Consider the following 49,705-nt stretch of genomic DNA (forward strand, 5'->3'; position numbering starts at 1 on the left):
AATTTATATATTAAAAGAGAATTTTTTATCTACGAATAACTGTTTTAAGAAAAATAAATGAAATTATTCCCTTATTATTTAAAATTTACGACCCTATAAAAAGAGTTTTAAAAAAAATATAAATAATATTCATTTCATCTTAATACTGAATAATTTTAACGTATCTTATCCTATTAGTGTCCTTAATCACTCTCTTGTGCTCTTTGAATTGAAAAGAGCTTTCTTAAAAAATGATTCAGTAACAAACGGATATTCATTAATTTTCCGGAAAATAAACCATCAAGCCCTTCTTGCCAATTTTTGGATACTCTCAAAAGCTTTGACCACCCCTTAAAATAGAATTATTTTATTAAAATACCTTTTATATATTCTTTCTTTGCTCTCAATAAAAGCTTTTATTATTTTTCGAAATTCTCTTTATAGGCATAAAAATATGCCCTCTCAATAACAAAAAAATCGCAAATGTGAGGGATTTGAAAGCCATAATACCTATTGAACAATAATGCAATTAATAATGTATAATACTTAAAAACAACCCAAAGTACAGCGTCAACAAAAACACCATATGCCTTATCGATACAACCAAATTAAGCAATATAAAACTTCATAATAGCCGTATTTAATATCAGTCTATTTATCGAATATAAAGAGTTACATCACTCATGAAATATACCATAACATTTATTGTTTTATTTTCTCTATTAGATACTTTTGTTTGCTCTATTAACATCACTTGGAGATACGAAAGGGAACGATATGAATCGATACAATAAACTTTATCAGTCATATCTCAATAGCAACTGTAAAGGCCCAGAATATTGCGAAAAAGAGGAAAGAGCAAAAGGGCATATAAAAATGTTTAAAAGTAAAATAGAACCTGTCACATTGACAGAATAGAATAAGGTATCGTTTTAAAAATATTGAATAAAACTAATTTTTGAATTTTCATGAATGAGGTATTTAAAAATATTACTCAAAAAACACGTGTTTTTTGCGGATTCTTCACTCTTTTTAGGTAAAAAACCTAATATGAAGGTCTGTTACATCGTCAAAGAGGATACTATTTGATTTATGGAGAAAAAACGTTTTTCTCGCAAAACTTTAAGCAGACTTTAGTGATCCGATATTTGAATACATAGAAAAATTTTTTAATTCTCCAACGACCATTAGCCGAAAAGAACAAATCATCCCTATAGAAAAAATAATACCCTGTAATTTCCTTACCTATTTAAAATACAGCTATTGCCTTCATGATGACTGTATCACTATATCCTTTAATAGCATAAAAAATGTATAAGACCTCCCATGCAATCTTGCTCTTAAAAAACAAGAAGAAACAAATCGTTAAGAAGCGTATTCTATGTTTTTAAATAATAAAAGAAGCGTTTGTGACTTACCAGCACAACAAAATAAAGTTTTGTATTTTTATTCCACAGAATAAAGCACTTCATATTTTTATAAGCATCGTATTGAAACCATTGAGCACAAATACTATTTTTATCTCTTATTTAAAAGTAGAAAAATTATTTTCTGCCCTATTCATAAAAGCAATGAGCCAAGTGGATAAAAAACTCAATAGATCAAATCATCTTTAGCACAAAGATATAATATGGAGATCACGGAAATATCGTGATCGTCGTAATCTGCAATGTTCAATAAATCTTTGTATTGTATCCTTTATGAAAAAGGTTGAAGGCAAGGGTGAATATTCTCTCTAAGACAAATGAGTAAATGCACTACTACGATAATATGCATTAAAAAAAGCACGAAGTGTCTTTGCCTAAAATTTAATAGGCACATTCTAAAAATACAGGTTCGATAGACTCATCCCAAATAGAAGAGTAATGGGATAAAAGTTTTTCAGCATCTGTTTGCCCCGTCGCCACAACCTCTTCTAAAGGATGAAGAAAATTTGTCTCATCAAAACCATTTGCATCATACTGTTTGCGATTTTTTAAGCCCTTGCGAGCAATAGCAATAGTTTGACGGGCTAATTCTAAAAGAATGGTTTGACGAAAAGGGGTTTTTAGCCCTTCTTTGGGAACGCGTTGGCGCATATCTAAAACTTCTTCAAAACACCAATCTTTGGTCAAAGCCTCTGCCTCATTAAGCGCTTCTCTATCATAAAGAAGCCCAACCCAAAAAGCCGACAATGCACAGATGCGCTTCCAAGAACCGCCATCAGCTCCTCTCATTTCTAAAAATCTTTTTAAGCGGACTTCAGGAAATAACGTTGATAAGTGATTAATCCAATCTCCCATGTTTGGAATTGAATTTGCAACTTGTCCTCTTAGTGCTCCATTCATAAACTGACGAAACGTTATATGGGTACAATCATAATAACGGCCATCCCGTACAACAAAATACATGGGAACATCAAGGGCCCATTCAACGTAATCAGCAAAACCAAAACGCTCAGAAAATACAAAGGGAAGAACGCCTGTCCTCTGATTATCTGTGTCACGCCAAATTTCAGAACGCCATGACAAAAAGCCATTTGGGCGTCCTTCTGTAAAAGGTGAACTTGCAAATAATGCGGTCGCAACAGACTGTAACTTCATGGATACTTGCATTTTTCGCCGCATATCACTTTCCGATGAAAAATCAAGATTAACCTGGACTGTTGATGTGCGATACATCATATTAAGACCATTATGCCCGACTTTCGGCATATAATCAGTCATAATCTGATAACGTGATTTAGGCATTTTGGGTGTTTCAACTAACGTCCACTTTGGGCTGGCTCCTATCCCCAAAAAACCAATACCCAATGGTTCTGCAATTTTTTTGAGAAGAGCTAAATGTTCCATCAACTCATGATACGTATCACCTACTGTTTTTAATGGTGCCCCAGATAATTCAAATTGTCCTCCAGGTTCCAAAGAAATAGCTCCCTGATCAACTGTCCCTACGAGCCCAATAAGATTTCCTTCATCTAAAATAGGATTCCATCCTAAAGCGCTTTGCATTCCTTCTAATAGCGTTCGGATTCCCCTCTCACCATCATAAGGAACAGGACGAAACCCCTCTCTATAAAATGGAAATTTTTCATGTTCTGTACCAATACGCCAATCATTTTCTGCTTTATACCCTCCTTGGAAATAGCTAACCAAGGAATCTAAGTTATAAACTTCACTTTCATCCATTATATCAAGCGCCATAACTTATCGTATCCTATCATTGGTATTATCATCTTAAATGAATTGTTTAGAATGATTTTACAGACATCTCAACCCATTGACCAATCCCCCACGGTAGCATTAAGAAGAGCCAAAGCCGCAACAGCGGCAGTGTCAGCACGTAAAATACGTGGACCTAATGACATGGGAACCACAAAAGGATGCTTTTTTAAAAAGCTTCGCTCTTCTTCACTAAACCCACCTTCTGGTCCAATGAGAACACCAGGCGTTGTCATGTCATGCTTTTTAAAAGAAGGTAATGGATTAGGCGATTTATGCTCTTCATCACAAAAGAATAAAGGCTGTGTCTCATCCCAACGGGCTAAAAGCTCTGCTAATGATAGAGCCGATACGCATTCAGGGAGAGATAAAATGCCACATTGTTCAGAAGCTTCAATGACATTGGCTTCCATACGTGCCATATTAATACGCGTAACCTGCGTATGATGCGTTATAACAGGCTGCAAAATCGATACCCCCATTTCAACAGCTTTCTGCACCATATAATCCAACCGCGCGTTTTTGAGTGGAGCAAAACAATAAATAAGATTGGAATGCGTCGTTTGTAATCTTTCTTGATGAATAAGCTGAACCACAACATATTTTTTCTTAACAATGATAAGTTTAGCAAGCCATTCACCATCCTGTCCATTAAAAAGTAGAATTTCTGCTCCTTCTTTCATCCGTAAAACATGCACAAGATAAAAAGCTTGTGCTCCCTCTAGCTTTATTTCTTCATTCAAAACCAATGTCTGTCGGATAAATAATCTTTTAAGTTTATAATTTATGCGCATAAAGTCTTGCCAATGCTCACTATCGTCTTCAAGAAATGGAAAAAATATATAACAAAAAGAAAAAATTATATCTATAAAACTATTCTATATTAAAGAATTATAGAGTTTTTTAGCTTTATGAGATATTGGTTGGAACCAATAGATCTTTAAGTGATTCTGCTTTCATAAAAGTTTAAGTAATGCACCATTCATCTTTGCATTCAGTTATTAATGCATCAGTGGAGGAAAGACATGTCTGCGAAAAAAGCTACAATTATTACGATTACAGCCCTCTTAGCCTTTATTTTAATTACGATAGGGATTGGTTCTGTTGGAGCAGATGGAAAGTATAACGTTACCAAAGATGGCTATGGTATTTCTTCTCAGATTCAATAAGTACTTCAGATTCAATAAGTACTGGCCGATATACCCTTAAAGTTTTAAATGCAACAAAATGTTTTTTAGCAATTTTCTAAGATTTGCACTCATACTATGAATTTCTTGTATTTGAAAGATTCCATAGAGAGGCATTTTTATTTCTCTCTTCAACCGTTTATCTACATACCAACTGCACTTGTGAGTGAGAGGAAGGTTTTTGGTTTCATCACGAACAAATTTAAAATAAGAGAATCTCACAATATTGTAACCTCTTATTTAAATTTAAAGGCAGCTTTAAATTTTAAATAGATAAATTATCATTATAAAAATGTTGTACAAATGAAAAACGGTATTTAATCTACATCACTGTCTTTTATAATCAAAAAATTACCATGATCTTGTCCCTTAGAGCTTAAAGAAAATGCAAAAGGCCATGCAAGGCTATTAGCAAGACATTGAACATCTTTACATAGAGTTTCTGATCTATGGTTTTTGCGTAATTGTGCCTGTAATATCAATGCATTCTGCTTCTCTTGGGCAATAGCCGTTGCAATGGTTCCCTGTATGGATAAACTCAAATCTGCAGTACGCATCAATGACTCTGTCACCTTCATCATACCCTCTGAAAAGCTTGCCTGAATATCCCATTGATCAAAACTTGTAGAGAGAGAAGCATTATTTGTTAAAATAAATTGTTCATTTTTTGCAAGCCTTGTTTGTAATTCATTCAAATCATACCCTAAGAGCCGACCAGCAGACATCTTCAGTGTTAATCCACCCTGCATTTTTGTAAAAACTTCTATCCAAGAATCCGTAAATGTTTGTACCGTTGCGGTAAAATTTGTTTTGCTCTGTACAAATGGAATAAACCCTAAGGTTTCTAATGCCTTCTGTGTATCAATAGAAGACCCTGAAATATTTCCTCCAATACGTATTTTCTCTCCAGTCGACGTAATTTCAATATTACTTTGAACGGATCCATCCCAAATATTCGCATGTCCAAGATCAAAAATCCCATGCCCATCTCTTATTTGTATCGCAGTCGCTAAATTTGTGAGCGAAATATTTCCTACTTTAGCTTGTGGTGCTGAAAGCCGGATATCCAGTCCAATACGATCAAAAAGCACCATATCAAAGAATGATTTTTTTCTTTTAACCGAAAAAAATATGGAGCCCAAGAGGTTAAAGTCTAGGTTATCAAAAGCTAAAGAGCCCATGATATTTGGGACATTATCTTGAAAATCAAGTTCCAAAGCCCCACGTGCATTGGCTTTCCCCATCGTAAATGTAATATTGTTCATTTGGATATGCATTGGTCGCGCTAAAAATTGAGATTCCCATACAATGGGTATTTGAAATCTATGTCCCCTAAATTGTTTCCCTCCAACCCAAGATAAAGTCTGATTCCAGCCCGGTGAACGCATCGACACCTTTCCGTCAAAAATATAATATTCAGATAACCGAGCCTGTCCTGTGAAGGTTATTCCCCCACGTACAGAATTAAGACTTGCCTTAATCTGGCTTTTTCCTCCTGCCAAAAGTAACAATGCTTGAGAAGCATCAATTGATAATTTTGTAAATTCTCCGCGCCAACGAGCATCTGCACGAAAACGTACTTCCTCAGTCGATTCCGGCCAATCTAAAGTAGCATTTAATCCTGTTATTTTTTCTGCTACCCCTGAAAGGCTATCATGATACACAAGAGAACCACTTTCAATGACAACCCGCCCAAAAGGTTGTTTTAAAAGGTGTTCTATCTCTAAATGTTCAGGATTATGTTTTAATATTTCACGCGCCTTTTGTATGGCTAATCCTAAGGCACCTTGTGAGCAAGAAAATCGATCAAAAAAATCTGCCATTGTTTTAACGGGCTTTTCCATAACAAATTGAGGACGTACAATCCGCGTCTCTGAAAAAGAAATGCGTCCCCGAAAAAGATCAACGACAGAAAGATCAACTGTTATTGACTCAGCCTCCATTAATGGCGCAGCATTATCTCTTTTTGATGTTAAAGTAACACCGGAAAGAAACGCCTTAGGATAAGGAAAAAGATTTAATCGCGGTGGATCACGCAATTGCACATTATACCCTGTCCATGCACTCAACTCTTGCGCTAAACGAACACGAATCATATCCGTAGAAACAAGATAAGGTAAAACAAGAATCCCCACTCCAAATAAAAAGATAATTGTAATAAAAATTCCGCTCAAAAATTTTGTTATTCTGATGCGCACCATATCCCTCTACACGAATCCCCTATAGCCGCTTAAATACGAACTTAAATGATCGTTAAAAAGCTTTTTATAAATCTATAATTCACCATATACATTTTTTATTTTCATTATTTTTGTTCTTTATCCAAAATTTATTCAAACAACAATATTGTTGCTTCTTTATAAAACACTTATTTAAAACTCCTCTAAAAATATAAATCCACAATATTATCAAACCATTCTTATTGTTCTTATATAAATATTTTTATTAAACTCTATCGTATTATTAGAAAATGTTTTACAAAAAACAAACTGCCTTACCGAAAGGATGTCTTAATGAATAATATTATCGACGGAAAAAAACTTGCTGAAGAGATTATTGTAAAAGTTAAGGCTGAAACAAAAAAACTCCGCAATAACTATAATATACAACCTGGTATCGCTGTTATTATCGTTGGAGACGATCCTGCAAGCCAAGTTTATGTCGCCTCAAAAAATAAAAAAGCTGAAGAATGTGGTTTTTTTTCAATCAAACATACCCTTTCCAAAGAAACGCAAGAAAAAGAACTCCTCCAACTCATTGCAACATTAAATTCTGATCCCCAAATTCATGGTATTTTGGTACAACTTCCCTTGCCCCCCCACATGAATACAAACCGCATAACACAAGCTGTTTCTTTCCAAAAAGATGTTGATGGTTTCCATTATATCAATGTAGGAAAACTCGCAGCAAATGCACTTGAAGATGCTATTATTCCCTGCACACCAGCTGGTGCTATGATGATGATTGAACAACAATGTGGGAAAGATTTATCTGGTCTTGATGCTGTTGTCGTTGGTCGTTCTAATATTGTTGGCAAGCCTATGGCCGCCCTTTTAACAGCAGCCAATGCCACTGTAACAATAGCCCACAGTCATACCCGTGACCTTGATGATGTATGTCGTAGTGCTGATATTCTCGTGGCAGCTGTAGGCCGCCCACAAATGATTAAAAAAGACTGGATTAAAAAGGGTGCGATTGTTATTGATGTAGGCATCAATCGCATTCCAGCTCCAGAAAAAGGTGTAGGAAAAACGCGTCTCGTTGGGGATGTCGATTTTGAAAGTGTAAAAGAAAAAGCCGCTGTAATCACCCCTGTTCCAGGAGGCGTTGGCCCCATGACAATTGCCATGCTTATGTTTAATACACTTAAAGCTGCCGCTCGATTACACAATCTTCCTGTACCAAAATTCTAAGAATTGTAACAATCATTATAAATGATTTCATTGCACATGGTTTTCCTTGTTTCTTTTTACATGCCTCATGTCATAAAAACAGATGCCCCTTGATCTGCACGATTAACTGATTGACGAAAAACACGAAAAAGTTCACGTCCAACACCATATTCGTTTTTTGAAAGATCAGGAGGTGTGATTGTTCGCGCGTTAAATTTTGCTAAATCCTCTAAAAGAGTTAACTTGCCTCCATGAATATCAAGGGAAACAATGTCACCATCTTGCAAACGCGCAATGGGACCATTCTCCAAAGCTTCTGGTATCACATGGATGGCCGCAGGAACTTTTCCTGATGCTCCGGACATACGACCATCGGTTATCAATGCTATCCTTTGACCGCGATCTTGTAAAACGCCTAAAATGGTGGTTAATTTATGAAGCTCTGGCATACCATTGGCTTTTGGTCCTTGGTAGCGAATAACAGCGATAAAATCTTTATCATGCAACGCTCCAGATTGAAAAGATTTTTGGAGTTCCTCTTGATTATTAAAGACAAGAACTGGTGCTTTAATCTGCCAATATTCTGGTTTAACAGATGAAACTTTTATAATAGCCGTTCCTAAATCTCCCGATAAAACACGAAGACCTCCCTCAGATTGAAATGGTTTTTTCCACCCTGCAAGCACCTTATGATCACCACTTTCCTTAAGAGCGGCTTCACGCACCACATAGCCATCCGTAGAAAGCTTTGCTTCAATTGCATAAGCATTGAGATCTTGACCAAAAACTGTAGAAACGTCTTCATGTACTAAACCGGCCTCAATAAGCTCGCGAATAATAAATCCTATCCCCCCTGCTGCATAAAAATGATTGATATCAGCCAAACCATTCGGATAAATTCGCGCTAGAAGAGGGACATGGCATGAAATTTCTGCAATATCATGCCATGTTAATTGAATACCGCAAGCCGCAGCTATAGCCATCAAATGAATCGTATGATTGGTAGAACCTCCTGTGGCATTTAACCCTACAATGGCATTCACAAAAGAACGCTCATCAATGATCATACCAAGTGGTCTATAATGATCACCAAGATCCGTCATTTCAAGTACACGCTTTGTCGCTTCTTTTGTTAAAGCATCACGCAACGGTGTATTCGCATTGACAAAAGAAGCTCCCGGCATATGCAGCCCCATCATCTCCAGTATCACTTGATTTGAGTTAGCAGTCCCATAGAATGTACATGTTCCTGGTCCATGATAAGAACGGGATTCTGATTCCAAGAGTGTCTGGCGATCTATTTTGTTTTCCGCGTAAAGTTGACGTATTTTTGCTTTTTCATCATTCCCTTGACCTGTTGTCATAGGACCAGCGGGTATAAAAATTCCTGGTAAGTGACCAAATGTTAGTGCACCAATCAATAAACCGGGAACGATTTTATCGCACACCCCAAGATACAATGCTGCATCAAAGATATCGTGTGATAGGCTTATCGCTGTCGCCATTGCAATCACTTCACGTGAAAAAAGGGAAAGCTCCATGCCCGCATTCCCTTGCGTTACACCATCGCACATCGCAGGAACCCCCCCTGCTACCTGTGCAACCCCACCAACCATACGGGCTGCCTCTTTAATTAAATGAGGAAACTTTTCAAAAGGTTGATGGGCTGAAAGTATATCGTTATATGCTGTGATAATGCCAATATTCCCAACGATATTTCCCTTCAAACGCTCTTTGTCTATTGTACCACAAGCAGCAAAACCATGAGCCTGATTGGCGCATCCCAAAAAACTCCGCTTGGGACGATGAGTCTGCGCATTCGCAATACGATCTAAATAAATTTCTCGTGTAGGTCGAGAGCGTTCATAAATCCTTCGTGTAACAGTAGAAATTGTCCTGGAAAGTGCCATAACTCCCCCCTTTCATTGATGCTCTCCCCTCATTCATTAAAGAGAGAGTGCATTTCTATTCACCGTGTCTCTCATATTCTGATTCACCTATTTCATTTTCTGCAGGCGACCAATAAACCTGAACAAGATGAGGAGAATTACGCAAAACCGCCCGAACCGGCATTTCTATTTCAGCTCCCTCTTGGCAAGCTTCTTCAAAACAATTGCGTTTCTGAGCACCTTCAAAATGGAGAATAATGCAACGAGATTGCATAATAACTGGCAAAGTGAGTGAGAGTCTTGGCTCAACAGCGCTCTTGGCATGAAGTGGTAAAACAAGTGCTTGTGTTCGAAGATCAAGTGCTTGCTTTAGACGATCAGCATCAGGAAAAAAGGAAGCCGTATGTCCATCAATCCCCATTCCTAAAACAACAACATCAAAGGGTTTCGGCAAAGTATTAACACGGCTTGCTGCTGAAAAAGCAGCAAGTTCAACGGTACGTGCCTTATGATAAAGTCCTACAAAACGTGCTTTAGCTGCAAAATTTTGTAACAAATAACGCTGCACCATATATTCATTTGAACGCTCATCGTGTATAGGGACAAAACGTTCATCGACCAAAGTAATAATGATATTTTGCCAATCAATATCTGCTTTTGATAAATAATGAAAAAACAATTCTGGCGTTTTACCACCAGACACCGCTAAAACAGCTTTCTTGCGCTCAAGAACAGACACACTAAGCTCTGCTGCTACCCGATCTGCTAATGCGACTGCTAAAGACGTAGGCGTTTCAAAATCTAAACGATCAATATTAATTTTATACATAACTTAATTGCTCTAAACTAAATTGTTCCATATACGTCCATCACCTTCCATGAGGATCATCGAAGCAGGAGGCCCCCATGAACCAGCCTTATAACCATGAACAGGCTGTTTTATTGCTTCCCATCCCTCAATGATTGGATCAATCCAACGCCAAGCAGCCTCAACTTCATCACGACGCATAAAGAGTGTTTGATCTCCACGAATAACGTCCATCAATAAACGCTCATAAGCATCAGGGTTACGTTCAGAAAAAGCAGAGGCAAAACTCATATCTAATGGCGTATAACGAAACCGCACGCCGCCATAACTTGGATCCTTAATCATCAACCATTGTTTTACTCCTTCATCCGGTTGGAGACGAATAACAAGCCGATTAGAAAAAATCTCATCCGAATCTACATCAAAAATATTATGAGGTATGGGTTTAAAAACAACAACAATTTCAGACATACGCGTGAACATGCGCTTGCCTGTTCTTAAATAAAAAGGCGTATTGGCCCAACGCCAGTTATCAATCTTAACCTTAAGTGCAACGAATGTTTCGCTCCCACTCTCCTCTTTTCCAAGATCATCAAGATAAGAATCTACAGAAACACCATTTGATAGACCAGCAAGATACTGCCCACGCACTGTGTTCTGCTCTACATTATGCACATCAAGAGATGTTAAAGAGTTCAAAACTTTAAGTTTTTCATCACGCACAGCATTGGCACTATTGATAAAGGGTATTTCCATCGCAACCAAACAAAGCAGCTGCAGTATATGGTTTTGAACCATATCGCGTAGAGCACCAGTATTCTCATAATATTCTGTACGTCCCTCCAATCCTAAAGATTCAGCAACGGTTATCTGAACATGATCAATATAGTTGGAGTTCCATAGTGGTTCATAAAGTGTATTCACAAATCGCAATGCCATTAAATTTTGAACAATTTCCTTCCCAAGATAATGATCAATGCGGAATATCTGTTCTTCATTAAAAACACTAGCAAATGCATCATTAAGCGATACAGCTGTTTTTGCATCACAACCAATTGGTTTTTCAATGATAATTCGTGTTTGCGGTGTGACCAAATTACTTTTCCCCAATTTCATCGCAATATCAGCAAAAAGTGACGAACCAACAGCCAAATAAAAAGCACGAATATCCGCTGAATCTTCTGACAAAAAGAGAGCTAAATCTTCCCACCCTCGGTTTGAGGAAACATCAACAGAAACATAACTTAAACGTGCAAGAAAACGATGGAGTTCAGTTGAATTAAGATCTTTTGGATCGATATATTTTTCTAAACAAGCTTGGACAAAACTTTGATATTCTTCACGACTTAAGGAAATGCGCGAAACGCCAATGATACGTGTTGGCTCACTAAATTGCCCAATACACTGACAATGATAGAGAGCAGGCAAAAGTTTGCGTGAGGCCAGATCACCATTGCCGCCAAAAACAATACAATCAAAGGAAGAAACCGGAATAATTTTACGCACCATGAACTTATTTATTTTTCTATTCGATTATAAAATTCCACATTACTTATAAAAGCTTCCATTATTAAAGCAGATAGATACTAAATAAGCCATTAATTTTCTTCACTTCAATCAATGTTTCTATTAAAGGCGATCCATTAAAGAAAACCAACGCATTGCTAAAAATATAAGCGGATAACGCAAAACACTTCCTCCCGGAAAGGATGAAATCTTTAAGTCCTGAAAATGGGCAAAACGTTCATGATTCCCAGTCAACCATTCTGCGTATAATTTTCCCATAAAAGGAGCAAGCATAACGCCATGCCCTGAATATCCCCCACAATAAGTCATCCTTGAGAAAAGTTGGCGAACATAAGGCATACGTTCAACCGTAATAGCAACCGTCGCCCCCCAACGATGGGTCAAATTAACAGAGCGTAATTGAGGATAAATCTCAGAAATTTGCCGTTTTATACGTGTATCTAAATCTGCAGGATTCTTATTATTGTAACTTTCTACACCCCCAAATAAGAGACGATTATCAATACTTTTGCGAAAATAGCGAACCATAAAACGGGAATCGTCAACCGATTCACCCCCCATGAGAATTGAACTGTTCTTTGATAAAGGTTCCGTTGCGCCAATATAAGAGCGAATAGAAACAATATTTTTCTGAACAAAACGCTGAAGCCCAAGTTTGTATCCATTCGTTGCGAGTAAAACATGCTCTGCTGTTATACTCCCTTGTTCTGTTATCACTTTCCAATGAGCCCCATTTCTCTTCACGGTTGCCACTTGTGTCTTCTCATAAAGCTTAACACCAGCATCTTTAGCTCTTTTTGCCAACCCAACAATCAATTTTAAGGGATTTATATGGCCGGTATCCACATCATAAATACCACCACAATAAAAAGACGATCCAAGTCGCTCAGATGTTTCAGCCCTATCCATAAAAGTAAGCGCGTGATAGCCATAACGCTGCATTGCCTCAATATGCCGTTGATAAGAGAGAAGCACTCGTCTTTTATGGGTGACAGAAAGCTGTCCTCTTATCAAATCACATTGAAAATCTGGCATCGCGCATAAAGATAAAATATCTCTTTTAGCTTCTTCTGCTAAATCAAACAGCACTTTACTGCGCTCAAAACCATATTTTTTCTCTAATGTTTCGACCCATTGCCGTTGCCCCGTTCCCAGTTGTCCACCATTGCGTCCTGAAGCACCATCACCAAAACGTGATGCTTCACATAAAACAACATCCACTCCAGCATTCGCTAAATGATAAGCAGCTGAAAGCCCCGTCAATCCACCTCCAATAATGACCACATCGCACTTTCTATCTTTACAACAAGAAGGATAAGAGGGGCGTTCTTTTAAAGTATCTTCATACCAAGAAATTCCTGGAGAAATTGAATTAGAGCCAATCATCGTGATAAACCTCAAACGTTAAGCAAGAGATATTCGCGCTCCCACGGGCTAATCACTTCCATAAAGGTTTCAAACTCTTGTCGTTTGATTGCAGCATAAGTACTAACAAACACATCTCCTAGAATAGCACGTATTTCTGTATCTTGTTCAAATAAATTAACTGCTTCAATAAGACCACGCGGTAACTCAATATTATCAGCATTTACATTATTTGTTGTTGGCTCATCCGGTTCAATTTTTTGCTGTAAACCAATGAGACCACACGCTAAAGAAGCTGCAAGGGCTAAATAAGGATTCGCATCTGATGAAGGAAGCCTATTCTCGACACGCCGCGCTTGAGGAGCAGAACGAGGGACACGAAATGCTGTGGTACGATTGTCATATCCCCATCGCAAATTAACAGGTGCTGAAACATCTGGCATAAGACGTCGGTAAGAATTTACATAAGGTGCAAGCATGACAAGCCCTCCCGCCATATGTCTTTGTAATCCACCAATAAAATGGCGAAAACAAATACTTTCTCCACCGTCTTCCTGCGTAAAAATATTCATACCTGTCTTTTTATTAACGACTGATTGGTGAATATGCATCGCAGAGCCCGGCTGTCCTTGAATGGGCTTAGCCATAAAAGTTGCATACATACTATGTTTAAGTGCTGCTTCACGAATTGTGCGTTTAAACATAAAAACTTGATCCGCCAATTCAATCGGATCGCCATGACGTAAATTGATTTCAAACTGGCCTGCCCCTTCCTCGTGAATAAGCGTATCAATCTCTAATCCTTGCGCTTCCGAAAAATGATAAATATCATCAATGAACTCATCAAATTCATTCACACCGGCAATCGAATAGCCTTGTCCTCCACCAATTGAACGTCCAGAACGCCCAACGGGAGGAACTAAAGGATAATCAGGATCGGGATTTTTCTCTACTAAATAGAACTCAATTTCTGGTGAAACAACCGGCTTTAGATCCATCTGCGTATAAAAGTTGACTACTTTTCGCAAAACATTTCGTGGTGTATAATCGACGACCTGTCCATTTTGGTATACAAGATCACAAATCACCTGTGCTGTAGGAGCATCTTCCCATGGCACAATACTTAACGTAGATAAATCAGGCTCAAGACGCAGATCACCATCGGCTTTGGGATATTCAAAACCATGACCATCTTCAGGATAATCTCCTGAAATTGTTGCCATAAAAACTGCTGAAGGCAATGCTAGTGATGTTTCCGATGTAAATTTTTTAGAAAGCATCATCTTGCCACGCGGCACACCCGCTTGATCAGGTGTAATACACTCAATATCTTCTACATTCCGAAAAGAAAGCCATTGTAAAACTTGCTGCCAATTGCTTACACCACGTAAATTTTTAAGAAAACCAGCAACAGGCTTAGAACCCTTACTTTTTATTTGTTTACCATTTCTCACAGCCATAACACACCAACTTAAAACACAATCAAGCTCCGCTATTATGGTACCATCTCATGCATGAAAGTCACAAAAAAATTTTAATCAACTTAATTTTTATAGAATATATAACGTCTATCAAAGCAAAATCGTTCTTATCATCATTCTAAGCTGTTGATTTTATCAAACATGATGGGAAAATGCTCCTATACGCGATACATCGCGTGCTAATCTTCTTCTTATATAAGTGCAAACGATCGTGATCATAGCCCTTAACCTCTTGACAATATCGTTTGACAGCCAACAGTAAATTCGTAACCTTCAGCAACAAAAGGCGCATTTTAAGAAATTAGATGCTCCCTAAAAAATTAACCATTCGCAATAGCACTGTTGAATTTCTGATTTTCACTCAACAAGCTTGAGAAGATGGTATCGAAGTTCGCTATGAAAATGAGACAATCTGGCTTAGTAAAAAGCTTATGGTAGAGTTATTCAGCGTAGATGTACATACAATCAGTAAACATTTAAAAAATATATTTGAAACTCAAGAATTATATGAAAACTCTGTTATCCGGATTTTCCGGATAACAGCTTCTGACTGCAAAAATTGTAATACTCAATTTTATAACCTCAATGCCCTTATCGCTGTTGGATATCAGGTTAACTCCAAACGCGCAACACAATTTCGACAATGGGCGACACAAGTATTACGCGATTTTGCAATTAGAGGCTATGTCTTAGACAAAAAACGCCTTAAAAACGGACAAACTCTTAATTGCGCCAACGACACGCGATTTTTTCGCAAAGGTTTAGAATAAGTTGCATTTCGCTGTGCACGGACACACAGCAGCTGAACTAATTGCAAAGCGAGCAGACAGCAAAAAAACATATGGGCTTAGCAACGTGGGAGAATTCTCCACATGGTAAAATTGTAAAAACCGGCATTACTATTGCTAAAAACGATCTAACACAAGATAAACTTAAGCAGCTTGGCTTAATTGTGAACGCTTATCTTGATTTAACAGAGAGCCGCACTGAGCGAAAAATACCAATGATTATGGAAGATTGGGCAAAACAATTAGATAAGCTCCTCGAACGAGACGAACGGAATATTTTACAAAATGCTGGAACAATCACAACAAAAATTGCCAAAAACCATGCCGAAACTGAATTTGATAAAGAAATTAAAGCCCTTGAAAAACCTAGGCGTAAAAAAAGTGATGACTAAGCGCACGATCTGCTTGAATAAAGCTGTCTTAAGCACAGTGTATACTGACCAACGCTTCTAAGATATTAAATCGCAGCACTTTCCACAAATATTTATATTGCACGTGACAACCCTCCCAGTATAAGCCAACAATCCTGCATTCATAGACGACAACGCCTCATTCCCACCTCAATTTCATCCCTCCCCAAACATAGGATTGCGTTTTATTAAATACCCCATTTTATTAAATACCCCACACGCATATAATTAAAGAGAGAAACGATTAAGCTTGCACAAATCATGCCAAGCCAATAGCCAATAAAGCCATATTCAAAAAAATGTGCCATGAGTGCGCCCCCAAATAAGCCTACCCCCCAATAGCTTATTGTGACAACAATAGTTAACCAAAACGTATCAAGCAAGCCCACAAGTATGCCATTGAGCATAGCTCCTAAAGTACCAAAAGCAAAAGATAATAAGACGAATGGTAGCAACTCCCAAGATAAAACAACAACGCGGACCTCAGCAATATCAAAAATGGTTGTAAGGATAAATTCATAAGAGAGATACACAATCCCTGATAAAAACAAAACATAAGCTACAGCAAAAACTGTGACACTCATACGCAACTGTTTTAGAGCCATATTATTCCCATCTGCTCTATACCACGCTGCTATTATCGCGGCTGCGCTGGCAATCCCTAAAGCCACCACAGAAATAAGCATATCGAGACGCATTCCAATCGTATGGGCAGCCAAAGCTTGAACCCCTGAAGACGTAATCATGAATGCAATGACTGAAGGAAAGCCCTCTGCAATAAGAATACGGATACCAATGGGGAACCCTACAAGCAGCAATGTTATGATTCGTGAAATCTCAAACTTTGGTCTCCAATAATTACAGTGAAAGGAATGAAAAGTAGAATTGCGAGCCAAAATGATTGCCACTGCCATAATAATCAAAATACGGATCAAACTACTCGCAATTCCAGCACCAAAGACACCTAATCCACTTGCAGGACCTATACCAAAAATAAGCGGCCAAGAGATAAGAAAGTTCACGAGGATAGCTGCAAGCATAATCCAAGTTAAGGGCTTGGGATGACCAATTGCTGAAAGTAATCCACGGCTATTCACATAAAGATAAAAAAACACCACCCCTATAGCAGCGCCACTATTATATTCCTGCGCTATATGAGCAATTGCCTCATCTTGTCCGAGAAGACACAAAATATTCTTCGTATTGAGTAAAATGATTACACTCATCATTCCAATCAAAAGAGAAAGCCATATTCCTTGATCAAACCATGCCTTCAGTGCATATTTATCTTGTCTGCGAAAGCTTTCCGCAAGTTTTGGTGCAACTGCGGTAATAATACCAAGACCCAACAACATAACAAAACTAAACAGACTTAGAGCCAACATTGTACCACTCAAAGCTTGAACGCCTAAATGTGCTACAAGTGCTGCATCTGTGAAAGAAATCATCATCTGCGAGATAAACCCAATAGCCAGAGGCATACCAAGAGAGAGCAATTGCTTCATCACAACAAACATTGTGAAATATCCTTCCCTATTGAAGAGCGGCCTAGCTCCTTTAAATAAAACGCTTTGATTTTTTCCGTAAAGCCTTTCCATCGCAAATCTTGCATAAAGAATGCATAATGAGAATTCATTAAGCTAAGAGGAGATGACCAGTTCTGAGAAGTGCAATGCACCTTTATTGTTTTTTTTGACTTCATGCCATGCGTTTTTTTGTACAATATTATACCCTCAAGCAGCTACAGTGGTTGATAAAATACCTCAGCACTCCTTTGTTCCTCTTGCACATCCATTTTCAGTATTTTCAATAAAACTTTTTGGTACTGCAAGTAATATATCTGTGCTAACCTCTGCTTACATACGTAAAAAATAAAGCAGACCGAGTCATCAGAAAATACAGGCACTAGCATTTTTACAATCCATTGTGCCTATACATAAATTTAAAAAGAGCGTTTATGATACAAACAGACACCTCGATGCCCCACCGCTACGATCTAAAATTATGAAACTTTAGTTCAAAAACCAACGCACGATATTTTACAAATACAAGAGCACCCTTTAACACTCATTAAGAGAGCATTCTCTAACTATACGCACCATGTCCAAATCACAAAAACTATAAAGGCTTCATATGAACGATTACCCTCTCCCAAAATAATAATTTTTGGCCGCCTCCAAATCCAATCTGAAGCATTCATTTAACAACACATTAATATCATATCCTCTTGATATGTTCATTTGCAATATTTCTGGATAATAGCAGAACATTGATTTATAATGATAATATAGCGTTATTCAACTTGAATGAAAATCCCAAATAACGTAAGATTCCCTCATTTCAAATCTGTTTATCTTGAATCAATAAAAACCATTCCCTTGCATGTCATAAGCAGAGTTGGCGTGTGAGTAAAAACTATAGAAAAAAGGACAAAAATGGCTCTTATAAACCGTCTTAAGTGCTAAGGGCTGTCACAACATTGGGGGCTGGCAAAGTGTGTGATGGTGCTTGCTTTCTTCTTCATAAGCGTAAAGATGGGAGTGCTCAGTGGCTTTATCGTTATACCATTCACGGGTGCCGTTTTGAGATGAGCTTGGGTGCGTTGCGAGATGTTTCTTTAAACAAGCCCGTGAATGTGCAACTGGATGGTGTTCTGTTTTACGTGAGGGCCGTACCCCCATTAAAGAATGCAATAAACAAAAGCGTGAAGCAATCTCTATTATTTAACAGATATCACTTTGGATGCTTTTGAAAGCCGTAAAGCTGGATTAAAAATGATGGTAAAGATGGACGCTGGTTTGCGCCTTTACGGCGTTATATTCTCTCCCAATTAGACTGTCTGCCGGTTTCAGAAATAGCAGAACAATCATTTGGCGCATTCAAATCGATAAGCATCTCTCCTGAAAACAATGGACAGCTATTAATTTCGACTAAATCCATATAAGATGACCCACACACTATTTTTTCCTGTGTCTTTATGTAAGTCATAGGCAGGGCCCTATTCAACTGTATCTTCACCCTCAACCCCTCTCATATTTTATTAACTTTTTATCCGTATAAAGCCAGGCCAAATTAAGCGGGATAACGAAACATATACAAAGTAAAGCGAAACAAAAAGCTGCTTCTATACAAACACTCTTCGCCAACCAACCAATCAACACAAGCGCTAAAATACCAAAAATACGTGCAAGAAAACTAACAATGGATAAAACCGTATTTGCATTCTTTTGTTGAATATGTTTAAAAAATTCTGCTTCAAACTGCATCATAGGGACAGAAAAAAACTGTGAAATACAGTGAATAAAATAATGGGGCCCAACTGTTTGCAACGAGGAGCAGAGCAAGCATAATAACAGCACTCAGGACGAGTGAGCACAAAGTTATCGCCATAGGAGCGTATTTTTGCATAAGATATTTAATTACAAAGCGATTAAATAAGTATTTTACGAGAGTATAAGACACAAAGCACAGGCCAAGAATAAGAATTTTAGTCTTTCCTGTTGCATTGTCTAATATTCCTGTTTGTCCCAAAATAAAAGATTGCCAAAAATGAAATATTGGCTGCAATGCAGCAACAATAAAACCACATATCAATATATAATATAACCCGATTTTTGAGGTAACCAAATAAGTAAAAGCTTCTGTTGCATGCAACAAAGAACCCGAGTCCGTTGACTGACTACCCGAAACGGATGCAATACCGATCCCCCTCACTCGACTAAAAAAGAATACAAGCACGAGAAACCCGAAAGAACAAAAATAATATGCCGACTGATAATTATCCATACACAAAACAATAAGAACACCTAGCGCACCAGCAACCATATTCATAAATGCCGTTAGTTCCCGCTTATAGGCGTTTACTTTGTGGTAGATCAAACTACCCTTGTAACCACCACCGTCGATTAAGCCTTTAATCCATGTGCTATCAGCGCCAGAAAATAAAGCAAAGCCTAAAGCATAAATAATTTCTGCCGGAATTAAGACAGAAAGATTAGGCGCGTAAATACATAAAAAGAAACATGATAAGATAACATTTTGTTTAACGCCGATTTTATCTCCTAAAATCCCACAAGGCACTTCAAAAATACAAATAGCCACGCTAAACACAATTTGCAACAAAGCTAACTGTGCTATACTAACGCCCATAGACAATAAAAAGAAAGCATGGAAGGAACCTGTAATCAGTCGCATCCCGCTCATTACCGCACAGCCATAAAGCAACTTTTTAACTTCGTAATCTATCGTCATTAACATCCCCAAAAACTATAAAGCTGGCAGTTTTTTTGCCGCCAGCTTTGTATATTTTAAAATCTCAATTCGCCAATGGCACCTCGAGCAGCCACCTCCTGCTCACTTACTCGGGCTTTGAATGCTGCAACATCAACACGCTTAATTTTATTTTTTCAGTGGGTTATACATATTTTTAGTTTTCATAACTCGCCCCGTATTAAATGAAAACAATTAAATTTAACGTGAAGTACACATTGTCGCTACCTTTTGTCAATTTATTATTTTGATATAAAAAGTTTTGTTCTCCCTCCGCGCCAACGTTAAGTATTTCACGCACCAATCATGCACCAACAACCACTGCAGCACTTAGAAACTCATGTGCCCTTTCGAGTAAAGTACGCTTATATATATTCACGCCAATTTATCACCGGCTGTGCACCACACTTAAAACCCATCTCAAATTTTTTTAAAACGCTGCTTTCAGAAATTGCCTACGCAGGCAAGATAAAACTTCTGGCGACAAAGCAACGTCATCTTGACATTCTCTAACACTTTGTCTTAGCCAATTGCTGCTGAGGTATTTCAAAGATTCTGTAGAGAGTATCATTTATTCGAATGCCAAACGGAGCCGCGATGCGCCTGTTCTTCTAGAGTTATAGTTGGACAAGTAAACATTATATTGGTGACATTTCCCATAAATTCATGACCACTACAAAATCTATTTGCCAACTCAAAAGTGGTAATTTTCTATCTCATTGAAAAATAAATAACAAAACAAGCAGAGATCTTTTTAGATAAGCCCCACTGCTCATTGAGACAGTTTCTCCATTCTGAGTAAAAAAGGGAAATGAGAATTAAAACAGTACAAAAAGGGCTAAAACCGTCCAGCCTACGCATCGACAGATGCTTCGATTATTTAGCGACATCGTTATGCGCAGCTGCGGCTATGCGCCGTGTAATGAGCATTCCTATATCAAAATTTTCAATAACACTCCTCTAACGCTCGCTAAAACGAGTTAAGCTAATTATTTCCGCTATCACAAATATTTGCATGGTTATCATGATGATTATGTGGTTGGCTTTTGGGCGTCAGCACAATCGATTCTCGGCTCACTCATCACACAAGCCAATCCCAATCGAAGCGAATACATTACCGACATACAATTTAAAGGAAAATCCAAAGTATACTACAATTGGGTATCAGCGGAGCAACAAGCCTCCAAGGCTTTGTGTATGCGGCTACCTTATAACGGCTATGCAAAAAAAGAAAGAATTGACTGTACCGCACTCCCCTCTTTCGTATACAACAACTTACAGCAGCTCATAGGCGCAGGTCTCATTGCAAAAAGTGATAACGATCTCCTTCTCACTCAGCGTGGTTGGCAATAGTATTCCAACCTTATGTATTTTCTTCTGCATCAGAAAGACAGGAATGTCTTGGACGACTATGTCGCAAACATGCTGAATACAACCGCCGTACTTGATGGACCAGCGGAAATCTGTGTAGCATCTTAAGGAGAACAGAATGTTCACGCTTTTTGCCAACAAGAACATACGCTATTTTCGCCTAACCGTTAGTCTGCTCGCCTTACTCAGCGGTGCTTTGCGCACTGCCATCCCGCTATTAGCAAGACAATCTGGATATGGCGTAGTCGGAGTAAGTTGGGCGCAAGGTCTCTTCTCATTAGCGTGGCCAATTTTCGGCATCCTTGCAGGCACTTTACTTGATCGCTGCGACAAAATAAAACTTGCCACCTCGGCTCTCCTCATCTTCATGCTACTGCATATTGTCCTGTTCATACTACTTATGATACAGATTGCTCCAGCCGAACAAATTTTCTTCTATGCAACCATTGCTGGATTCATCGTCCTTTCTGCCGAAGCTTATATAATGACGATTCCACCACTTATCATGGAGGAAGAGCGATTGATGACCTTCTATTCAATTGTCTTGTTTTTAGATTTCGGAGTCTCCTATTTTCTTGCCCCTGTCATAACAAACGGCATTTTAGCGCATAGCACACTGTTATTTTTAGGCCTTTTAATCGTGCTTTTTATCACATTGATTTTTACCGCTCGCCATGCTGTTCCGACATCGCCAGCACTTGATAAAGAAAACATCACTTTCCGTTATATCATTGCTGGCTTTCATTTCATTTTTTCAAATCGGCATCTCACCTCCCTTACATTACTCACATTCTTTCTATCGGTGGTATTTGGAGCATTCCTAACCTCATTCATCTTCTTCGTTACCGACAGTCGGTATCTGGGCCTCCATAGCAGCCAATATGGCGTGATGTTTGCAGCCTACGCGCTTGGAACAATGGTAGGAGCCCTATTTGCACCGCATATACGCTATGCACCGGTGCGCCTAGCTGTTCTCACCGATGGTTTAGGAACGGTTGTCTTGCTGCTGATTCCAGCCTTTTCAAAAAGTGCTGTCGTCGTATGGGGCGTCACCTTTATTGCTGGCGTTGGAGCAAGCTTATGGTTTATTGGTGTTACCGCCTTCAGGCAGCGCCTCACACCAAAGAAACTTCTCGGGCGAGCTAATTCTGCTTTTCGGGTGATCGGCTATGTTGGAATGCCGGTCGGAAGCTTTTTGGTCGGCGTCCTTGGTTCTTTTATATCATTGCAGTTTGCTGCCACCTTTATCGCTGGACTACTATTGGTGGCTATCGCGATAACGCTTCCATTTCTTTGGCAAGCTGATCATATAGACACACCCAACCCTGCCACGAGGTAACAGCTGCTTTTAAAAAACACGATTGAAAAAGGCACACATACCCTATTACGCAATCGATTGATCTGTTCTTTGGACGAGGAAATGATCACCATAATGGCTGACAGAGCTAAGGAGCACTATAGAAGCAGCCAAACAAGCGTTAAAGACAAAACAGCCCCTTTACGTTCATTGGGCGATGATCTCAACGCCTATATGAAAGATCCAGAGAGCTTATAGCGTACGAAGTGCAATTCTTAACCAAAAACGCCACCCTAGCAATACCCCCTACTCCAGTTAATCCGTCGTCCACTCTTATATTCATCTTTGCGCTTCTCCGTTACGCTTAGTATAAAATATATCTATGAATATTTCTTTTGTACGTCGCAATTCCTTTTATCCTATTTATTTCTGTATCCTCTGCAAATTTACTTTTACGCAAAGTGTCGTATAAGCTGTTCTCTTTATTTTTTTAAGTTTCCTGTGCTTGTTTTATTTCTTTTTACTTAAACAAGTCAGCTCGATCAATTGGCACAAGCACATCCCAAATATGGCTATCTTTTGTCCTTATTATATTTCTGACAAATCGAAGAGATGAAACGTCAATTTGACGACATGTCACCATGGGTAATTTTAAAATTGCTTCACATGTGGCATAACTAAACACAATCTAGAAAAAACCTCAATAATGACGGTGTCTGCCAACTATATGCCTAAGCTTATTGTTACTATAAGCCTACTGCGCGCCCAAATTTACGGGTTCGCATCTTATGTCTCATCATAAGGTGCACTTGCACACTCAAAAGCAGAAATTCTCTATTCCTTTGAAAATAAAGTAATAAATCTAAAAAATACCTTTTTAGACAAGATCTCTGCTCATTAAGACACTTTGGCTTTTTTGAACAAAAAAAGGAAAAACACGAGAGAAAAGTCTTGACTCTGTCATCGTTCGTGTGCCCCCCAAAAAATGATAATCGCAGTTTTTTAAGGAAGAAAGCAAGAAAAATGAAAATAGTTGTACAAAGGAAAATGGTACTCACGCGACACATCGGTACTAACGTTCTCTTTAAACACATACAGATAATTACAACCAGCTTCAAAAAACAGCCTTACCAATGAAGTAACTCGCTAGAGGGTTGTGTGCACAACGCAATAATGGCACACTGATTCCCGCAAGCATGCTTCACATATTGTACGCGTATCCTGTACGGAGTCTGCCGCTCCTAAATACTCAGACGTAATGCTACTGGGTCGTACAGTGACCGCAGTTGTACCCTTAAACACCGGTTCCTACCATATCATAATACTTGACAAAAGCATCATGCCATCATAGCAACCGTTTTGCGTAGTGGTTCCACAACATAGTTCTACAAACTGTTGACGCATTGCCAAGCTAAGAGTTTTTTTGCCCACCTACGCCAATGAGACCATCACTATCCTCTTTTTGAATCGTAAAACAAAATGATTTACCATCAACGATAAACCATCTGCTCAAAGTCCAGCTAGCTCAAACTCATAGCATTCTAAACCTTTAGGCTTGCTCTACCCCCAAGGGGGCATAGTCAGATATATCACTTCCCTCACCTATTCACGCGCTGGGATAAAAAAATCTGAAACTATGAGGCAACGCTGCATTTGTATGCAGCGTTGTTGTTAGAAATAAGCTTCTATTGAGATAGTTCTAATGGGAAGCACCCACAGCTAATGGTATAGGGATTAATTTGGATTCTTTCGAAATGCTATATATAAATTTAATGTGCCGCCCCACAACACACCACTAGTGAACCCACTTAAAAGACCAAAAAGAAGGTTAAAATCAAATGCATATTTCAAATCAGGTTTAACATTGAGAAAAACAATCAATGTGAATTTGATGACAAAAGCGATAAGAATAAATGTCAGCGTCAACCGTGTACCAGGCAGAATAATTAAATCCGTTCCCTCTTTGATTTTTAAACACGCAGTAGTACGCTAGAGCAACCAGCCAACGCCAAAGCCGATCATCAGCCCTGCCAACATTGAGACTGCTCCCCAGCGCGGAAAGGCCAGCTGGTTAATCACATCGCTTGCGCCCAAAAAAAAGAAAGACTAACGGCAAGAAAAAAAGGCGGTAAACCTTCGTTTCCCTATCTTTCAATGCGATTATTCCCCTCGCAATGAGAAAAATAAGCAAAATCCAAGCCCATAAAGGGGTTCCGGTCAGAATTTTAAACAATGACATATTATGCTCCATGATGTTTGATGAGATAAAATAGGATATGTTTGCGTTTTTCTTCAGAAACACCAGCACTGGCATAAAAAATGGTAAAGGGTTTCTTTACCAGCAAGCTAATCAATGAAACCAGAGCAAGTGACAGATAGCAAAAAAATGTGGGGTAGTTCAGTAAAAGTGTAGACCATCCAGCGAAATAATTAACAAACAGGACAATAACTGTCAGAATGTTAGTAATCATCATGAGCTCCCCCATCGGACAATTTTAATATTCACAGCGATAATGGACAATAAAATCACAGTCAAGATGAGAGAGCATTCGACCAGAGTTAAAACGTTTCCATTGATAACCCAGGAGTAAATACTCCACGGAATAAAGAGACTATTATGTTAAACATGGTGCATCCTCCTTGCAATAATGCGTCATCGCCGCCTCAAGATTCCCATCTTCAATCTCATGGAGGATAATAGAAAGGAGGACACTAGAAAGTTACATGATAGCATATTTGCAAACTCCCATATGCGCGTGGACAGTGGCACACCCTCCCCCCAATTAGTGCAGAAATGACGTCGCTCTTGGTACTGGACGCGTTACGTCGGTGCTAACCTTCTCTATTTTTTTTGCAGAACAGAAAGCGCGTATTAGGCTCTCTAGCCATACTTAGAGTACGCAAAGTTATTCATCACTCTACAACACCTTAAGCGCGCAATTTTATATTTTGTATTAAAGGATTTTTGCTTTCAAAATATACGAACAACATCACACAAAATAGAATAAACAAGCTGCCCCCAACATTAAACCAAACCTTGTCTGTAACCAGCGCTGTTCCACCGAAACAGTTAACAATAGCGTGGACAAAAAAAGGCGCACACGCATAAAATTTAGAGCGCGTAATAACACCACGATACGCCAAGCATGTATTGACAATATGCATGAGTATGACGCTCATTAAAGCACACAAAAAAATACTCGCTTGCGTCCAGGAATAAAAAATTACATATTCACTGGCTAATAAGCTAGATCGAATAAGCCAGCCATTATAAACAAGGAAAGGCCCTAGCGCCTTATAAACTAATTCGCATAAACCCCAGCCTATGCCAATATTCAGCGGCAAACGCCACAACAAACTAGGCGAGCACCGATAAAACTTAGTAACTAACCAACGACGCATGGCTTCTTCTGCTACAACAATAAAAACCGTCAATGTTAAAAATAAAAAAACAAGCGCCAGCCCCTGCTCTGCACGACTCCCAGTTTCAACAATACTCATCCTATAAAGCGTTTTTATTACAGATTGCTCCCAAAAAGCAATAAGCCCGAAAGCAATGCAGCTAGCAACAAACCATCCCACAGCACCAGCGACAACCAATTTGAACTTCAGAAAATGATGAAACACACATAGAAGAAAAACAACGCCAAGCACTTGCAGTAAACGTAAGGCATCAAATTTATGTTCTGTTTCCGAGTCACGCCATACTAACAGAACAATCACCCCAAAAACTATGCCGCTCAACAGCACATTTATCCAACTAAATGTAGAGCGAAAAAAATTATAAATGACAGCGCCATAAATAAGGCCTGCGAGAAGCGAAGTAATAAATAAAACCAACATTATTATGCCCCCTCATTTACTATAGCGTAACTGCTATTTTTCTTCATGGATAATCTGTCTTGCACAAAATCATAAATTTGCCGCATAAGAGCAAACATAAGAATAGTAGCGATTGTATAATGCCCAATTGCAAGAAGTTCTGGCTCAGCGGCCCGCCATGAAAAGCGCGCCCAAGCCGCCAAGCATTGTAAAAGCAGGATAAGAACAAAAAAACGCCATTTCTTGTCAAGGCAAACCACAAGCATTAAGAAAGTTGATAAAAGACTCAGACCTATAATAAACGCATAATATATTACCGCCTCAAGTAAAGAAAGTAAGGCGTCCCTATCAAGACTAAAGGCCCCTTTTAGGATCTTCACAGCTTCTGGTAGAGATGTAAGCAGTGCAAGCCCTATAGCAGCCCCCCAAATCCCCATTCCCACGCCTAGAGCTACCTCTACACCATTGCCATTATCCTCTGCCACCCAATGAGAAAGCAAAAAAACTGCATAATCGCCATGCCTATAGGGAATAGACCAACAGCAAAAACAATATTAGGCGTACTATAAGCAGAAAAATCAAACTGCCTATTATACGCATAAAGCCGTATAGAAAAAAAATCAAAAGCACATAACAACCAGCGCTTGACCCAATAATCGCCTTCGTGCCTTTAAACGCTTTAACCAAAGAGAGTAACCAGCGGTACCCCAATATAAGCGAAAGCGCCAAAACATAATAAGGAAAATAACTCACAGCACCATAAACATAAAGAAAAACAAGACACAAAATAACGAGCAAGAAAACCAAATGTTCAACCAATGTTTTTTTCTTCATCAAAGGAAAAATAATCAGCACCAGACAAAAAACGGCGCCGATAACAGATAATGTCAATTTATCAAGCATTATGGTAAGCCTTAGAAATAGAATTTATTAATATTGCGTAGTCTGAAGAAATGCCAAACATAGACAAAAAATCAACCGCAAAATGAATTACAAAAGGCAGATAGAAATAGGCCTTGCGCTTATCTTGGAAACCAAGATACATAAAGCGCGTATTTACAACATGCATCAATACAATCATGCCCGCGGCAATAAGATAGCTGATCGCTTGTGGACAAGATTCAAATGCGACATAGCCCGCCATTTGTGGCTCCCTATCAACACGGTAATTCAAGTAAAGAAAAAGAGCTGGGAGGGTCTTATAGCATAAGTCTAGAACACCCCCCAAGCCCAGCCCGAAATAAAGGACCTCACGCGCAGCTAATTCTGGCTTATATACGCGAAGCAACCACAAAAGCTCCGCAGTTAAAACTGATATCAAAAGGATAAAAAAGGGATAGTTTGCAGCAACCCCACTCATGTAATGCACCACCTGCTGCTGGCTATTATGAGCAGCAGACAAAGCAGGCAATGGCAACAAAGAGCTCAAATATACAAAACCTGCCCCAATACACAAGGCAGCAACTGCACCACAGAATCCAAAAACTAAATATTTATATAAGTAGTGCTCGTGCAGAATTAAAAGCATGCTAAGATAACATACCAAAAGCAAAGATAAGTCTGAAAACCCACTTTCACTATGTGGATAAGCGAAGATGATAGCGCAGGAAAGGCCAGCTAGCCCCCCAAAAATGACGCGCTCGCCCAACAAGCCATTGTTTTTAAGGACACGAGGGCTGGAACTTATCCCAAAACCAAGCTGCATTCCAAAAATTAAGTCAGACATATAATTTCCTTAAAGCGCCTTGCCCTCCCAAGCATACCAAGATATTATTGTGGGAGAGAAACTCCCTGCTAAGAGGCTGATAACGTACCCCTTAGCAAGGCCTTTGCCTTGTTAAAAAGCTAGGTCAAACAACAATTTCACCATTTAGAGCAAGCACAATCCCAACCAGCTTTAGCAATACCCGCGACTGCGCCACGGACCCCGCCTACCATTGCTCCAGAAACGGCCCCTCTTGGGAGAGTTGCTCTAGGCTTTAGGATAACCCAAAGAACTACAGCCTCCTGTCTTCTCACTCAGTTTTCTTTTTAAACGGATTAATCACGCTAAGCTTCACATTCTTTGATTTAATGTAACGCGCGTACACATAAACAACAAACATCAAACAAATCCAACTTCTAACCATTCCATAGTCATCATCTGTATGAACAAACGCTACATAATAAGAAACAAAGAGGCTAAAAAACAGCTCTGCAAGAACATCAAGGAGCAACCAATAATATTTCTTTGTAGTAACAAAGAGAACCATCAAAAATGTCAAAAAAACTTGGCCCGTTAGAATAGCGAAACCAAACACCGCATAATCAAACATTTTTTTCACTGCCTCCCTGTTTGCAAAATCTATCTGTTGATAGATTTCTCGAAGGTCTGATAAAAGCAGTGATGACACAAAAAAGACGCCTATGGCAAACCCACAGCCAATGCAAATGCTTAAATCTAGCACGGACATAGATTTTTCCTTCAAAGCTTTAGCAATTAGGACATAGCGAGCACCCGCTATCATCAACAGAATAATGAAAAGCAGATAAATATAGCTCGAAAGCTGCAGATCAAAAAAATCTAACAGAAGGTCATCACTCATAACAATAAAACCAGCTGCGATGAAAAAAATGGGGCAACTTGCGATAATAGCCAAACTAAAGCATTTTATATTGTTTACTATATTGGGTATAAATTCAATGCAAAAAAAAAGAAAGAACATAATTATAGCAACATGAGAAGATGTTATCGACACATCGTCTATATACTCAAAGATATATATGATGGGAGGAACAACCAATGCCGCCACTATGAATGCAACCATATTCTCCCTGCCTAACATGCTTTTTCCATTAATAGCAATACTTTTGCAGAATAGATACAACATGCCAAACCACAGACAAAAATAAACGAGCACTAAACCAAATGCGCCCATAGCTCCTCCTGTGTAATATTCCAAACATAAAGGTGGCACCTTTTACAGCACCACCGTTCTAGGCTTTAGGATAACCCAAAGAACTACATCAAAAGTGCATCAACATCCCACCACCTGAATTAGCAATAGATTGACCCAACAACTGTGCTCCACACTGGGCAGCAGCCACAGCATAACCACCATAACCGCCTATGGTGTCTCCGAATTCATTGCCTACAATTTGCCCAAAGCTTCCTGTGGCCATTGCAGCATAAGGATTACGCCCCGCTGCCCATCCTATGACAAAACCACTCGCAAGGCCAACCTTGCCACCATACTTGCTACCAAACGCACTACCAGAGTTATATTTGCTACTAAAATTATCGGCACTGCAATAATTACGAACTACTTGAAAATCTCATTTATTTTCTTCAATTTAGTGTATAAATAAATTCCCCCAAGGTTACTTATGTCCCCGCGCCAGAATAGCTTACCCATAATCAACCACCGAAACACCCCCTGGAGATATGAATGCACTTTCATGCAAGTTCATACTTATAATATATAGTTGATAAAATCAAGGAAACTGTGTCAAAAATATGGCATATATTAGCAAATTTACGCTTACTTATTTTATGTATTTAAACCTAATAGTCTATATTATGAGCAATAATAATGAAAGTAAAATAAGATTCTCTTGGTTTACAAAATATACTAAAAATATATAAATATACTGATAGAGATATTTATCGTTGCAATTGCAATCAGAATCATAGATTCGGTTAACCCATTTATATTTCAAGCGATTATTGATCGTATCATTCTGTTTTTGGCAAAACTTGAGAAAAATCATCCGCGCAAGGTCTCTGCTCTGTGACAGCTCACACGCAAAAAGACCGCCAAGCGTGGCTTTTAACCGCCTCACAAAACGCCAAAAATAAGAATTAGAAAAGTTGGAGAAGATAAATGGTACGGTTGGTGGGATTTGAACCTACGACCTCTGGTGCCACAAACCAGCGCTCTAACCAACTGAGCTACAACCGCATAAAAAGCAAATGTACCATAACTATTCACGATTTTGTAAACATTTATTCTTCGCTTATGTGACATAAGCAAGATCAACAAAGTTTGCAAGCCCCTTAAAAAAAATCTCGCAATTTTTTGTGAAGAAAAATGTTTTTTACAAAGAAAATTTTTACAAGGGAAATTTTGCCCAATGCTCAAGATTATGATCACGATAGTCTTTTATGTTATCAACCCCATCTTGTTGCATCATCCGTAAAATCTCTTTTAAAATAGTTATGACAAGATTTGGACCTTCATAAACCATCCCACTATATAATTGAATTAAATCTGCACCTGCTTTTACTTTTTCCAAAGTAGTTTGTGCATCCTTTACACCGCCAACGCCAATAATTGCAATTTCCTTCCCTAATTTTTGACGCATTTTTGCAAGTACAATCGTAGAACGCTCAAAAAGTGGACGTCCAGAAAGCCCCCCCTCTTCATTGCTGAAACGACTATTGTTAAGACCTTGACGTGAAAGAGTTGTATTGGAAACAATCAGTCCATCAAAATCAGAAAGTTTTATTTCTTCTGCAATATCATCCAATTCTTTCTCTGATAAATCTGGAGCAATTTTTAAAAAAATGGGAATGGAAAATCTATGTTTTTTCTCTTGCTCCTTTCGCGCTTTTGAGATGGCATTCAACAAAAGATTCAAACTATCACGAGCCTGTAAATCGCGCAAACCTGGCGTATTAGGAGAAGAAATATTAACCGTAAAATAATCAGCAACATCATAAAAACAAGCAATACCAACAGTATAATCGTCAATCTTATTAACCGTATCCTTATTAGCTCCAATATTGACTCCTACAACACCCGCTTTTTTACACGCGCGCAATCTGTCGCAAACAACTTGATGCCCGTCATTATTAAAACCCATTCTATTAATAATCGCTTCATCTTCTTTTAAACGAAAAAGCCGTGGTTTAGGATTTCCAATCTGAGGCTTTGGTGTCACTGTTCCAATTTCGGTAAAACCAAATCCTAACCGAAAAATTTCATCAACAACCTCTGCATTTTTATCAAACCCCGCTGCAAGACCAATAAAATTTTGAAACTCAAGCCCTGCAATCGTTACACTCAATCGCTTATCAACAACCTTTTGACAACCGTTTAATCCACTTTTTAATCCGATAATCGCTAAACAGTGCGCATGCTCTGGATCTAACATAAATAAAGCAGAACGGCCAATACAACGAAAAAAACTCATCAATCCTTCTCCACAACATAAAAATGATCCATCACACCTTACATACACCTTTTAACACAAAAAATCGCCCAGAGAGTATATTATCCAAATAATCCCCTTTCTATTAAGAATAGTTCAGCACATCATCGTCATTCACGTGGATTTTTATGCACCCTGAATAGAAAAAAATTATTTTTGAAAAAACGTTTCTCTTTTTTAAAATTGTTCCGCTCGCTAAATATGTAATCTTATAAAATGCCCGTATGCATTAAGAAATTAAAGGCATTTTATCACACCATGGTCTTATCTCTTGCAAGCAAGCTCATAACGTCTTTTAAAAAGCAAGAAAATTATCTCTATTCCCTCAATTCCTTTGTATAATATTGTTTCCAATAGAAATAAGGTTTGCTCTATAAGGCTGTTTTTCTCCTAGCATTGAGAAAGTACACAATTCGTAAAATTATCTACATTCATGCCATTGTTGTACCATTTTTAGCAGTATGGTATTCAACCGTTTGGACTATATTAATAAAATTTTAAAAAATCTGCGTTGTTACCATTGCTTATGCACTCAATACAGTTTTTCATTTATAGGTTTTCTGTTTAACATACAGCTGAAGTGATAACAGTTGATCATTAAACTTACACTTATCACACCAGAGACTTGCAAACCCAAATAACCTTGCAACCCCTATAGTTCTGCTCTCTATCACCTGATACAATCTTCCAACTGATGAAAACGTGGTGCCAATGAGAGGCATACCCCTTGATATAAAACAGAACGCCATTGGATTTCTATTTCACGTGCTTTCTTTAAAGAAACATTTCTTCGTGCTCTTTTGCCTATTTCACGACGCCACCCCTGAATGGTATGATGATAAATTATTGAGCATAAAAATCTTTACGCTTATGGCACAACAAGCCGGCACTATCGTACACTTTTTTCGTTCGCAATATTTTTACAACTCTTGGTCCTAGAGACGATTCACAAGAAGCATTTTTAATTCTTTCTCTCGTGTTTTTTAGAGATACACCAGCCCAGTTTATGACATTCAAGCATGTGGTTTTATTTGATGCAATATGGGAGAAGTTATGATGAGAAAATCTTATGATATTCGGCGTTATGATTCAAATTAAATGATGTTTTATCATTATAAATCAATGTATTGTCTCTTATTAGTTATGACTACTTTTAACCTATACAACACAGTAAAAATAGCTTTTAAATAAGTTTGCACGCCTAATTGTCCTATTACTTGTTGAATTAAGAGAAACTATCTGACACTATAAATTTTACTCCTGCCTTATCTATCCATTTCTCCTATCAATACTGAAGTACAATTTTTTATTCTCAATTCTCTTTTTAAGCCAATATATAACACTTCATTCGCGAAGCTTCCTGATGGCTTAACTCTTAATATTGCTAACTTTGTGATATTCTTTAAAATCTCTCTTTTTAAATGTTATCATAAAAATATTGAGGCAATTATATAAATTAAGAACAATTTTCGACTGTTCGTTGTAAAAAGCAGATACAGTTTTTATCAAAAAAGCTTTTCTCTATGAAATAAAACAGAGTCCATAGAGCTCTTTATTAAGCATCATAAAGTTATTGGAAAATAATATTAATGCTGTAGTATAATTCTAAAAATAAAATCTGCCCTTTCCTTTTTCATCAAAAGCGGTAAGTAAATTACCGTATATCGCTTACACAAAGGGGAAACCGCAATGCTTAAAGAATTCAAAGAATTTGCTCTAAAAGGTAATATGATTGATCTTGCCATTGGTGTGATTATAGGGGGCGCTTTTGGTGGCTTAGTCAACTCAATTGTCAACGATATTTTTATGCCAATTATTGGACTTATTACCGGTGGAATTGATTTTTCTAACATGTTTATTCAACTTGCTGGCGAAAAACAAGCAACATTGAGTGCTGCCAAAGCCGCTGGAGCAACCATTAGCTATGGACACTTTATTACTTTACTGATCAATTTTCTCATTATTGCGTGGGTTCTCTTTTTCTTCGTTAAAGCTATGAATAAAATGCGTAGAAAAGAAGAAGGAGAAAGCCCGAAAAAAATCTCTTCAGAAGAACAACTTTTAACAGAAATTAGAGATCTCTTGGCTAAGAAAAAATAAATTTATCGACGACTTACATCATGGAATATGAGGAAAAAACATTTCCACAGTTGTTCCATGATTGGGTTTTGAGAACAATAAAAATTCTCCCCCACTTTCTTCCACCATTGCCTTACACATTGGGAGGCCTAAGCCTGTTCCCATAAAAGCACCATCACCAGAGCGTCCATCTTTGCGCTCTACTTGACCGTAAGGTTGCAGAGCCTGTACAATCTCTTCTTCACTCATCCCTATACCATTATCACTTACTGAAATTTTTACGCGTTCTTTTCTATAAGAAACGTGAATAATAATCTGCCCACCCAAGGGGGTAAAACGAATGGCATTGGAAAGAAGATTCCATATAATTTGGCGAAACATTTGTTGTGATACAGGAATAAATGGAACATGCGGTGGAGCAACAATGCGCATGATAATACCGTTATGATTAGCTTGCGTTTCAAGAAAAGCTATCGTCGCACGTAAACAAGATATCACATCGAATTTTTCAGCAATAGGAGAGGAATCAATCTGGTTATTGGAACCAGAATAATTTGCCTTCGAACATTCTAGTAATTCATTAATCAGCGATAATATATGTTTTCCGGAGGAAATAATATCGCGCAAATATCCATGATAGCGCTCATTTTCTATCGAACCAAAACGACCTTCTTTCATAATTTCTGCAAAACCGATAAGAACATTCAAAGGTGTTCGTATTTCATGAATAACTCCAACGATTTTACTCTCTTCTGCTTTTTTTTCTTCTGATGGAACTTTTTTTGTCCTATCACGCAACATAACAGCATAGTTGCCTTGCTGTGCCAAAAATACAATCGTAATAAGAACGGTTATATTTTTATGATTTTTCGTCATTAAATTAGCTGTCTCGCTGCGATTTAAAACCTGATTTTCCCCATTTATACGGATTAATTTAAAATATTTTTCAACCAAAAATTGGCTTTGCAACGTAAATAATGAAGAGAATGGCTGTCCTCGTAGTTCATTTATTTCATAACCCATTAATGCTAAAGCTGCCCTACTTGCCGATTGAATAAAGCCCTGTTTATCTAACCATAAAACACCATCTGTTGCTGTTTCCAACAATGATAAAACTGCAGCGGGTTCTTTTATGAGTGCTTGTTCTATAGCATTTATTGGCAATATTGGTGGATATGGTAATTGGATAGCTGTTTCTTCAACAAAATTCTCTTCTTTTACCGATGCGTTCAATTCATCCCGTAATTGCTCTGCAATCTCACGAAAAGTGGAGCGTTCTATCTCCGTAAGATGCGGTATTTTCGTCTCCAGCTTTTCATCTCTTTGTTCTTGAACTTTTTCTTGTATTTTTAAAATGCCAAAGCCACGAAACCCCTTAAACTGCTTTTTAACATCAAAAATTGGCAAAGCCGACAATTCAACATCAAGCCATTGTGAACAACCATCAACGGGCCATTGAACAATCTCTTTATTCCATGGCACAGCCGCTTCAATAAAACGACTGAGAACCCGATATCGATCATCATTAAATTGATGAGAAAGCTCATGAAAACTACATCCTAAAATAGAAGAAGAGAAAGGCCCAACAACTTCAGCTAGCTCTTTTGAGACTTCACAAAATAGACCATTGCGATCAATTTCCCATGTAAAAGGCCGTGGCAAAAGCTCTGGTGTAAAACAAAAAGCTTCTTGCTTACATTTTAATTCATTTGTGTTTAACTCATCTGCTTTTAATGACATAATTAAAACTAAAAAAGTGTTAGATTGACTCTCAAACGAATAATACTCATTTATTTACAAATACCTGCTCTAGTTAAAATAACTTGATATCTTATTATCAATTATCTGTAGCAAAATTTTGACTGTTTCACCCACAAAACAAGCGTCAAAAGAATCTCCCGACATTGCTGCTTATTCACCTCTTATTGTCATAAAGTTTATTACAATAAGAAAAACATGCCCCTCACATAAAATAGGTTTCCTAGAAGAACACATTATATTTTGCGCATTCATATATTTTACACATTCATACGCCTGTCTTAAAGAGGTATTTGGTTCAAAGCTTATTTTAAACAGCATCCGTGAATGATGTAATATAAAGGCCCCCATAAAGGATATCAAGGCATTATGCTTTTCCTTTTTATACTTCTGAAAAAGCGCGCTCTATTACATTTGTCAAGCCCCCAATGTTGCCAGTAGTTTTTGTATTGAAAAACATTCATAAGAGGCTTTCTTATTCTTTTTAAATGTTTTTATCCTCCGCTGCTTCTACTTATGATATACAAAAAACGGTTTTGATTGTTTTAATATAAACAAATTTGAAATGAAAAAATTTTACAATACTTGAGACTTTTATTCGATATGAACAATGGTAAATTATCTTAATAATTCAATATATTGTATTATAAAATACGAGAAATTAAAAATTTATTTTTCAAGTAAATCTTCTTATAAAAATACTTTTCTTGCACCAATAGTTCAGATGGTAACAAACTTAGCGTAGCGCTTTAAAGCCCCCAATGCAACAAAACTTGTATATTGAGTACTCTTCTTATTAAAATGACTCTCAAAAGGACCTTTTTTTATCATCAGTACATTGATTTATAAACATAAATCTTTTTTTTAATTTGAAACATAGTAAGATCTTCTCGTCACCCACCCTCTCATATTGAATCAACCAAAACCATTCGCTTGCATGTTACAAACGGGAATGGCGTGTCAATAAAAATTGTTAAAGAAGGGATATAAAAGTGCCTCTTATGAACCGTCTCAAGTACCAAGGTTTATCGTAATTTTGTGCTAGAAAATAGTGTAATAGCACCTGCTTGTTACTTCATAAACATAAAGATGGTGATGTTCAATAGCTTTAATGCTTTACAAGTACCGTCACGACATGAGCTTGGGTACCTTGCTTAGATGTTTCTTGCATGAATATATGCTACAATGGTGTCCTGTTCTTCGTAAGAATCGTGACTGCACTGATCAGAACTTTTAAAAATAAAAAATATACCACCGTACGATTTGGCCAAAGAGTCTTTTTGCAATAATAAAAAAGAACAAAAATCATCTGTTCTTCATATAAAGATTATTTTCTTTCTTTGCACCCAAAATCATCGAGAAATGTTAAAAACATCTCTACCCTTTTGTATAAGCTTGTTCTCCTCATCAACAATCAAAAAATTGCTTTATTACTTTTCCCTCAATTGTTTAATATTACTCTTTTTTAATGTTACTCCCCAAAAAATAAAACACGTATTCGCTCTTTAAATAATGACTGTCAGACATTTAAAAATCACATATTTTTAAATGTGCTTTTTTATATGTGCTCAATTATTTTCCTTCATTGAGTAAGATTTCACGTTTTCCAACATGATTAGCGGCTCCCACAATACCTTTTTCTTCCATACGCTCAACGAGAGAAGCTGCTTTATTATAGCCGATTGAAAGTCGGCGCTGAATATAAGATGTTGAACATTTTTTATCACGCATAACAATCTTTACAGCTTGGTTATAAAGGCTCTCACTCTCTTCATCAAAATTTTCTTCCTCAGAAACCTCAGCCGTTGAATCAGTAGAAGCATCTTCATTGTTTTCGTCTTCATTATCTGTAACCGTTGCTAAATAATCAGGTTTTCCTTGCATTTTAAGATGTGCAACAACAGATTCAACTTCTTCATCAGAGACAAAAGGGCCATGAACGCGCACAATACGCCCCCCACCTGCCATATGAAGCATATCTCCTTGACCTAAAAGCGTTTCAGCCCCTTGTTCTCCTAAAATCGTACGACTATCAATTTTTGATGTAACCTGAAAAGAAATGCGTGTAGGAAAGTTTGCTTTAATTGTCCCCGTGATAACATCAACAGAAGGACGCTGTGTTGCCATAATAAGATGAATACCTGCCGCGCGCGCCATTTGCGCTAAGCGCTGAATGGCATTCTCAATTTCTTTCCCTGCCACCATCATGAGATCAGCCATCTCATCAACAATTACGACAATATAAGGAAGTTGTGTGAGATCCATGGCTTCTTCATGATAAAGCATTTCCCCTGTTTCTTTATCAAAACCCGACTGTACAGTACACATGATCGTTTCGCCTTTTTGTGCCGCAAGTGCAACACGTGCATTAAAACCATCAATATTACGCACACCTAACTTAGCCATTTTACGATAACGCTCTTCCATTTCTCGAACCGCCCATTTTAAAGCGGTTACCGCTTTTTTGGGATCTGTTACAACAGGTGTTAAAAGATGTGGTATACCATCATAAACAGAAAGCTCTAACATTTTAGGATCAACCATAATCAAACGACACTGCTGGGGCGTCATACGATAAAGAATTGACAAAATCATTGTATTAATTGCAACAGATTTTCCTGATCCTGTTGTTCCTGCAACCAATAAGTGAGGCATTTTTGCTAATTCTGCAATGACAGGCTCACCATTAATCCCTTTCCCCAAAGCAAGAGCAAGTTTAAATTCACTTTCACGAAAAGAGCGCGTTTGGATTAATTCCCGTAAATAAACGGTTTCGCGAACCGCATTGGGTAACTCAATCCCGATAACATTCCGTCCAGGAATGACAGCAACGCGCGTAGAAATAGCAGACATAGAACGTGCAATATCATCAGAAAGATTAATAACGCGCGATGACTTCACACCCGCAGCGGGCTTAAATTCATACATTGTTACCACCGGCCCTGGATGAACATGAATAACTTCACCCTTAATGCCAAAATCTTCCAAAACACTTTCCAAAAGTCCAGCACCACGTTCTAATGTTTCTTGAGGAATCATCGTCCCTTCATGAAAAATAGGTTTCTGTAATAAATTGATCGGAGGAAATTCATAAACATCACAATCAATAGATTGAATATTTTTCATAAAAGAAGAATTATAAGTGCCTAATGATGCACGGGTAGATTGCAATATTTTAGTTTTACCATTTGCTTTCGTCACAGAAAACTCTTTTGAATTCTTTGTGATCCCTTCTGTTATACAATCGACAGTCTTATGGGCAACAGTATTATGAGCTGCTTCAGTCGCTATAGTATCCTCAGTATCATTTAACATGTGAGCAGAAACTTCAACAGAAAGCTTAGAATGACTCTCTTTAGACTTCTTCATAGGATCATTATTCGTATTCATTAAATCAGAAATTTGCTCAACGCCTCTCATCCTTTCTGCTGGAAATTCTGATGTCATTGAATCATAAAGTTGTGGAAAGCGGTATTCAAGAACACGGTAAAGAGCTGTTATTGATTCATCAAAGGCAGAAGGAATATCCGGTGTAATTTCATTTGTCCTATCAATCGGTGTATCATCCTCTTTTGAAGTTTGAGTATCCATATGTTCAAATATCAAAGATCCACACTCAAAAAATGCATCATCAGAAAGGTGCAAAGAAGGCTTTATTTTTTGTCGCCCATTTTTCACTTGCAACTCATGTTCTTGTTTATCCTCCTTAAGAAAAACATGGGCTGATGGTATGCTCGTAGTTTTTTGTGATAACCGCTTTAAAACCGTTGAATGACAAACGGACGTTTTATTCTCTATCGATTGGGGATTAATGACTTTTTTTGTCGATGGAATGTTTGTTGTTTTCTTGTTACAATGCATAATGCCTGTAATTTTTTTTTGATCTTGCTTCGTAAAAATTTTAAATTGTTTTGCAAAAATTGGATCTGTTTCTATACGACGACGTAAAATCTCAACTTCTGGCGTTCGCGTAAAACGAACATTCTTTCCGAGGGTAAATGCCTTTTTCCACACTTCCGGATAAGGAAATATTTCGGTAATCTTAATAGATAAATCTTCTCTTGATGCACCTTCCGTACTATCATCAGAAAAAGAAGACGTAGAAATAGATTTTGTTTTCGAATTATGCATGGCACCCAACAAATTTATAGCAATGAGAAAAATAACCTTTTTAAAAAGAATTCATAGAAGCTACCATATGAAGGTTAATAACCTTTTGCTGATGGTTACTTTTTAATAAAAAAATAAGTCCCAAATGCATAATATCCCTTGTTTAAGATTTACGAAGTAAATTATCCAATTTATGATACCCCATCGCTCATATGCCATTTATTTTGGAGAAAACTCCAAGATAAAAAGCGTCAAGAAAATTGTCTATACGTCTCTTTCCCTCCCATTTTATAAAAACGATTAGTCCTAATAATACAAACAGTTATAGAAACATTACTCTATTTAACTCTTCCTGCTTGATGATCATAACACAATCTAATTTCTCACGTTTTTATAAGATAGTCCTTGTTATCCTCGGTTAAAAAGGCTTAGACTGAGATAACCATAATTACATAAACCAAATAGAAAAAAGGGAGTGAATTATGTTTAATAAACGGAAATTTTATATCAATGGCCTGTGGGATGATCCAAGTACGCCTCACGATTTTGACGTCATTAATCCATCAACAGAAGAGTCTTGTGCTGTCATTAGCCTTGGAAGCACAAAAGATGCGGATAAAGCAATTAACGCAGCGAAAGAAGCATTTCAAAAATGGAAAACAACGTCACCAAGCGAACGTCTTCGATTCGTTGAAAAAATTTTAGAGATCTATGAAAAACGGTCCAAAGAAATGGCAAAAACTATTTCAATGGAAATGGGAGCACCAATTGATATGGCGTTGAATGCGCAAACGGCAGCCGGCGGTTCCCACATTCGCGACTTTATTGAAGCTTATAAAGAGTTTTCATTTCAAGAAACTTTAATAAAGGGAAATGAGCAAGCAATCGTTCACTACGACCCTATCGGCGTTGTAGGATTAATTACGCCATGGAATTGGCCCATGAATCAGGTAACTCTTAAAGTTATCCCTGCTCTCTTGGCTGGCTGTACTATGGTGCTCAAACCCTCTGAAATTGCACCTCTTTCTGCTATGCTTTTTGCTGAATTTTTAGATGAAGCAGCACTTCCTGCCGGTGTTTTTAATTTAATCAATGGTGATGGTGCAACTGTCGGCTCTTATCTTTCAGCCCATCCAGATCTAGAAATGATCAGCTTTACGGGTTCAACCAGAGCAGGAAAAGATATTTCTAAAAATGCCAGCGCTACTTTAAAAAGAGTCTGTCTGGAACTTGGAGGAAAAGGCGCAAATATTATCTTTGCTGATGCCGACTCAAATGCTGTTCAGCGAGGTGTACGACATTGCTTTTATAATAGTGGGCAAAGTTGTAATGCACCCACTCGTATGCTGGTGGAACAGAGCATCTATGACAAAGCCGTCAAAATAGCCAAAGATATTGCAGAAACGACAAAAGTAGGACCGAACTGCCAAGAAGGTAATCATATTGGACCCGTCGTTTCAAAACAACAATACGACAAAATTCAAGATCTTATCCAATCGGGAATTGATGAAGGAGCAACTCTTGTTGCAGGCGGAACTGGTTTACCTATAGAAATGGAGCGTGGTTATTATGTCCGTCCAACAGTCTTTACTGATGTAAAACCTCATATGCGTATTTTCAAAGAAGAAGTCTTTGGTCCAGTTCTCTCGATTCTTTCTTTTAGTACAGAAGAAGAAGCCATCGCTTTAGCAAATGACACAGAGTATGGTCTTACAAACTATATTCAATCGCAAGATCGCAACAAATGTCGTCGTATCGCGGCACAAGTACGATCCGGTATGGTGGAAGTTAATGGACACGGATTACCGGATGGAAGCTACTTTGGAGGTGTGAAATTTTCTGGGCGCGCCCGTGAAGGGGGGCATTGGGGAATTAAAGAATTTCTTGATAGCAAAGCAATTTCATACTGGTAAAAATCTTATTAAAAACTTAATAGGAATCGTATGGTAATACAAACAATAACAGATGAAGGTGCTCTGGGGCAACGTCTTGATCAGTGGCTTGCCAAACAATATCATAATGTGCTCTCACGTTCACGTTTGCAAACCCTCATCCGTGAAGGCTGTCTTAAAATTGATGGTCAATTCATAAAAGAACCAAAAGCAAAGTTAAAACCTAACCAAATAATTGAATTGGCAATGCCTGACCTTCGTGATGCAGAGCCTAGCCCTGAAGCCATTGCATTGGATATTCTTTTTGAAGATGATCATGTCATTGTTATTAACAAACCAGCAGGTCTTGTTGTTCATCCTGGCAATGGTAATTGGAATGGTACATTGGTTAATGCCCTTATTTACCACTGTGGGAATAGTTTATCTGGTATAGGTGGTGTTAAGCGCCCTGGCATTGTCCATCGTCTTGATAAAAATACAAGCGGTGTTATGGTTGTTGCAAAAAATGATCTGGCTCACAAGAGTCTCAGTGCTCAATTTTCTGATCATGGACGCACCTGCGCATTAGATCGACGCTATCATGCCTTGATTTGGGGGACACCTCACCGGAATGTCTGGACAATTGATGCATCACTTGGCCGTTCACCCCATAACCGAACAAAGCAGGCCGTTGTCCAGAATAAAAACCTTCATGCTCGACATGCTGTTACACATTTTTCTCTAATTGAAAAATATGGTACTCATGAAGACTGGAACGCTTTTGCTAGCCTTCTGGAATGTCGTCTGGAAACCGGACGCACCCATCAAATCCGCGTTCATATGGCGCATATCGGACATCCACTCATCGGTGATACGGTTTATGGAAATGCTTTTAAAACAAAATCAAACACTCTTCATTCCACTATCAAAAATGCAATCGATCAATTCAACCGACAAGCACTCCATGCTGCAAGTCTTACTTTTGAACATCCTTCTTTCGGTAAAATTATGTCGTTTTCCGCACCGCTACCTCAAGATATGGCTCAACTTATTAAGCATTTTAAAAAAATGAATTGAAACTTTTCTCCTTCTCAAGATTTCACAATAAAATATCTTTTTTTGAACAAAATTGAAAAATATGCTAAAGTGAAGTTACAAGGATAGTTAGCTATCTTAAACAGGGAATTTGCCTTATTTAGGGAATTCAGACAAAAGGAGGGTGCTATATGGCCCATATGAATTTGTTATCAGTAATGACAGGTGATGGCGGATTAAATCGTTACTTAGAAGAAGTTCGTCGTTTTCCAATGCTTGAGCCAAAAGAAGAATATATGTTAGCTCAACGTTACCGTGAGCATAATGATCTAAAAGCTGCACATAGGCTGGTCACCAGTCATTTGCGTCTCGTCGCTAAAATTGCGATGGGATACCGTGGTTATGGACTCCCCATTGGGGAAGTCATTTCGGAAGGTAATATTGGACTCATGCAAGCTGTTAAACGTTTTGAACCAGAGCGTGGTTTTCGTCTTGCTACCTATGCAATATGGTGGATTAAAGCATCAATCCAGGAATATGTATTGCGGTCTTGGAGTTTGGTGAAAATAGGGACAACAGCCAATCAAAAGCGCTTGTTTTTTAACCTTCGTAAGTTAAAAAATAAACTTCAAGCGCTTGATAGCGGTGATCTCAATGCAGAACAGGTAAAAGAAATTGCGACCCAGTTAAACGTCACAGAAGGTGAAGTTGTATCGATGAATCGCCGACTTGGTGGTGATACTTCACTCAACGCACCCCTTCGTACAAAAGAAGGAGAAAGCAGCGAGTTGCAAGATTGGTTGGTCGATGAATCTAACAATCAAGAACAAACTTTAATTGAAAAAAGTGAATTGGAAAATCGTCGTTCCATGCTTGTCAATGCTATGAATAATCTCAATGACCGCGAAAGGCGTATATTCAAAGCACGTCGTTTAAACGATATACCATTAACTCTAGAAGAACTCTCTGGTGAATTTAACATTAGTCGAGAACGAGTAAGACAGATCGAAATGCGTGCATTTGAAAAAGTGCAAAACTCTATCAGAGATTCTGCTTTATCTCAAAGTCAAGTATAAGACTCTCGAATTCGGTATAAAGCCAATGGCTTGCACATTCTTAAATTGGAAATGAGAAAAGCATCTGTTGGCTTTGTACTGGTAAATCAATCTCTCGAATTTTTTGAGTGATCGATTTATAAGCTTTGTTGAATGCGTTCAAGTATACCTGATAAAAACGGATAATGGGAAATAACCTTTTATCTTATTTGCATCTATGTTTTATTTTTTTGACCAAGAACTATTAACTTATCTTTTTGTACAAGCCATTTTCCAATAACTTCATTAAAAATAGACTCACCTGTTGGACCTTTTGCAAAGGTTAATTCATTTATACGTCCGTTTTTATCCATTAATACCAAACGCATCCAATGCAATTCTCGCATCAATTGTAAATTTCGATCGAGAAAGGGGGAATTCCTACTCAATGCAACAAGAAAAAAATCATCATTAATTTTTGCAGAAATAGTTCTTGTTAAAGCTTGTCCAATGGATTGTTCACTTGCTTTAAAGGTTAATGCTTGAACACTACTTATAGCTTTTCCTGAAAATTTATCAGAAAGAATAAAAATAAGGTCCATAATATATGCAGCAGGAAATGACCGATCGGTATTACGACGTAAAATTAACCGCAATGATAACCCTTCATCGGGGATTGTTATATCACCTTGTATAGCCATTTCTTCTGGAGCCCCCTTGACATAAGATTCCCTTATAAGCGTCCAGCGAGCGCTTCCCGTTGCTATCTTTTCTGCATCATAATTTGTACGTGCTTGATAAAAAACAGCTTCACCTGATTTTTCAAGCGATGGCAAATTGCTAGCAACAACTGTTGAGATTCCTTCTTCATCAGAAAAATCTGCCGCTTGTTTTAAACCAACATCAACTTCACTCCCATCCTCTAATAAGCGTTGTGTTAATTTTCTCTTAGTCGAAAGCGCCTTTGGTACTCCGTGAGAAGCCTGAAGATTTTCCTCTAATAACTGATCATTTGATACAAATACACGCCCACCAATAAAAAAAATACCAACAGTTAAAATAGCAAAACACACAAAAGAAACAGCACCTATCACAATACGCCTTTGCACTAACGACTTATTAGCACGACGCAAAGCTTGAGAAAAAATATGCGAAACAATATGCGGATTATCTTCTTGTGAAGAAGAAACCTTTAATGCATCGCAATTAACATGCTCAGAAGGCAAATAAGCCTCCATATTAACAGGCTCTGCCTCTGGCATATTTGTTACACAAGGATCATCAAATACCTTATTATCCTTTGAACGTGTAACAAAATCCTGCTTGCTTTTTGTGTTTACCACTGAAAATTCACTATTCTTTGGTAATATGGCTCCTTTGGTATATTTTTTATCTTCATTTATATTTGTGGGATTCCATCCAATAACTGAAGAAAGCAACTTCTTTTCGACTGCTAAATATTCTTCTTCAACAGTCGTAATAGAATTTTGAAGAATCTTTCTCTGCTCATCTGCTATTTCTTTCGGTATTTTCGCTGTTAAAACTTGATGTTCTAATGTTTCTATAGCCCGTTTATAAATTCGCCTACGCATTTGTGGTGTAACATTATTTTGCGCATTAATTGCCTTTTTTAAGATTCCAACGAAATCTACCATTTCCTCATAATCTCTCTTAAACTGAGAAAAGAAACCTCAGCCCTAAAGCCAAAACACCTTTTAGCCTCATAAATTAATTGTTATTTATATTGGTGCAACTATCGCAATAGTGTAAAATGAATATGAAAAATAAACAATGTTATTTTATAATTTTCTCTCACGCATCCTTAAAAACGCTCTTTGTTAAAAGACACAGAAATAAGCAAAGAATCTATATGAAAACCTAAAAACAATAATCAGTTTGCAAAGGGGTCTGTAATAAGAATAGTATCTTCACGTTCTGGACTTGTGGACAATAAAGCTACTTTTGTATTAATCAGTTCTTCGATATAGCGTATATATTTAACAGCCTGCACTGGCAAATCTTCCCATCTCAATGTATGGGCTGTTTTTTCCTTCCAACCTTCTAATGTTTCATAAATAGGCTTTACACGAACTTGAGCTCCCATAGAAGAAGGTAAATAATCAATCCTTTTACCATCAAGTTCATAACCAATACAAATTTTTATTTTATCCAAACCATCCAGAACATCAAGTTTTGTCAACGCTATACCTTGCGCACCACAAATTGCTACCATCTGACGGACTAAAACTGCATCAAACCAACCACATCGACGCTTTCGACCCGTTATAACACCAAATTCATGCCCACGTGTCCCAAGAAATTCACCAATATCATTCATCTGCTCTGTGGGAAACGGTCCTTCTCCAACACGTGTGGTATAAGCTTTTGCAATCCCCAAAACATAATGAATTACTCCAGGTCCCATCCCAGATCCTGTACATGCTTGCCCAGAAACTGTATTCGATGATGTTACATAAGGATAAGTTCCAAAATCATTGTCGAGTAAAGCACCTTGAGCCCCTTCAAAAAGAATGTGCTTTCCCTCCCGATAACCTGCATCTAAAAGACGCCACGTACAATCCATAAAGGGCAGAATTTTATCTGCAACTTGCATCAATTCATCATAAAGTGCTTGAGAATCAATCTCTGCAACACCCATCCCACGACGCAAAGCATTATGATGCCTCAAAAGCCGCTCAATCTTAGCCATAAGCGTATCTTTTTCTACTAAGTCCATCACTCGGATAGCACGACGTCCCACTTTATCTTCATAAGCCGGCCCAATACCACGCTTCGTTGTGCCAATCTTTAAACCCGATAAACCGCTTTCCCGAATTGCATCAAGATCACGATGCAAAGAAAGAATTAAGGGAGAATTTTCAGCAATCCGTAAAATTTCTGGTGTAATTTTTACTCCCTGATCAGATAATTTTTTTAATTCTGCAACAAAATGATGAGGATCAACCACAACACCGTTACCAATGATTGATAACTTCCCGCGAACTAACCCAGACGGCAAAAGTGATAATTTATAACTAACTCCATCAATAACCAATGTGTGGCCTGCATTATGCCCTCCCTGATATCTCACCACGATATCTGCTCGCTCAGACAACCAATCTACAATTTTACCTTTGCCTTCATCACCCCATTGTGTACCGACAACAACTACATTGGCCATAACTCTCTCCGTCGTGTTTGGTCAAAAAAACCAGCATTCAAAAACAAATACTTCCTTATAACGAAACCTTAGAACAAGTGCGACTCCTCATTTCAGATTTTTCTCAATCTTCAAGTAATTAAATTTCCAAATTTATGATAATAAAAATAAGCAAACTTCAAGTACCGAAATATTCTAAATCTGTCATTTTTACTACAAAAAGTAAAAAATCAGAGATTTTAATTTGTGTCTTACTCAACACCTGACAAAGCATTCATTTCCCTTCTTAATCTTTTACAATTCATGTAAATTATTTAGAAGTTGTTTGTCTGATACAAGAATACGAAAGATTATTATAATCTCTCGTATCCTTTTTCTTTCTAAAAAATGCGTCGTGAAAATCACCAATAATTATTTAAAGTTGTGCTTTTTCAACTTGGAACGCCCATTCAAGCCATTGCATTAAAACTTCAAGATCGGAAGCCTCAATTGTTATACCTGCCCAAATTCGAAGCCCAGGAGGAGCATCGCGATACGAACCGATATCATAAGCAACCCCCTCCTCATCAAGACGATTCACGACCGCTTTTATAAAAGATATTCGCTTTTCAGTCTCTAAAGCAGTAATCACTGGATCCACAATATCTAAACAAATAGATGTGTTAGAACGCACTTGAGGATCTTTTGCCAAATATTCTAACCATGGTGTTTTACGAACAAAAGCATCAAGTACAGAAAAATTCTTTTCCACCCGCTCCCTTAATGCCACTGCACCTCCTAAAGACTTTGCCCACTTCAACCCATCAAGAAAATCCTCAACACAAAGCATAGAAGGCGTATTGATTATCTTTCCTTTAAAAATATCTTCGTTTAATTTTCCATTTTTTGTCATACAGAAAAGTTGAGGCATAGGCCAAGCTGGCACATGATTCTCAAGCCTCTCAACAGCACGAGGACTTAAAATTACCATACCATGAGCTGCTTCACCTCCCAAAACTTTTTGCCACGAAAAAGTAACAACATCTAATTTTGAAAAATCAAGATATTGTGCAAAAGCTGCAGATGTTGCATCACAAATGGTCAATCCTGCCCGTTTATCCGGAATGAAATCCGCATTAGGAATACGCACACCAGAAGTTGTCCCATTCCATGTAAAAACAACATCACGATCAAAATCAAGTTGAGTTAAATCTGGTATTTCACCATATGGGGCTTCAAAACGACGCACATCAGAAAGCTTTAATTGCTCAACAACATCTTTATTCCAGCCAAATCCAAAACTTTCCCACGCCGCCATATCAATGCCACGCTCACCTAATAAAGACCATAGAGAGGCCTCAACAGCACCGGTATCTGAACCGGGTATAATTCCTATACGATGATCAGAAGGAACCTCAAGAATCTCACGGGTTAAATTAACAACTTCAGCAAGTTTTAATTCTGCTTCTCTTGATCTGTGCGAGCGCCCAACTAATGCTTTTTTAAGAACATCAAAAGTCCAACCAGGCCGTTTGCTACAAGGACCTGAAGAAAAATTAGTGTTATTGGGACGACTGCTTGGTTTTTGTAACATTATCATTATTTCTCCCCTTTTAGATATTTTGCTTCCTTTAATTAAAGAAAAACAAAGTGTTATAAAGACACATCAACTGTGTTTTTAGAAAAAGTCAAAAATGTTTTCTATTATTTCGTAGGCTTAAAATTCACAGAAACTTTGTAAAAAAAATCTTTCTTAAACTATGCCTCCCAATTGATTTTTTTATTTTTTTTGTATAACCACCACGAAAAGATAACATTCCGAATAATAATACACTAACGTATCACAACATACCTAGCAAGTTTATTTTATGATAAGGATTTACTGATAGCTCTCTAAAATATGGAGATAAATTTATTAAAAAATAAATTATTTTTCTTTTGATTACTGGACAGAGAAAATTTTAATGTTATAACCACACACGCTTTGTATTTTTTTATGAAGCATGCCCAGATAGCTCAGTAGGTAGAGCAGCGGACTGAAAATCCGCGTGTCCGTGGTTCGAATCCGCGTCTGGGCACCACTATTTTTCTTTAATATATTGAAATATATAATTTTTTATTTAATTCTCTGTTTTTCCGACCAACTTTTAGACCACCTATTGTAGGTTATACAATTTTACTTAATTTGTTGTTATTTGCTCCGTATTTTTCTCTGGAGTAAAGGCTAGAATCTCTTTCTTTCTCCACCTTACAGCTCTCCCTAGCTTGTATGGCTTTGGAAATACACCTTGAAGAACCCAATTGCGAATCGTTGTTGTTGATACACTAAAAAGCTGTGCACATTCACGAGTTGTTACATATCTATCGCCATCATCAAATATCATCTCATTACCTTTCTCTTTTTATATTACTTATTACTTAAATGGGTGGGGATGCTGGGAGGAGAGAGCACCCCCATAACGTCAAGTGGCTTTTGTCAAAATCTTTTGCATCTCTTGTTCTATTTCTGCTAAAAAGACCTCGACCGCTTGATTAATCTGTTCAATGTGTTCTTCATCACGGTGAATGCGTTTGATTTTCATGCGCAGGTATGTTGATTGCCTCGTAAAACGTGGATCATAACTAATAAAATCACACCATTTTCACCCGGTACAAGCCATTTGGAATTGCATTTGCGCGCGATATTCAAGCTTTATATGGT

General features: G+C 37.8%; 37 protein-coding genes, 2 tRNA genes and 2 pseudogenes. 14 read left to right on the plus strand and 27 right to left on the minus strand.

What is annotated here, in order from left to right; translation table 11 throughout:
- Positions 1-1,787: 1,787 nt before the first annotated feature.
- Positions 1,788-3,161, minus strand: a complete 1,374-nt coding sequence (locus tag CEV08_RS04375; RefSeq protein ID WP_100130532.1) for a glutamate--cysteine ligase — start codon at positions 3,159-3,161, stop codon at positions 1,788-1,790.
- 68 nt (positions 3,162-3,229) lie between these two features.
- Positions 3,230-3,973: a 16S rRNA (uracil(1498)-N(3))-methyltransferase gene (locus CEV08_RS04380; protein WP_100130533.1), complete on the minus strand. Its 744-nt coding sequence runs from the start codon at positions 3,971-3,973 to the stop codon at positions 3,230-3,232.
- Between the two features lie 231 nt (positions 3,974-4,204).
- Between CEV08_RS04380 and CEV08_RS09515 the strand changes: the two genes are divergently transcribed.
- Positions 4,205-4,348, plus strand: a complete 144-nt coding sequence (locus CEV08_RS09515) for a hypothetical protein (protein WP_180753551.1) — start codon at positions 4,205-4,207, stop codon at positions 4,346-4,348.
- A gap of 335 nt (positions 4,349-4,683) precedes the next feature.
- Here CEV08_RS09515 and CEV08_RS04385 read toward each other — a convergent pair whose 3' ends face one another.
- Entirely contained in the window at positions 4,684-6,564 is a 1,881-nt protein-coding gene (locus CEV08_RS04385) for an AsmA family protein (RefSeq protein WP_100130557.1), read from the minus strand.
- A 315-nt stretch (positions 6,565-6,879) separates the two neighbouring features.
- On the opposite strand from CEV08_RS04385, the gene folD reads away from it, so the two are divergent.
- Positions 6,880-7,779 (plus strand): bifunctional methylenetetrahydrofolate dehydrogenase/methenyltetrahydrofolate cyclohydrolase FolD, encoded by a 900-nt coding sequence (folD, locus tag CEV08_RS04390; protein WP_100130534.1) that lies wholly within the window; start codon positions 6,880-6,882, stop codon positions 7,777-7,779.
- A gap of 65 nt (positions 7,780-7,844) precedes the next feature.
- On the opposite strand, the gene edd is transcribed toward folD, so the two are convergent.
- The 5 genes from edd to CEV08_RS04415 form a co-directional block, all read right to left on the minus strand.
- Positions 7,845-9,668 (minus strand): phosphogluconate dehydratase, encoded by a 1,824-nt coding sequence (gene edd / locus CEV08_RS04395; RefSeq protein ID WP_100130535.1) that lies wholly within the window; start codon positions 9,666-9,668, stop codon positions 7,845-7,847.
- Positions 9,669-9,723: 55 nt separating this feature from the next.
- The gene (gene pgl, locus CEV08_RS04400) at positions 9,724-10,476 is read right to left on the minus strand and encodes a 6-phosphogluconolactonase (RefSeq protein ID WP_100130536.1); all 753 of its coding nucleotides are present in this window, start codon (positions 10,474-10,476) and stop codon (positions 9,724-9,726) included.
- A gap of 12 nt (positions 10,477-10,488) precedes the next feature.
- The gene (gene zwf, locus CEV08_RS04405) at positions 10,489-11,964 is read right to left on the minus strand and encodes a glucose-6-phosphate dehydrogenase (protein ID WP_100130537.1); all 1,476 of its coding nucleotides are present in this window, start codon (positions 11,962-11,964) and stop codon (positions 10,489-10,491) included.
- A 120-nt stretch (positions 11,965-12,084) separates the two neighbouring features.
- Positions 12,085-13,368 carry an NAD(P)/FAD-dependent oxidoreductase gene (locus tag CEV08_RS04410; protein ID WP_100130538.1) on the minus strand — a complete coding sequence of 428 codons (1,284 nt, stop codon included), beginning with the start codon at positions 13,366-13,368 and terminating at the stop codon, positions 12,085-12,087.
- Positions 13,369-13,379: 11 nt separating this feature from the next.
- Positions 13,380-14,807, minus strand: coding sequence for a glutamine synthetase family protein (locus tag CEV08_RS04415; RefSeq protein ID WP_100130539.1), 1,428 nt, complete (start codon positions 14,805-14,807; stop codon positions 13,380-13,382).
- A 452-nt stretch (positions 14,808-15,259) separates the two neighbouring features.
- Between CEV08_RS04415 and rhuM (CEV08_RS09665) the strand changes: the two genes are divergently transcribed.
- From rhuM (CEV08_RS09665) to rhuM (CEV08_RS09675), 3 genes are read left to right on the plus strand one after another with little or no spacing between them, the layout of a single operon-like run.
- Complete coding sequence (gene rhuM, locus CEV08_RS09665) at positions 15,260-15,598, plus strand: RhuM family protein (RefSeq protein ID WP_208436853.1); 339 nt, start codon at positions 15,260-15,262, stop codon at positions 15,596-15,598.
- Between the two features lie 13 nt (positions 15,599-15,611).
- On the plus strand, positions 15,612-15,707 hold the full coding sequence (locus CEV08_RS10185; protein ID WP_348602890.1) for a hypothetical protein: 96 nt from the start codon (positions 15,612-15,614) through the stop codon (positions 15,705-15,707).
- Positions 15,670-16,008, plus strand: coding sequence for a RhuM family protein (rhuM, locus tag CEV08_RS09675; protein ID WP_208436851.1), 339 nt, complete (start codon positions 15,670-15,672; stop codon positions 16,006-16,008). Before CEV08_RS10185 ends, rhuM (CEV08_RS09675) begins: the two co-directional genes overlap by 38 nt.
- A gap of 206 nt (positions 16,009-16,214) precedes the next feature.
- On the opposite strand, the gene CEV08_RS04425 is transcribed toward rhuM (CEV08_RS09675), so the two are convergent.
- On the minus strand, positions 16,215-17,543 hold the full coding sequence (locus CEV08_RS04425; protein WP_100130540.1) for an MATE family efflux transporter: 1,329 nt from the start codon (positions 17,541-17,543) through the stop codon (positions 16,215-16,217).
- A 918-nt stretch (positions 17,544-18,461) separates the two neighbouring features.
- Here CEV08_RS04425 and CEV08_RS09900 point away from each other — a divergent pair.
- Positions 18,462-18,889, plus strand: a pseudogene (locus tag CEV08_RS09900) (Arm DNA-binding domain-containing protein); the annotation flags it as partial.
- A gap of 392 nt (positions 18,890-19,281) precedes the next feature.
- Here the strand turns inward: CEV08_RS09900 and CEV08_RS04435 are convergent.
- The gene (locus CEV08_RS04435; RefSeq protein ID WP_245407034.1) at positions 19,282-20,277 is read right to left on the minus strand and encodes an MFS transporter; all 996 of its coding nucleotides are present in this window, start codon (positions 20,275-20,277) and stop codon (positions 19,282-19,284) included.
- 1,215 nt (positions 20,278-21,492) lie between these two features.
- On the opposite strand from CEV08_RS04435, the gene CEV08_RS09905 reads away from it, so the two are divergent.
- From CEV08_RS09905 to CEV08_RS10130, 3 genes are all read left to right on the plus strand, one after another.
- Positions 21,493-21,648 (plus strand): hypothetical protein, encoded by a 156-nt coding sequence (locus CEV08_RS09905; protein WP_245407035.1) that lies wholly within the window; start codon positions 21,493-21,495, stop codon positions 21,646-21,648.
- A 136-nt stretch (positions 21,649-21,784) separates the two neighbouring features.
- The gene (locus tag CEV08_RS04445; RefSeq protein ID WP_100130541.1) at positions 21,785-23,005 is read left to right on the plus strand and encodes an MFS transporter; all 1,221 of its coding nucleotides are present in this window, start codon (positions 21,785-21,787) and stop codon (positions 23,003-23,005) included.
- Between the two features lie 93 nt (positions 23,006-23,098).
- On the plus strand, positions 23,099-23,221 hold the full coding sequence (locus CEV08_RS10130) for a hypothetical protein (protein WP_280951722.1): 123 nt from the start codon (positions 23,099-23,101) through the stop codon (positions 23,219-23,221).
- Between the two features lie 1,982 nt (positions 23,222-25,203).
- Here the strand turns inward: CEV08_RS10130 and CEV08_RS04460 are convergent.
- The 10 genes from CEV08_RS04460 to CEV08_RS04500 form a co-directional block, all read right to left on the minus strand.
- The gene (locus CEV08_RS04460; protein WP_245407036.1) at positions 25,204-25,437 is read right to left on the minus strand and encodes a hypothetical protein; all 234 of its coding nucleotides are present in this window, start codon (positions 25,435-25,437) and stop codon (positions 25,204-25,206) included.
- Positions 25,438-25,891: 454 nt separating this feature from the next.
- Positions 25,892-26,806, minus strand: a complete 915-nt coding sequence (locus tag CEV08_RS04465; protein WP_100130542.1) for a hypothetical protein — start codon at positions 26,804-26,806, stop codon at positions 25,892-25,894.
- 2 nt (positions 26,807-26,808) lie between these two features.
- Positions 26,809-27,285 carry a hypothetical protein gene (locus CEV08_RS04470; RefSeq protein WP_143434453.1) on the minus strand — a complete coding sequence of 159 codons (477 nt, stop codon included), beginning with the start codon at positions 27,283-27,285 and terminating at the stop codon, positions 26,809-26,811.
- 22 nt (positions 27,286-27,307) lie between these two features.
- Positions 27,308-27,688, minus strand: a complete 381-nt coding sequence (locus tag CEV08_RS04475) for a hypothetical protein (RefSeq protein ID WP_100130544.1) — start codon at positions 27,686-27,688, stop codon at positions 27,308-27,310.
- The gene (locus CEV08_RS04480; protein WP_100130545.1) at positions 27,681-28,511 is read right to left on the minus strand and encodes a hypothetical protein; all 831 of its coding nucleotides are present in this window, start codon (positions 28,509-28,511) and stop codon (positions 27,681-27,683) included. Before CEV08_RS04480 ends, CEV08_RS04475 begins: the two co-directional genes overlap by 8 nt.
- Before the next feature lie 137 nt (positions 28,512-28,648).
- Positions 28,649-28,804, minus strand: a complete 156-nt coding sequence (locus tag CEV08_RS09520) for a hypothetical protein (protein WP_180753552.1) — start codon at positions 28,802-28,804, stop codon at positions 28,649-28,651.
- Complete coding sequence (locus tag CEV08_RS04485) at positions 28,801-29,703, minus strand: hypothetical protein (protein WP_100130546.1); 903 nt, start codon at positions 29,701-29,703, stop codon at positions 28,801-28,803. Before CEV08_RS04485 ends, CEV08_RS09520 begins: the two co-directional genes overlap by 4 nt.
- 88 nt (positions 29,704-29,791) lie before the next feature.
- Positions 29,792-29,947: a hypothetical protein gene (locus CEV08_RS09910; RefSeq protein WP_245407037.1), complete on the minus strand. Its 156-nt coding sequence runs from the start codon at positions 29,945-29,947 to the stop codon at positions 29,792-29,794.
- A 702-nt stretch (positions 29,948-30,649) separates the two neighbouring features.
- Positions 30,650-30,726: transfer RNA gene (locus CEV08_RS04495), tRNA-His, on the minus strand.
- A gap of 151 nt (positions 30,727-30,877) precedes the next feature.
- On the minus strand, positions 30,878-31,960 hold the full coding sequence (locus tag CEV08_RS04500; protein WP_100130547.1) for a quinone-dependent dihydroorotate dehydrogenase: 1,083 nt from the start codon (positions 31,958-31,960) through the stop codon (positions 30,878-30,880).
- Between the two features lie 1,707 nt (positions 31,961-33,667).
- Here CEV08_RS04500 and mscL point away from each other — a divergent pair.
- The gene (gene mscL, locus CEV08_RS04505) at positions 33,668-34,078 is read left to right on the plus strand and encodes a large conductance mechanosensitive channel protein MscL (protein ID WP_100130548.1); all 411 of its coding nucleotides are present in this window, start codon (positions 33,668-33,670) and stop codon (positions 34,076-34,078) included.
- An 18-nt stretch (positions 34,079-34,096) separates the two neighbouring features.
- Here mscL and CEV08_RS04510 read toward each other — a convergent pair whose 3' ends face one another.
- On the minus strand, positions 34,097-35,797 hold the full coding sequence (locus CEV08_RS04510) for a PAS domain-containing sensor histidine kinase (RefSeq protein WP_100130549.1): 1,701 nt from the start codon (positions 35,795-35,797) through the stop codon (positions 34,097-34,099).
- A gap of 1,590 nt (positions 35,798-37,387) precedes the next feature.
- Positions 37,388-39,946, minus strand: coding sequence for a DNA translocase FtsK (locus CEV08_RS04515; protein ID WP_100130550.1), 2,559 nt, complete (start codon positions 39,944-39,946; stop codon positions 37,388-37,390).
- Positions 39,947-40,407: 461 nt separating this feature from the next.
- On the opposite strand from CEV08_RS04515, the gene CEV08_RS04520 reads away from it, so the two are divergent.
- From CEV08_RS04520 to rpoH, 3 genes are all read left to right on the plus strand, one after another.
- Complete coding sequence (locus tag CEV08_RS04520) at positions 40,408-41,838, plus strand: aldehyde dehydrogenase family protein (protein ID WP_100130551.1); 1,431 nt, start codon at positions 40,408-40,410, stop codon at positions 41,836-41,838.
- Between the two features lie 30 nt (positions 41,839-41,868).
- Positions 41,869-42,873, plus strand: a complete 1,005-nt coding sequence (locus tag CEV08_RS04525) for an RluA family pseudouridine synthase (protein WP_100130552.1) — start codon at positions 41,869-41,871, stop codon at positions 42,871-42,873.
- Between the two features lie 149 nt (positions 42,874-43,022).
- A complete protein-coding gene (gene rpoH, locus CEV08_RS04530; RefSeq protein WP_100130553.1) occupies positions 43,023-43,907 on the plus strand; it encodes an RNA polymerase sigma factor RpoH in 885 nt (294 codons plus the stop codon).
- A gap of 194 nt (positions 43,908-44,101) precedes the next feature.
- Here rpoH and CEV08_RS04535 read toward each other — a convergent pair whose 3' ends face one another.
- The 3 genes from CEV08_RS04535 to CEV08_RS04545 all read right to left on the minus strand — a co-directional run bounded on the left by CEV08_RS04535 (position 44,102) and on the right by CEV08_RS04545 (position 48,604).
- Complete coding sequence (locus CEV08_RS04535) at positions 44,102-45,520, minus strand: hypothetical protein (RefSeq protein ID WP_100130554.1); 1,419 nt, start codon at positions 45,518-45,520, stop codon at positions 44,102-44,104.
- 236 nt (positions 45,521-45,756) lie between these two features.
- Positions 45,757-47,046 (minus strand): adenylosuccinate synthase, encoded by a 1,290-nt coding sequence (locus tag CEV08_RS04540; protein ID WP_100130555.1) that lies wholly within the window; start codon positions 47,044-47,046, stop codon positions 45,757-45,759.
- Positions 47,047-47,440: 394 nt separating this feature from the next.
- Positions 47,441-48,604, minus strand: coding sequence for a phosphoserine transaminase (locus CEV08_RS04545; RefSeq protein ID WP_100130556.1), 1,164 nt, complete (start codon positions 48,602-48,604; stop codon positions 47,441-47,443).
- Between the two features lie 405 nt (positions 48,605-49,009).
- Here CEV08_RS04545 and CEV08_RS04550 point away from each other — a divergent pair.
- A tRNA-Phe gene (locus CEV08_RS04550) sits at positions 49,010-49,085 on the plus strand.
- A 99-nt stretch (positions 49,086-49,184) separates the two neighbouring features.
- Here the strand turns inward: CEV08_RS04550 and CEV08_RS04555 are convergent.
- Positions 49,185-49,388, minus strand: coding sequence for a helix-turn-helix transcriptional regulator (locus tag CEV08_RS04555; protein ID WP_034454822.1), 204 nt, complete (start codon positions 49,386-49,388; stop codon positions 49,185-49,187).
- Between the two features lie 78 nt (positions 49,389-49,466).
- A pseudogene (locus tag CEV08_RS04560) lies at positions 49,467-49,705 on the minus strand (lambda exonuclease family protein); the annotation flags it as partial.

Source organism: Bartonella tribocorum, assembly GCF_002778015.1.
GTDB lineage: Bacteria > Pseudomonadota > Alphaproteobacteria > Rhizobiales > Rhizobiaceae > Bartonella > Bartonella tribocorum_B.

Excerpts from the sequence above, each read along its gene's own strand:
- zwf (WP_100130537.1), bottom strand. The coding sequence starts at position 11,964 with ATGGTGCGTAAAATTATTCCGGTTTCTTCCTTTGATTGTATTGTTTTT.
- CEV08_RS04520 (WP_100130551.1), top strand. The coding sequence starts at position 40,408 with ATGTTTAATAAACGGAAATTTTATATCAATGGCCTGTGGGATGATCCA.
- CEV08_RS04410 (WP_100130538.1), bottom strand. The coding sequence starts at position 13,368 with ATGATTGGCTCTAATTCAATTTCTCCAGGAATTTCTTGGTATGAAGAT.
- CEV08_RS04380 (WP_100130533.1), bottom strand. The coding sequence starts at position 3,973 with ATGCGCATAAATTATAAACTTAAAAGATTATTTATCCGACAGACATTG.
- CEV08_RS04435 (WP_245407034.1), bottom strand. The coding sequence starts at position 20,277 with ATGACGATAGATTACGAAGTTAAAAAGTTGCTTTATGGCTGTGCGGTA.
- CEV08_RS04540 (WP_100130555.1), bottom strand. The coding sequence starts at position 47,046 with ATGGCCAATGTAGTTGTTGTCGGTACACAATGGGGTGATGAAGGCAAA.
- CEV08_RS04460 (WP_245407036.1), bottom strand. The coding sequence starts at position 25,437 with ATGATGATTACTAACATTCTGACAGTTATTGTCCTGTTTGTTAATTAT.
- CEV08_RS04535 (WP_100130554.1), bottom strand. The coding sequence starts at position 45,520 with ATGGTAGATTTCGTTGGAATCTTAAAAAAGGCAATTAATGCGCAAAAT.
- CEV08_RS04425 (WP_100130540.1), bottom strand. The coding sequence starts at position 17,543 with ATGTTTGTTGTGATGAAGCAATTGCTCTCTCTTGGTATGCCTCTGGCT.
- mscL (WP_100130548.1), top strand. The coding sequence starts at position 33,668 with ATGCTTAAAGAATTCAAAGAATTTGCTCTAAAAGGTAATATGATTGAT.
- CEV08_RS04515 (WP_100130550.1), bottom strand. The coding sequence starts at position 39,946 with ATGCATAATTCGAAAACAAAATCTATTTCTACGTCTTCTTTTTCTGAT.
- pgl (WP_100130536.1), bottom strand. The coding sequence starts at position 10,476 with ATGTATAAAATTAATATTGATCGTTTAGATTTTGAAACGCCTACGTCT.
- CEV08_RS09905 (WP_245407035.1), top strand. The coding sequence starts at position 21,493 with ATGCGGCTACCTTATAACGGCTATGCAAAAAAAGAAAGAATTGACTGT.
- CEV08_RS04480 (WP_100130545.1), bottom strand. The coding sequence starts at position 28,511 with ATGTCTGACTTAATTTTTGGAATGCAGCTTGGTTTTGGGATAAGTTCC.
- CEV08_RS10130 (WP_280951722.1), top strand. The coding sequence starts at position 23,099 with ATGGCTGACAGAGCTAAGGAGCACTATAGAAGCAGCCAAACAAGCGTT.
- CEV08_RS04415 (WP_100130539.1), bottom strand. The coding sequence starts at position 14,807 with ATGGCTGTGAGAAATGGTAAACAAATAAAAAGTAAGGGTTCTAAGCCT.
- CEV08_RS09515 (WP_180753551.1), top strand. The coding sequence starts at position 4,205 with ATGTCTGCGAAAAAAGCTACAATTATTACGATTACAGCCCTCTTAGCC.
- CEV08_RS04475 (WP_100130544.1), bottom strand. The coding sequence starts at position 27,688 with ATGCTTGATAAATTGACATTATCTGTTATCGGCGCCGTTTTTTGTCTG.
- CEV08_RS04555 (WP_034454822.1), bottom strand. The coding sequence starts at position 49,388 with ATGATATTTGATGATGGCGATAGATATGTAACAACTCGTGAATGTGCA.
- CEV08_RS04545 (WP_100130556.1), bottom strand. The coding sequence starts at position 48,604 with ATGATAATGTTACAAAAACCAAGCAGTCGTCCCAATAACACTAATTTT.
- CEV08_RS04465 (WP_100130542.1), bottom strand. The coding sequence starts at position 26,806 with ATGTTGGTTTTATTTATTACTTCGCTTCTCGCAGGCCTTATTTATGGC.
- CEV08_RS04485 (WP_100130546.1), bottom strand. The coding sequence starts at position 29,703 with ATGGGCGCATTTGGTTTAGTGCTCGTTTATTTTTGTCTGTGGTTTGGC.
- CEV08_RS04500 (WP_100130547.1), bottom strand. The coding sequence starts at position 31,960 with ATGAGTTTTTTTCGTTGTATTGGCCGTTCTGCTTTATTTATGTTAGAT.
- CEV08_RS04375 (WP_100130532.1), bottom strand. The coding sequence starts at position 3,161 with ATGGCGCTTGATATAATGGATGAAAGTGAAGTTTATAACTTAGATTCC.
- edd (WP_100130535.1), bottom strand. The coding sequence starts at position 9,668 with ATGGCACTTTCCAGGACAATTTCTACTGTTACACGAAGGATTTATGAA.
- CEV08_RS04445 (WP_100130541.1), top strand. The coding sequence starts at position 21,785 with ATGTTCACGCTTTTTGCCAACAAGAACATACGCTATTTTCGCCTAACC.
- rhuM (WP_208436853.1), top strand. The coding sequence starts at position 15,260 with ATGGTAGAGTTATTCAGCGTAGATGTACATACAATCAGTAAACATTTA.
- folD (WP_100130534.1), top strand. The coding sequence starts at position 6,880 with ATGAATAATATTATCGACGGAAAAAAACTTGCTGAAGAGATTATTGTA.
- rhuM (WP_208436851.1), top strand. The coding sequence starts at position 15,670 with ATGGGCTTAGCAACGTGGGAGAATTCTCCACATGGTAAAATTGTAAAA.
- rpoH (WP_100130553.1), top strand. The coding sequence starts at position 43,023 with ATGGCCCATATGAATTTGTTATCAGTAATGACAGGTGATGGCGGATTA.
- CEV08_RS04510 (WP_100130549.1), bottom strand. The coding sequence starts at position 35,797 with ATGTCATTAAAAGCAGATGAGTTAAACACAAATGAATTAAAATGTAAG.
- CEV08_RS09910 (WP_245407037.1), bottom strand. The coding sequence starts at position 29,947 with ATGGCCACAGGAAGCTTTGGGCAAATTGTAGGCAATGAATTCGGAGAC.
- CEV08_RS04525 (WP_100130552.1), top strand. The coding sequence starts at position 41,869 with ATGGTAATACAAACAATAACAGATGAAGGTGCTCTGGGGCAACGTCTT.